This is a genomic window from Lentimicrobium sp. S6 (assembly GCF_013166635.1).
Taxonomy (GTDB): domain Bacteria; phylum Bacteroidota; class Bacteroidia; order Bacteroidales; family UBA12170; genus UBA12170.
In genome coordinates this window covers 1-57,671 of record NZ_JABKBZ010000030.1, presented here as the reverse complement: position 1 = coordinate 57,671, position 57,671 = coordinate 1, and the positions used below count along the sequence as shown (strand labels likewise).

45 protein-coding genes and 1 tRNA gene (1 of these 46 running past the window's edge) are annotated in these 57,671 nt (G+C 34.7%); 15 read left to right on the top strand and 31 right to left on the bottom strand.

Annotation, left to right across the window (positions count from 1 at the left end; genetic code table 11):
• On the top strand, positions 1 to 3,028 hold the 3' portion of the coding sequence (locus tag HNS40_RS11490) for a T9SS type A sorting domain-containing protein (protein WP_172280919.1). The gene continues 770 nt to the left of window position 1, outside the view; 3,028 of the gene's 3,798 nt are visible here — the last part of the coding sequence; its start codon lies off the left edge, out of view; the stop codon is at positions 3,026 to 3,028.
• 19 nt (positions 3,029 to 3,047) lie between these two features.
• On the opposite strand, the gene HNS40_RS11485 is transcribed toward HNS40_RS11490, so the two are convergent.
• From HNS40_RS11485 to HNS40_RS11440, 10 genes are all read right to left on the bottom strand, one after another.
• Positions 3,048 to 4,559: an O-antigen ligase gene (locus HNS40_RS11485; protein ID WP_172280916.1), complete on the bottom strand. Its 1,512-nt coding sequence runs from the start codon at positions 4,557 to 4,559 to the stop codon at positions 3,048 to 3,050.
• A 25-nt stretch (positions 4,560 to 4,584) separates the two neighbouring features.
• Positions 4,585 to 4,740, bottom strand: coding sequence for a hypothetical protein (locus tag HNS40_RS11480; protein WP_172280914.1), 156 nt, complete (start codon positions 4,738 to 4,740; stop codon positions 4,585 to 4,587).
• Between the two features lies 1 nt (position 4,741).
• Positions 4,742 to 6,409: a T9SS type A sorting domain-containing protein gene (locus HNS40_RS11475; RefSeq protein WP_172280912.1), complete on the bottom strand. Its 1,668-nt coding sequence runs from the start codon at positions 6,407 to 6,409 to the stop codon at positions 4,742 to 4,744.
• A 1-nt stretch (position 6,410) separates the two neighbouring features.
• Entirely contained in the window at positions 6,411 to 7,757 is a 1,347-nt protein-coding gene (locus HNS40_RS11470; protein WP_172280909.1) for an oligosaccharide flippase family protein, read from the bottom strand.
• 50 nt (positions 7,758 to 7,807) lie between these two features.
• On the bottom strand, positions 7,808 to 10,384 hold the full coding sequence (locus HNS40_RS11465) for a LysM peptidoglycan-binding domain-containing protein (RefSeq protein ID WP_172280906.1): 2,577 nt from the start codon (positions 10,382 to 10,384) through the stop codon (positions 7,808 to 7,810).
• Complete coding sequence (locus HNS40_RS11460) at positions 10,384 to 11,184, bottom strand: TolC family protein (protein WP_172280904.1); 801 nt, start codon at positions 11,182 to 11,184, stop codon at positions 10,384 to 10,386. Before HNS40_RS11460 ends, HNS40_RS11465 begins: the two co-directional genes overlap by 1 nt.
• Before the next feature lie 96 nt (positions 11,185 to 11,280).
• A complete protein-coding gene (locus HNS40_RS23135; protein WP_172280902.1) occupies positions 11,281 to 12,474 on the bottom strand; it encodes a sugar transferase in 1,194 nt (397 codons plus the stop codon).
• 14 nt (positions 12,475 to 12,488) lie between these two features.
• A complete protein-coding gene (locus HNS40_RS11450; RefSeq protein WP_172280900.1) occupies positions 12,489 to 12,887 on the bottom strand; it encodes a response regulator transcription factor in 399 nt (132 codons plus the stop codon).
• A gap of 159 nt (positions 12,888 to 13,046) precedes the next feature.
• Positions 13,047 to 15,068, bottom strand: coding sequence for an excinuclease ABC subunit UvrB (gene uvrB, locus HNS40_RS11445; RefSeq protein ID WP_172280897.1), 2,022 nt, complete (start codon positions 15,066 to 15,068; stop codon positions 13,047 to 13,049).
• Positions 15,068 to 15,940 (bottom strand): endonuclease/exonuclease/phosphatase family protein, encoded by an 873-nt coding sequence (locus HNS40_RS11440; protein ID WP_172280895.1) that lies wholly within the window; start codon positions 15,938 to 15,940, stop codon positions 15,068 to 15,070. The genes uvrB and HNS40_RS11440 overlap by 1 nt, the downstream gene beginning before the upstream one ends.
• A gap of 55 nt (positions 15,941 to 15,995) precedes the next feature.
• On the opposite strand from HNS40_RS11440, the gene HNS40_RS23495 reads away from it, so the two are divergent.
• Complete coding sequence (locus HNS40_RS23495) at positions 15,996 to 16,124, top strand: hypothetical protein (protein WP_256367535.1); 129 nt, start codon at positions 15,996 to 15,998, stop codon at positions 16,122 to 16,124.
• Positions 16,125 to 16,311: 187 nt separating this feature from the next.
• Here the strand turns inward: HNS40_RS23495 and HNS40_RS11435 are convergent, their stop codons facing one another.
• From HNS40_RS11435 to HNS40_RS11400, 8 genes are all read right to left on the bottom strand, one after another.
• Positions 16,312 to 16,767: an aspartyl protease family protein gene (locus tag HNS40_RS11435; protein WP_172280893.1), complete on the bottom strand. Its 456-nt coding sequence runs from the start codon at positions 16,765 to 16,767 to the stop codon at positions 16,312 to 16,314.
• A gap of 95 nt (positions 16,768 to 16,862) precedes the next feature.
• Positions 16,863 to 19,808: a DNA polymerase III subunit alpha gene (locus HNS40_RS11430; protein WP_172280891.1), complete on the bottom strand. Its 2,946-nt coding sequence runs from the start codon at positions 19,806 to 19,808 to the stop codon at positions 16,863 to 16,865.
• A 257-nt stretch (positions 19,809 to 20,065) separates the two neighbouring features.
• Entirely contained in the window at positions 20,066 to 21,796 is a 1,731-nt protein-coding gene (locus tag HNS40_RS11425; RefSeq protein ID WP_172280889.1) for an ATP-binding protein, read from the bottom strand.
• Between the two features lie 339 nt (positions 21,797 to 22,135).
• On the bottom strand, positions 22,136 to 25,366 hold the full coding sequence (gene carB / locus HNS40_RS11420; RefSeq protein WP_172280887.1) for a carbamoyl-phosphate synthase (glutamine-hydrolyzing) large subunit: 3,231 nt from the start codon (positions 25,364 to 25,366) through the stop codon (positions 22,136 to 22,138).
• Positions 25,356 to 26,444 (bottom strand): glutamine-hydrolyzing carbamoyl-phosphate synthase small subunit, encoded by a 1,089-nt coding sequence (gene carA / locus HNS40_RS11415; RefSeq protein WP_172280885.1) that lies wholly within the window; start codon positions 26,442 to 26,444, stop codon positions 25,356 to 25,358. Before carA ends, carB begins: the two co-directional genes overlap by 11 nt.
• 39 nt (positions 26,445 to 26,483) lie before the next feature.
• Positions 26,484 to 26,954, bottom strand: a complete 471-nt coding sequence (locus tag HNS40_RS11410; RefSeq protein WP_172280883.1) for an arginine repressor — start codon at positions 26,952 to 26,954, stop codon at positions 26,484 to 26,486.
• 387 nt (positions 26,955 to 27,341) lie between these two features.
• Positions 27,342 to 28,382 carry a DUF3089 domain-containing protein gene (locus HNS40_RS11405; RefSeq protein WP_172345821.1) on the bottom strand — a complete coding sequence of 347 codons (1,041 nt, stop codon included), beginning with the start codon at positions 28,380 to 28,382 and terminating at the stop codon, positions 27,342 to 27,344.
• Positions 28,383 to 28,627: 245 nt separating this feature from the next.
• A tRNA-Leu gene (locus HNS40_RS11400) sits at positions 28,628 to 28,711 on the bottom strand.
• 100 nt (positions 28,712 to 28,811) lie between these two features.
• Here HNS40_RS11400 and HNS40_RS11395 point away from each other — a divergent pair.
• On the top strand, positions 28,812 to 30,359 hold the full coding sequence (locus HNS40_RS11395; protein WP_172280879.1) for a DUF4301 family protein: 1,548 nt from the start codon (positions 28,812 to 28,814) through the stop codon (positions 30,357 to 30,359).
• A gap of 75 nt (positions 30,360 to 30,434) precedes the next feature.
• Here HNS40_RS11395 and HNS40_RS11390 read toward each other — a convergent pair whose 3' ends face one another.
• The 4 genes from HNS40_RS11390 to HNS40_RS11375 all read right to left on the bottom strand — a co-directional run bounded on the left by HNS40_RS11390 (position 30,435) and on the right by HNS40_RS11375 (position 36,634).
• Complete coding sequence (locus HNS40_RS11390) at positions 30,435 to 33,530, bottom strand: lamin tail domain-containing protein (protein WP_172280877.1); 3,096 nt, start codon at positions 33,528 to 33,530, stop codon at positions 30,435 to 30,437.
• A gap of 6 nt (positions 33,531 to 33,536) precedes the next feature.
• Entirely contained in the window at positions 33,537 to 34,169 is a 633-nt protein-coding gene (locus HNS40_RS11385; protein WP_172280875.1) for an outer membrane beta-barrel protein, read from the bottom strand.
• A gap of 83 nt (positions 34,170 to 34,252) precedes the next feature.
• Positions 34,253 to 34,654, bottom strand: coding sequence for a response regulator (locus tag HNS40_RS11380; protein WP_172280874.1), 402 nt, complete (start codon positions 34,652 to 34,654; stop codon positions 34,253 to 34,255).
• 18 nt (positions 34,655 to 34,672) lie between these two features.
• Positions 34,673 to 36,634 (bottom strand): PAS domain S-box protein, encoded by a 1,962-nt coding sequence (locus HNS40_RS11375; protein ID WP_172280873.1) that lies wholly within the window; start codon positions 36,632 to 36,634, stop codon positions 34,673 to 34,675.
• Between the two features lie 179 nt (positions 36,635 to 36,813).
• Here HNS40_RS11375 and HNS40_RS11370 point away from each other — a divergent pair, with 179 nt between their 5' ends.
• Positions 36,814 to 37,524, top strand: coding sequence for a response regulator transcription factor (locus tag HNS40_RS11370; protein WP_172280871.1), 711 nt, complete (start codon positions 36,814 to 36,816; stop codon positions 37,522 to 37,524).
• A gap of 10 nt (positions 37,525 to 37,534) precedes the next feature.
• Entirely contained in the window at positions 37,535 to 38,578 is a 1,044-nt protein-coding gene (locus tag HNS40_RS11365) for a cell wall metabolism sensor histidine kinase WalK (RefSeq protein WP_172280869.1), read from the top strand.
• 5 nt (positions 38,579 to 38,583) lie between these two features.
• Here HNS40_RS11365 and HNS40_RS11360 read toward each other — a convergent pair whose 3' ends face one another.
• The 6 genes from HNS40_RS11360 to HNS40_RS11335 all read right to left on the bottom strand — a co-directional run bounded on the left by HNS40_RS11360 (position 38,584) and on the right by HNS40_RS11335 (position 43,037).
• Positions 38,584 to 39,036 (bottom strand): hypothetical protein, encoded by a 453-nt coding sequence (locus HNS40_RS11360; protein WP_172280867.1) that lies wholly within the window; start codon positions 39,034 to 39,036, stop codon positions 38,584 to 38,586.
• 135 nt (positions 39,037 to 39,171) lie between these two features.
• Positions 39,172 to 39,981: an SDR family oxidoreductase gene (locus tag HNS40_RS11355; protein ID WP_172280865.1), complete on the bottom strand. Its 810-nt coding sequence runs from the start codon at positions 39,979 to 39,981 to the stop codon at positions 39,172 to 39,174.
• A gap of 15 nt (positions 39,982 to 39,996) precedes the next feature.
• Positions 39,997 to 40,782 (bottom strand): sulfite exporter TauE/SafE family protein, encoded by a 786-nt coding sequence (locus HNS40_RS11350; protein ID WP_172280863.1) that lies wholly within the window; start codon positions 40,780 to 40,782, stop codon positions 39,997 to 39,999.
• A 5-nt stretch (positions 40,783 to 40,787) separates the two neighbouring features.
• Positions 40,788 to 41,234, bottom strand: coding sequence for a FixH family protein (locus HNS40_RS11345; protein ID WP_172280861.1), 447 nt, complete (start codon positions 41,232 to 41,234; stop codon positions 40,788 to 40,790).
• Positions 41,235 to 41,320: 86 nt separating this feature from the next.
• A complete protein-coding gene (ccoG, locus tag HNS40_RS11340; RefSeq protein WP_172280858.1) occupies positions 41,321 to 42,709 on the bottom strand; it encodes a cytochrome c oxidase accessory protein CcoG in 1,389 nt (462 codons plus the stop codon).
• Between the two features lie 13 nt (positions 42,710 to 42,722).
• Positions 42,723 to 43,037: a cation transporter gene (locus HNS40_RS11335; protein WP_172280856.1), complete on the bottom strand. Its 315-nt coding sequence runs from the start codon at positions 43,035 to 43,037 to the stop codon at positions 42,723 to 42,725.
• A gap of 440 nt (positions 43,038 to 43,477) precedes the next feature.
• On the opposite strand from HNS40_RS11335, the gene HNS40_RS11330 reads away from it, so the two are divergent.
• The 8 genes from HNS40_RS11330 (at position 43,478) to HNS40_RS11295 (ending at position 51,508) form a co-directional block, all read left to right on the top strand.
• A complete protein-coding gene (locus HNS40_RS11330) occupies positions 43,478 to 44,029 on the top strand; it encodes a nucleotide exchange factor GrpE (RefSeq protein WP_216663600.1) in 552 nt (183 codons plus the stop codon).
• 22 nt (positions 44,030 to 44,051) lie between these two features.
• Positions 44,052 to 45,203, top strand: a complete 1,152-nt coding sequence (gene dnaJ / locus HNS40_RS11325; protein ID WP_172280852.1) for a molecular chaperone DnaJ — start codon at positions 44,052 to 44,054, stop codon at positions 45,201 to 45,203.
• 199 nt (positions 45,204 to 45,402) lie between these two features.
• Complete coding sequence (locus HNS40_RS11320) at positions 45,403 to 45,705, top strand: hypothetical protein (protein ID WP_172280850.1); 303 nt, start codon at positions 45,403 to 45,405, stop codon at positions 45,703 to 45,705.
• A 4-nt stretch (positions 45,706 to 45,709) separates the two neighbouring features.
• Positions 45,710 to 47,200: a HAMP domain-containing protein gene (locus tag HNS40_RS11315; RefSeq protein WP_371742940.1), complete on the top strand. Its 1,491-nt coding sequence runs from the start codon at positions 45,710 to 45,712 to the stop codon at positions 47,198 to 47,200.
• Between the two features lie 120 nt (positions 47,201 to 47,320).
• Positions 47,321 to 48,325 carry a bifunctional heptose 7-phosphate kinase/heptose 1-phosphate adenyltransferase gene (locus tag HNS40_RS11310; protein WP_172280846.1) on the top strand — a complete coding sequence of 335 codons (1,005 nt, stop codon included), beginning with the start codon at positions 47,321 to 47,323 and terminating at the stop codon, positions 48,323 to 48,325.
• Positions 48,325 to 49,035, top strand: coding sequence for a bifunctional demethylmenaquinone methyltransferase/2-methoxy-6-polyprenyl-1,4-benzoquinol methylase UbiE (ubiE, locus tag HNS40_RS11305; protein ID WP_172280844.1), 711 nt, complete (start codon positions 48,325 to 48,327; stop codon positions 49,033 to 49,035). The genes HNS40_RS11310 and ubiE overlap by 1 nt, the downstream gene beginning before the upstream one ends.
• Before the next feature lie 139 nt (positions 49,036 to 49,174).
• The gene (locus HNS40_RS11300) at positions 49,175 to 49,951 is read left to right on the top strand and encodes a porin family protein (RefSeq protein ID WP_172280842.1); all 777 of its coding nucleotides are present in this window, start codon (positions 49,175 to 49,177) and stop codon (positions 49,949 to 49,951) included.
• 6 nt (positions 49,952 to 49,957) lie between these two features.
• The gene (locus HNS40_RS11295) at positions 49,958 to 51,508 is read left to right on the top strand and encodes an NAD(P)/FAD-dependent oxidoreductase (protein WP_172280840.1); all 1,551 of its coding nucleotides are present in this window, start codon (positions 49,958 to 49,960) and stop codon (positions 51,506 to 51,508) included.
• A 1-nt stretch (position 51,509) separates the two neighbouring features.
• Here HNS40_RS11295 and HNS40_RS11290 read toward each other — a convergent pair whose 3' ends face one another.
• From HNS40_RS11290 to HNS40_RS11280, 3 genes are all read right to left on the bottom strand, one after another.
• A complete protein-coding gene (locus HNS40_RS11290; RefSeq protein ID WP_172280838.1) occupies positions 51,510 to 52,688 on the bottom strand; it encodes an NAD(P)/FAD-dependent oxidoreductase in 1,179 nt (392 codons plus the stop codon).
• Between the two features lie 119 nt (positions 52,689 to 52,807).
• Positions 52,808 to 54,040 carry a 3-deoxy-D-manno-octulosonic acid transferase gene (locus HNS40_RS11285; RefSeq protein WP_172280836.1) on the bottom strand — a complete coding sequence of 411 codons (1,233 nt, stop codon included), beginning with the start codon at positions 54,038 to 54,040 and terminating at the stop codon, positions 52,808 to 52,810.
• Between the two features lie 66 nt (positions 54,041 to 54,106).
• Entirely contained in the window at positions 54,107 to 54,877 is a 771-nt protein-coding gene (locus HNS40_RS11280) for a hypothetical protein (RefSeq protein WP_172280834.1), read from the bottom strand.
• A gap of 235 nt (positions 54,878 to 55,112) precedes the next feature.
• Between HNS40_RS11280 and HNS40_RS11275 the strand changes: the two genes are divergently transcribed.
• Positions 55,113 to 56,240 carry a DegT/DnrJ/EryC1/StrS aminotransferase family protein gene (locus tag HNS40_RS11275; RefSeq protein WP_216663599.1) on the top strand — a complete coding sequence of 376 codons (1,128 nt, stop codon included), beginning with the start codon at positions 55,113 to 55,115 and terminating at the stop codon, positions 56,238 to 56,240.
• Positions 56,241 to 56,337: 97 nt separating this feature from the next.
• Complete coding sequence (locus tag HNS40_RS11270; RefSeq protein WP_172280832.1) at positions 56,338 to 57,216, top strand: DMT family transporter; 879 nt, start codon at positions 56,338 to 56,340, stop codon at positions 57,214 to 57,216.
• The last annotated feature ends 455 nt before the right edge of the window (positions 57,217 to 57,671 follow it).

Sequence of the window (57,671 nt, the reverse complement as noted above, 5' to 3'; positions counted from 1 at the left end):
TTATTTTGATGACGGCAGTTTTTCCTTTTCTGATATTGAAACCATTTATTTACAATATTTAGCCCCTCCAGATTTAAGTTGTTATTTGCTTCAACCTATTGATTATTCTGAATTTGAAGCACAAGAGAGTTTCCAACTATTAGTTCAAACAGATGGAGCCACTTTAAACGAACCTACCTATTTAAGAGTTAGTAATACAAATACTGGCTATAGAAAACTTAAAATGGGTTATGATAATACCAATGTATATGGTCCTGCACAAAACGTTATTGCTTCTGGAAATACCCATTTGGAGATCACATTAAGAGCACAAAATGGATTTAATAATTGGTCAAAAATTAGAATTAGACCATCAGCACAGGGTGTGCTAAACTTATCAGATTATGCAACATCGGTAGGAGGAATAAATGACGAATGGGTAACCATTAGTATTCCTTTGGAGGATTTCACATCTTCTATTGATTTTAGTAGATTACAGATTTTCGAGTTTCCATATAGTGCCGATGCAGGCTTTTTTGATATTGATATTCAAAAAATGGAATTTACAGGAGGACCAGAATCATTTTTATGGTTTGGAGAATCAAAAACTGACAATAAACACGATGGCCTTGGTGGCGGTGGACAACTGCTTGCTAACCTTGTTGAATCAAACATTACAGAGGAAACACTTGAAAAAGTAGAATTCTATCATAATGAAATTTTGATTGCTGAAGATTTATTTAGCCCTTTCAAAATGGAATATTCCATTGAGGACACTGGCTATCATTCAATACATGCCAAAGCCTATTTATTCAATGGCCAGGGAGCAGAAACGGCAGTACATCAAATTCACATTGAAGCACCTGCAAACCCTATTTCTCCTGTCCAAATCGAAATTGTCTCACCTAATAGTTTGGATTCAGGCCTCATCAATGAAGTGATACATATCATTCCTCAGTACACAGGAATCGACTTAGAATCAATCACTTATTTAAAAATCTGGAATACTGAAACTGGCTATAGAAAATTGAAACTGGGTTATGACGATCAATATATCTATTCTGGCCATGCCAATGTAATTGCTGGTGGAAACGACACTTTAGAAATCACCTTAAAAGCCTTCTCGTCCAACATATTATGGAACAGAATAAGAATAAGACCCGCAGCTATAGGTTTACTTACACTAGACCGGTATTTAAACGAATATCCAGAAGATTGGACGACTATTAAAATCCCTCTTGCTGATTTTGATGCTGCTATTAATTTTGAGGATCTTTCTTTTATAGAACTTCCCTATAGTGCCGATGCTGGCGCTTTCAATATTGGCATCAAGAGTATTAAATTTGTGGGTGGAGCTGATGAGTTCATTTGGTTTAACGAGCAAAAAAATGATAATGCCCATGATGGTACAGGTGACGGTGGAAAAGTATTTGCAGAGCTATTTGAGCCAGATCCGAATGCTGTTTCAATTAGTCAAACTTCTATATACGTGGATGGACAATTGGAACAAACTGTTAGTGGTCCTGCTAATGATTTCCTTCTCACTTTTAATAATGAAGGTCTATATAACATCTCTATAGAAACTATGGACACCGATAGTTTAATAGCTCTTTCTGATACCATAAGTTTTAAAGTCTATGATAATGACTGGAGTGGATATTCTAGAATTATTGTTGAATTCGCAGGAATACCAACATCATTAGACATTAACAAAGCTGCTTTAAAATATAATAAAAACTTTGCTTATAGTCTAACTCTAGACGATGGGAAATATGATGGATATGATTATGGCTTCAAGCTTTTTAATGGAGGCTATATAGAGGAAGTTGATACCCAAAGTGAAGGCCTTTATTATACTGATGGCTGCGGAAATGACATCAATTTCACAGCGGGAATTGCCCTAAACTCAGTAAACTCATCTTTTACAGATTTACATATCAACACACCAGATTATATGACATGGGCAGAAATTACTGAAGTTAATAATGCAGGATGGAATATCTATAATCACAGTTACTCCCATGCGGCTTGGGGCGAAACAGATCATCAGTTTCAAGTTGAAGAAAATAATAACTACGTATTCAGCAAAACAGGGATTGAAATGCGTCATTTTGTGATTCCTAGCGGTGATTTAGCTTATTCAGATGTGGCATTCAATAATGGCATGTTAGCTGTTTATAGTAATAAAGTAGAATTTAGTGGCTATCCTTCAGGGATTGATATTGATGAAACTTTCAATACTCATCAATTGCAAATCTATCGTCGATTTTTAAACGATGACAATTATGACATCTCAAATATCTCGGAAAGAATAGACCAAATTGCAAATAGTACCAATGAGAATAATCATATCTGGTATTCAGAATTTACACATAGAATAAGAAACCAAGTAACTGGAGGAAGTTTAATTTGGCCAACTTTTGAGTTTTATATGAATGATATAGCCAATAAATATGGAAAAAATGGCTTGGACAATATTTGGTTCGCTGACATGGAGGATGTTTTAGACTATTTAATGGTGCGAGAAGGAACTGAACTAAATTTCATTCTAGATGGCAATATTGCCTATATCTATTTAGATTTCTCAGAAATACCAGCTAATCTCCCACAGTATAACCTTTCTATTAATATAGACTCAGATGTGGAGATATTAAATATTACACCTGAGTTTAACAGCGAATTCAATACTAATCTAGCAACTGGTTTAATCAACCTTAATTTAGAACTTAATGTGATGAAAGAAATGGAATTCACAAATATTGAAGACTTAGAAATGGACCTGACCCATTCTGATTTCAGTATTTACCCAAACCCCATTTCAAATCATCAATTCAATATATTGTCACAAACAAAAACAGAGGATGCTGTTCAATTAAAACTCACTAATATGTATGGGCAAATAGTTTTATTGGAGAATTTAGGAAAGATGCATGAGCTGGACGAGTTAAATATAGACTTACGCACCTCAAATATAGGTTCAGGAGTTTATATTTTAGAACTCATTAGCGGAAATAGAATATTGATGATGGATAAGATTGAGGTTCAGTAATAATAAAGAGCGGAATGGACTATGTAGTTTTTTCAATTGATGATGGAAACACTTTTAAAAGGTCCATTCCATTTTTTCTACCTTCCAATATCACTTTATCAAAGTGAGGAATCATAAATAGAAAGGCCATACCGTAATAGATATTTATAGAAGTAGGAAACTGCCCCATTACTGCATTACCATAATTAGCCAAAAGAACACCCATTATACAACCATGAATTGCCATCATCCGTGCTTTTAACTCATGGTCTTTCGTGCGGAACATTATATAAAAGCCTCCTTTAAAAACAATATAGAAGAGAATAAAGAAGTGCAATAATAAACCAACAGCTCCATTCTCTGCCCATATTAGTACATACCAACTGTCGGTAGCTACATTTGCTAAAAATCCATTAGGAACGTATTTTAATGCTCTAGTTCCTGCATGCCCAACTCCTCCGCCAATTGGCCTAGTCGACAGATAATTCTTTAATATCTTCTGATTTTCTAAACGAACAATAAATGAAGGATCCTCATCAGGGTGAAAAGCTGTTCTCATTCTTGCTACCTGATAATTAGATTGAGCAATAGAGGTATGCGCAAAGAAAACATAGAGCATAATGCCTGCAAAGAGACCTAATGCAATTAGTTTGGTGTTCTTAGTTAATATTAAATAAGTAAAAAAACCAAGTGCAGGAATCGCAATGGCTCCTCTTGTACCAGACACCAACATCCCATAAAGCCCGAACAAAGCTACTGTACCAAAAAAAATCCTCTTTTTAAAGTTTTTAGTTTCATAAGCAATAATTCCACCCATCACTAGAGCTTGAGCCTGAGAGGCTCCAAACTGCCCTGCATCACTTAAAAATGAAAAAACACGAAGTTTACCAAACAGTAAGTGAGTCTCATAAGCACCAGCATCCATCCACTTCTGCTCAAAAGGATCTAATCCTATAATGAGCTGCATAGCTCCTTTCAATGTAACTAAAATGGTAAAAGCTCCCCATATATAGAAATAGATTTCTAAATCTCTTGGCTCTCTTAATAAAAGGAGAACCATTGGAATACCTATAAAAAAGTAGAAAGCAATTCCTCGCATTGTATAGAACCAAGCTTGAAAACTAACAGCCTCAGGATTTACAATTTCGAAAAATATCCACCCCATCCACACTGCTCCTAAAAGCGAAATATCTTTCAATAAAGGAGTCCAATCAACTCTTTCATAGAAGTTTTTAAAAATAATAGCCACTAATGCCAGAACAAATAAGCCATCCGCGCTAAGCCCAAAAGGAATTCCCGGCCCAGTGTAGCGATATATTCCAACAATAAAGTAACCTGCAATTTGAATGGTAAATAATGCAATTTTAGGAGTATGAAAAACTCTCTCAAGGTAGACAGCGATGAAAGGCAAGACAATGAGCATTCCCATCATTGTAATTCCCTTTTTAGCAAGAACATTCCCAATTAGAACAGAAATAAGTATCACTAGCAGAATTGCTATTGGATGCTCGAGCTTTGAAGCTCCTGTATTTTTAAGAAATGGATTACCCATGTATTATTAATTCTTTGAACGAAAATTACAATTCCTCATCTTCATTCTCATTTTCATTTTTTGATAATCGCTCATCCTCCTCAGCTTGTTCTTTTACGGCTTGCTCATCCTCCCTTTTAATCTGGAAATAAACAGCAGCAACAGATAAAATCAAAGCAAGGAAAATAGGCCAAGTAATCATACTAATTCTTTATAAATTTCTCAACAACAACTTTCTTCCCATCTATTAAACGAATGAAATACATATCTTCTGAGAGCTTACTGATATCAATGTCTATAATTCGTTTATCATCACTCACCATTGAATCCAAATACATTCTCTCTCCCTTAATATTCAATATTTCAATATGACATTCTGATGAAAAACCTATAGGTATTTCTATTTGAATAAAATGGTCAGAAGGATTTGGGATGATATTAAAAAGCAAATGACTTTCCTCATTCAAAGCACTTGTGCTTGAGGACTGATATTCGTAAGCTCCAATATCAGCAGCATTATTATATGGCCTTACATTACCATCTAAATCCCAAAACACATCATATGAGGCAACATCATCTCCAATATTAACAGCTGGAGAGTTATTGGTTAATCGATAATTGTACTCTGTTGTATCTACAAAATATTGATCTTTAGATGATCTTTCAAAAATATTATTACTGGTATCAATAATTGTGCAATCAAGATAATTATGAATATAAGAATCGGCACCTGTATTATTTACAGAACCATTTTCAGTATAGTAATCAAAAGCTCCTGGATTTAATATAATATTATTTGAAAACACATTATGATCGCTATTAGCATTATAGAATCTAATTCCATCACTCTTGGGATTTATAATTGTATTATTAAAAAAGTAAAAGTTAGAATCTGGTGGAAGGATATATTGGTATTTAGAGAAAATCCCAAATTGCTGTTTCAAAATCTGATCTTCTGGAAAATAATCCCTTCCAGCATTTACAATTAGATTATTAAAGAAATATTGTCCCCCAGTACCTTGATTAAATATTCCAGTCCCTTTTCCATCAATAATGATATTATCATGTACATCACAAGAACTACCCGTATTTACGATTATTCCACTCATCTGATAAGTTTGCTCCTCTTGTGAATCCAGATAAACATCATTATTATAGATATCGCAATTGTATAATGCACATCCTACTTGTATTCCATCCCAACCAGTATTATGCACAATATTATTATAAACTTTTACCCCTTCAATAATATGCGGTAAAACAACAGTATCACAGGCAGAAAGACTATGTCCTAAAAAGAATGAATTACCAATATACATACCTTCAGTACCTATATGATGTAGATAATTATCATGAATATTTACATTATACATGGTAAAGCTATCTCGAACAGCAGAAAAAGTACAATCAGGATCGGTTTTTGCCATGATTCCAACATACTTTGTCTTCTGAACCTCCACATTTTCAACTTCAAAATCAGAAGATTGAAAGCCTATATCTATACCATTTCCTAAAGCTACTGTATCAATTTGAATTCCATATTCCTCATTAGAGTCACCTGTTCCTGTCAGCTTAATATATCTGCAAAATGCAAACTTTAGTCCATAAGATAGTTCTGTTTCAATGTTTACCACACCACCATAATTAATGATAACAATTGGTTCATCCGCTGTACCTTCAATATTTTTCATATACAATTGAGGCCTTACTCCCGCCATCAAACACATAGTATCACCAGGATTAGCAGTATGATTTGTTATTGAAACATCATCTACCTCAATTATATAATCGCAATTAATGGTCTTCTGAGCAGTTAATACGCTAGAAAAAATGATTAGAATTAGAAATATATATTGCTTTAATAATCTCATATTATAATAACTCCTTTATTTTATTGGAATAGACTTTCCACCCTTCGATAAAGATCAACCTAAACTTTAAATCAATTTCTTTATGGAGATAGTAATATCCAATTATCAAGCCTATTAATGTAAATATAATCGTAACGACCGCAACCGCTAACAAAGATTCAAATACAAATACCGCAATTAAATCCCCTATGATATTGGCCACTACCATAAAAATGATTTTATAAAAATTCTTTTTTGGTTTATTGATACTATCCAAACCAACACCAGTTAGTCTATCAATGGGTAACAACATCCCATAAATAGCAAAAACTTTAAATATCAAGCTAGCACTAGCCCCAGTTACGGGGTCTATTCCCAAATACTTCTCACCACCTAGCAACAACACGAAGAAATCAGAAAAGAAAAAAGTAATTATTGTTACCGGTATAAATAAAATCGTAATAGATCCACTATAACTATAAAAATAATACCTCACCATCTTTAAATCTCCTTCAATACTTGCTTTCGACATTTTAGGAAAAGCCGTAGCCACAAAGCTCCTTAGAGGAATCTGTAGTAATTCTGTAAGCTTTAATGGGATAGAATACAGCGCAACTGCAGTAACACCTAGTGGACTTAAAGCGATAATGAAGGTATCGGCGCTCTTTAGCAAATTAGTCCCTATTAGGGTTATAGTTGTATATTTTCCAAAATTGAGAATGGTTTTATTTTTTTCTTTAGTTGCATGAAATATATTAAGAATCCCATCCCAATTCAATAAGACCGTGACTAATGAAACTACAAATGAAATAATTAAATGGAACCAGATAACTTCTAGCAAACCTTTATGTAACCAAAGGAAATTCACTAATAAGCCAAAGAAAAACAATCCTGAATTTAAAAACCTGACCACGAATATTTTATCAAATTGCTGACGAGCTTGAAGTATGGTTAGTGCATTATTAAAGGGTAGATTCAAAAAGGCCAATATAGGATACCATTGAAAAAAGAGAACAAAACCTGAACTTTCTATTCTCTCTGGAAATATTAAAAGTAAAGCATATAAAACGATGGCAATAAACACACTTACTACTAAACCAATCAACCAGTTAGAACCAATTAACTGTTTTTGATCTTCTTCTTTTGCTCCTGCTAAAAAACGTATTAAAGCTGTTCTGGTAATCCCAAAACGAAACATCTCAACAAAAGCAGCTCCTGTAAGATACAATACCCATTCTCCAAAAATATCTTTATCAAAAGTTCTTGCCAAAATCACAAAATTTAAAAACCCAAAACCAGCTGTTAGCATATTCCCTGCTAATGATTGAACATTTTTCTCCTTGAGTATTTTAATTATTTTGTTCTTCATGGTTTATATTTACTTATGATAATCAATAATCCATCTACAGTATATTGGATCTACTTTTTTATTTGATTTCTTTCGAAAAACTGCAATCTAATTGCTTTTTTTAGCATTCGTCTAATTCTTGAACGCTTACGAGGAATCTCCCCTATTAAATCTTGTAGGAATTCTGGATTTGCACCATTTAAAAATACATAGGGTTTAATTTTCAAGAATTCTCGTATCGATTCCAAAGCATTTACATCGGCTCCTTGCCAAGTTCTATTTGCTCTTACAAGCATCAACCCAATATCAGCATCTCTAACCAGTTCAGGCGAGTAGGCATGATTAATAATTGATGGAAGTTCTAAAATAATATAATCTAATTTTGAATGATCAAGATTACTGTTTTCAAATTCTACATGCTCTATTAATTCAGAAAATGATTTTACGCCAAAGAACCCTTTTCCAACTTTATAAGTCTTGTTTAACTCATTCTCACTTGTCTTATGAATAAATTCAGCTTGATAAGTAGGTAAATGATAGTTTAAATTAAGTACTGTATAATCAAACTCTCGTAAAACCTCAGAAAACCTATCCGCAATTAATGATTTTCCATCTGTCATCAATGTACTAAACAGAACTATCTTTATTGGTCCTACTTTATCATTTAGGCTATGTTCATCCTTTATTTTAATCAGATTCTGAGCTCCTAATTCTAAAAGTCGGTTTTGGATATACTCATAATTAATCCCCTTCTTTTTCTTAACTATTTTGGGATATGCACTGAATAATGGCAAACCAGTGAGCTTGGAAGCTCTTTTTGGGGTTTTCACAGTATCATCGAAATACTCCAAAACTAAAATAGAAAACAATACCATGATAAAACCAACCAAACCAGCCGCGACAATAAATAGTTTTCTTTTAGATCCTTCAGGGTTTAAAGGAAAATATGGAGGATCTACTATTTTAATATTACTCTTAAATGCTAAGTTCTGTTGCTTTAGTTTAGCTTGATTTAGACTATGTAATAATGAAAGGTATTGCTGCTCATAAACATCTATCTCTCTTTCTATTCTTGAAAGCTGGGCACCCAGTGGTGCAAAGGTTTCATAGGTTTTCTGGAACTCTTTTTTCCTTTCATATAATGCTGCCAATTTAGCTTTACTTTCCTCATACTCTATGGTTTTCAATAACCAATTAGTTAGAATATCATCACTTTTAACTCCTTCTGGAGAAAACTGTAATCCAAAAACAGAATTAATATCCTCTTTAATCTTATGCTTTAGATCAGATGATTCTGCTTGCAAATCTTTAATGGCAGAAACAGCTTTTGGATCTTTGGAATCATTTAACTCATTTATGGCAATTTGATAAGTTATTTCTGATAATCGATTTCTGTACTCTAATAATTTAGCATTATACATTGAAACACCCCGCTGAGATTCAAGTTGTTTTTCTAATTGCCGAAGTACTGAATCAGCAGCAGTAAATTTCATCTTTACATCATAATACCTAGAATCTAATTGCTCTTTTTGTTCAGAGATATGACGTGTTTGCTCGTAATAATTGATAATATTATTATCCTGATTGAACAATAATAGCCTATTTTCAGCTGCTTGAAGATTAGCAGAAGATTCAGCAACCCTTTTCTCAAAATAAGAGATGATATGGTCACTTTGATTCTCAAATAATAAACTATAATTATTTTCAAAAGCATTGATTAACAACATAATGGTCTGCTGACATAAACCAGGATCACTTGTTTTAAAACCCACTTCTACCAATCCACTACCTTGTATTCGCTTAACGGTAACCCCTTTCATAGCCTTATAACTATAAAATGGATGTGTATAATTCAATAGCTTGTAAATATAATTGGTGTCATTTTGCTCCCCATAATCTTTTAAACGTTGAACACTTGCTTCAAATTCAACTTCATCAATATTTGCTCTAATAAAAAAGGAAGTATCAGGAATAAATAATTTAGTTGTATCCATTACCCCTGTTCTATCTTCAAAAATTAGCATGGGGGTTTTCTCAACAATAATTCTTTGTCCCACATCAAGTTTAACTTTAGTGAGTCTATTCCAATCCATTAATTCACTAACCAGAACAGAATGACTTTCAGAAACAGAGAGTAAGTCATCCCCTTGTTCAACACTATAATATAAGTTCTTATACGCAACACTCTTATTTTCATACAAGCTTGTATCGATCATCACTAGAGGTGCATTGTTTATTTTTATACTTGCCGTATCATGATTTTTCCTAACCAAATCTTTAATATACTGAGGGGTTTTATCATGAAGTTTCTTGTAATTTACTCGTGAGATAAATTGAGGATCCCAAGAATCTAGGATTAACCCTTGTGCAAATAAGCGAATCAGTACGTCCTTTTGTGTTTCTCTGGCTTTAAATAAATTAAGTATATTATCAAATTCCATCTTTGAACCAAAATAATCCAATCGAGATGAATTCGGATTATCAATTGATAAACCACTACCAACTCCAGTATATACAGTTGCATTGGAAGAATAGTTTTTGACCTCATTTCTTGTTGCATAAAACACCAATGAAGCCAAAATTGTTGGCACCATCAAAAGAATTAATATATTCTTCTTTAGTAATTTAAGAAATTGAATAATAGTCATTATTCCCAGTTATTTAGTTCTGCAAACTTTATGCCTGTTATCTCTTGCAACATGACATATGCATTTATAAATCCAATTTTTGTTCTTACGTAGCGATATCTAGCTCTTGCCAGATTATCTTGAACTCGTGACATATCAGCCAAACTTATCTTTCCATCTTGAAATTCCCTTTGAGCCATTTCTGATGTTAAGGTTGAAAAGTCAATATTATCAATATCTAATTTCAGCATATTCTGCTGAATAATAAGCTCATTGTATAAATTAATCACTTCTGCACGAATTGTTTTTTGATCGTCAAGCTTTTTCTCCATATTACTTTCAATCTTCATCTTAGCCAATTTCGCTCTGTTTCCATAATCTAAAACATTATAAACTGGAAGTCTCATGGATACCCCAACAGAATATCTAGTTTGATTTGTAGTTCCTAAAGTTCCTACTTCATTCCCCAACTGATCTTCAATAAAAACCAAACTTGTCCAACTCCCCTCTTTAACCTCACCATTCAAATAAACAAAATTAGACCATTCTCTTTTTGTGGATTTCAGTTCATATTCCGATATTGAAATTTCTTTATCCCAGTACTTTAACTTATGAGAATTATAGATTGCCGAATCAATCAACACCTCTAAAGTTGGTATTTTTTTTGTGATATCATCTGTCAATGGATTAATACCATCTTCACCTAAGTTTACAGCTTCACCAGCTCCTTGACCTAATAAAACTAAGGGGAGTAAACAAACATAAAGCATTCCGATTTTCAGAATGCCTTTGATGTATGATGATATATTAGAATATTCCATGGATAACTATGTTTTAAATTCCTTCCTAACAAATCTACACATTGTATTTATACCTATCAATTCATTAGCTTCTACTTATTAAAAAGCCAATGTTAATTAAACACTACCGCGCTGTATGAAGATTTTAAAGGTTCTAAAAATAAGGTTGATATCGCCCCAGAATGAATTGTTCTCAGCATAGGTATTATCTAACTCAAAACGCTCCTCTTCTGACATAACTCCATCGTTACCTCTTAACTCTACTTGCCACAACCCAGTTAAACCTGCTGCGGCCTTAAATCTCCTTGCCCATTTCGACTTGGTGATAGCATTTGCTTCACCAACTGGTAATGGTCTGTTTCCAACAACCGACATATCGCCTTTGAGGATGTTAATCAGTTGAGGTAACTCATCTATACTTGTGTTCCTGATGAACTTACCTACTTTTGTAATTCTTGGATCGTTTTCAATTTTCAAGAATGCTGCCTTGGCATTCTTTTGCTTCAAATAGAAATATTCACAAAGATTCGACCCGTCATCCATCTTCAATACTGGAGAACAAAATACCCCTGCAGGCAAGGATTTACACCTCGGACACTCATCTCCAACATCCTCCTCTTTATATTGATTAAGATGTGCAACATCTTTTAATCTCTGGTCTGCATCAGGATACATAGATCGGAATTTATAAAAATCAAACTCATGGAAATTTGCACCGACTCGTTTACTTGCATAAAACACTTTCCCTTTTGATTCCAATCTGATAGCTATCATGGCTCCAATTAACAAAGGAGATAGCGCTAAAATGGCTCCTCCACTCATAATCACATCAAAGCTTCTCTTTATGAAAGGAGTCTTATAAGGGTGGGTCTCAAAATCTTTCAAAGCAATCTCTTGCTTAATCTTATCGTGAGATGCTTTAAACTTTTTTAGAAAGCGGATACGCATTTTCAGGCTTTCAATATCTAACGGCATGGCATAATAATCATCTACACCTGATTCATAAGCCTCTTCTCGACTCTGAAATTCAAATTTACTCGCAATAACAATAAAAGGAATTTTATTAAGTAGATTATGAAATAGCATGTGATTATGCAAACCATAAGCATTCATTCCTTTAATATTGAGTGAACAGAAAATAGCATCAAGGCTATCAAACTCATCAATATTATTATTAATCCAATTAATTGCAGCAAGGCCATTCTCTTTAATAATTAAAGTGACCTCTGGTTGTAATTGTAAATATTCTATGGTTTCGGAATTTCTACCTATATAGAGCAACCTACCTTTGTTTTTATCAGTTTCAGTCATGTTTTTGGTTGTTATTAATGACCTTTTCTTGAGGTATGTACATCTATAGTCTTCATCCTTCTTTTAACTCGTGCCAGTAATTCTTTCGGATTAAATGGCTTAATGATATAATCATCAGCGCCCGAATCAAAACAATTAATTCTATCGGCACTGTTTTCTTTTCCACTAAGCATGAGCAAAGGTATATCATCAAAAAAGCCACTGGCTCTTACTTGTTTGATAAATTCGAAACCATTCATAACTGGCATCTCAATATCACAAATGATTAAATCTGGAATCTCACCTGTCTGCATGGAAACTAGCGCTTCTTCTCCGTTCTTAAAAGTAGAAATATCAAAGTCTTTTTTGAAAGTATTCTCGATAATAAAGCGGATGCTTTGCTCATCGTCTATTGCAATTATTCTGTTTTTCATCCCCAATTGTTTTTATAATAATTGTTAGCAAAAGCTCTATTCTCCTAGATTATTGCTGATGTCTATTACAAATATATCTTTTTTTTTCCAGTTTTCCAAGGATTATTTGATGGCCAATTTACGCCAAATATCCTTGGTAAACACATTAATTTTTTATACTTAACCTCCAGTTTTTTTTAACTTTTCTTCTAATACCATCATTTCATCTCTCAAACGAGCAGCTTCCACGAAATCCAAATCCTTCACCACTTTCTTCATTTCTTTTTGGATTTTGGCTATTGCTTTTTTCAATTGATCTTTTGACATATATTCTATTACAGGATCGGCTGCTATTCCACTTTTTAGATTTGATTCGAAATACGGATTGGGTCCTGAGTTCTTACCCATCACATTACCTAAAGCATTTTCCAATGGCTTAATAATTTGAGTTGGAATAATTCCGTGCTTGGTATTATAGGCTACCTGAACCTCTCTCCTGCGCTCAGTCTCCTCTATGGTTTTCCGCATGCTCTCGGTTATTTTATCAGCATACATGATTACCTTTGAATTCACATTTCTAGCTGCTCTACCTGCTGTTTGAGTTAAGGAACGTTCCGATCTTAAAAACCCTTCTTTATCAGCATCTAGGATGGCTACGAGAGACACTTCCGGCAAGTCCAACCCTTCTCTCAAAAGGTTCACTCCTACCAATACATCAATATCTCCTCTTCTTAGCATTTGCATAATCTCCACTCGTTCTAAAGTATCCACATCGGAGTGAATATAGGAGGTTGGGATATTTAGGTTTAACAAGTATTTGGTGAGCTCCTCAGCCATTCGCTTGGTTAAAGTTGTGACCAAAACTCGCTCATTCTTTTTTACAATGCTATCAATCTCGTCTAGCAAATCATCAATCTGATTCATACTTGGGCGAATCTCTATAGGAGGGTCTAATAAACCCGTAGGACGAATCAATTGCTCCACAATAACACCCTCTGATTGTTGCAGTTCATAATCTGCTGGCGTAGCACTCACATAAATCATCTGATTCACCAAACTCTCAAACTCGTCGAACTTCAATGGTCTATTGTCCATAGCGCTTGGTAAACGAAAACCATATTCCACAAGGGTTTGCTTTCTCGATCTGTCTCCTCCATACATGGCTCTCAGCTGGGGAATAGTCACATGAGATTCATCAATCACCATTAAATAATCATCTGGAAAATAATCGAGTAAACAAAATGGTCTTGAACCAGGTTTCCTGCCATCAAAATAACGAGAATAGTTCTCTATTCCTGAACAATAGCCTAATTCCTTTAGCATCTCCACATCATAACTTACTCTATCCTCTAGTCTTTTGGCCTCAAGTCCACTACCGTTTTCTTGAAAGAAGCTCATCTGCTTACCCAAATCTAGCTGTATGTTTTTTATAGAATCGTTGAGTTTATCTTTTGTGGTGACAAAAATGGTCGCTGGATAAATAGTCAATTCATCAAGCTTTTGTTCTGAATAACCACTTATAGGATCAATAATTTCCAAACCTTCAATCTCATCGCCCCAAAAGCTAATACGGTAGGCTCTATCGGCATATGCCGGAAAAACATCAACCGTATCCCCTTTTACTCGAAAATTACTTCTCTCGAAAGCCACCTCACTTCTAGAGTAAAGACTATCCACTAACCTCCTCAAAAAAGCATCTCTATTTATGATATCTCCAACTCTTAATTCAATCACATTACTTGTAAAATCTTCGGGATTCCCCAAACCATAAATACAAGATACAGAACTTACTACGATAACATCTCGTCTGCCACTCAATAAAGAACTGGTGGTACTCAATCTTAGCTTTTCAATTTCATCGTTAATACTCAAATCTTTTTCTATATACGTATTGGTAGTGGGCAAAAAAGCCTCTGGCTGATAATAATCGTAATAACTCACAAAATATTCCACTGCATTTTCAGGAAAGAATTGCTTAAACTCTGAATATAACTGAGCCGCCAAAGTTTTATTATGTGATAAAATTAAGGTTGGTCTATTCAAATTTTGAATGACATTGGCAACAGTATAAGTTTTTCCAGATCCTGTAACTCCCAATAAAACCTGATAGGGCTCTTCGTCTATCACTCCCTTGGTCAATTGTTTAATGGCTTCAGGTTGATCTCCTGTGGGTTTAAATGCAGCGGTTAGTTTAAATTCCATTATTGAATAGTAAAATGAGTGAGTATTGGATAGTGATCGGATAAATCAGGTTTCAAAACCTGATAATCATGTATTTTCATTTGTGGATCGAAAAGCATAAAGTCAATTCGCATGGGTGGAAGATTACCATTATACGTATTGGAGTAACCGCTCCCTTTTAGCTTAAAAGCATCTAACAAATCTTGTCGAATATGATGATAGATATAGGATGCTGGTGTATCATTAAAATCACCAGCAACAATTACAGGATAAGGGCTATCTTCTATTTCTGTTCTTATGGTTCGAGCTTGATAGGATCTTTTTACACTGTATTTCTTCAACTTCTGAACTAATAATACCACTTGGTTTCTTTTTTTCTGATTTAAATTCACTTCCTTATCGCTAAAGATATCATAATCATTTTTGTTGAAATGATTAGATTCCAAATGAAGGTTAAACAGTCGAATCATCTCATTCTCAATTTCAAGATCCACATAAAATCCATAAATCTTTCCATCCATATAAAAAGTCTTCGAGTTCTTGATGGTATACTTAGAGTACATCACCAAAAGGTCTAAAAACTGATGATTGTTTTTCTTCAGATATGGAGCACTAAAAACATGAGGTCTTTGAAGCTTTTTCTTATAATCTTCAACAGAATTTACGCCTTTGGTTGGGTAAGATTGAAATTCTTGAAAGCAAATCAAATCTGCATTCTGACTTTCTACATATCCAGCTATTTCATTTCTAATCGACTTATCACCAACGCTTAAGTTATTATTACTCAAGTTTCGAGCATTAAAGGAGAGGATCGCAAAAGAGGAGGCTTTTGAATCGGCAATTGTACTTTCATTGAAAAACTGAAAATGATCTAAAACAAGGGCATAGCTCATAAGCATGACTAAAAGCGAATAGAACATATAGCGCTTCCAAAGCAAAAGCCAGAGGATGAAAAACAAGAAGTTAAAAATAAGTAATACGGGAAAACTGAGTCCCAGAATAGAAATGGGCCAAAACAGATCAGGTGCCACCACTGTACTTAAGTTGGTCAGCAGCAACAAGACTATGAAAACATAATTAACCCACAAAATGGGCCGAAACCTAAATTGTGACTTTTGAACCTTTTTTGCCATTGCACAAATATAAAAAACCTTAGTGTAAATTGCTAAACCTATATGCTCCTATTTACCACTCGGCTATAAAACTTAACTTCTTTCTTAGGCTTGGTCAACATTTGATGACTACCCTAATAATCGAGCCTTCATTAATGCTGAAGAGGTGGATACTTTCTCTTATGGAATTTCAAAGTCAATTCTTTGGTCTTATAATCTATCTTGGCTTGAAATTCATGCAAAATATCACTTCCTAATACTCCATCAATCAATGGCATTTCCAAAATCTCATAAGTTTGATTGATATGAACCATATCGATGGCTACAGTTGAATACTCTTGAATCCTCAGCTCACCAATCACAAAGGAATCTATTTGAAGGATATTGCTCTGCATATCGTTAGTTCCCAATCCCGTACTTAATTGCTCGTTAAGCTCCATTTCTGGGTTCTGAACAAAACTATCTATCCTATTCACATCAAATACGGTTCGGGATGCGCCAGTATCTAATATCATCCTCAATTTCACTCCATTCACTTCTACAGTCATAGCTAAATGAAAGCCATCACCATTTAAGTCTATTAATTCTAAGGGAATCTTTGTTGTCATTGGTTTATCGTATTTTATTTAATCATTTTCATGATGCACAAATATACATACTTGTTTCTTTCTCTCCTGCCCAATTTATTCTTAAAAAAGCTGAATTAATCTACCGCCCGAGGATCTGATGTTAAAGGCATCTTGGCCATCTTTTCCACTTCTATGCTGGCAAAACCAAATTCCTGAACCACCTTTCCTAGAATCAGATACATACCATCGCCTCTAAATGGATAGAATTTCAAGGAATTAGGAAAATGTACGGTATCGAAAAATCGTCCCTCAAAATCGAGGAAAGTTCCAAAATTCATATATTCTTGTTTAATGGTCTTCACATATTTTATGGTGACTAGCTGTCCAAGCATTCGTATTTTTTGACCAAGATAGCTGGACAAGTCCGGGGATTTCACAACTCCTCGGTAATTGGTCTGCAGCAAATCGAAGAAAGACATGGTCAAAGGAAAACCGATGAGCTCAATTTCATCGTAGGCATCCTCTACATTTTCGTGGGTGAATTGTGGCAAGCGATAATGATTTACAGCAGGTTTAAACAGACTTTCTATTTGGTTTCTGGGCTGCTTTTTGCCCAATAGCATATGTACCTCCCACAGCAGTTCTGCTTTAATTTTTTTGGTAAATCGGAAAGCTCCAACCCTTATCAGCAGCACAATCATCTCAATTCCCACATGAACCCGTCCCACAAAATCCGCTAAATCTTGGTAAGGACCAAATTCTTCTCTATTGCGCTCCAACTCAAAAGCCAACTTGCGCTCCAAACCCTGTACATGAATAAAACCCACATAAATGGTCTTCCCTTGCAAACGTGTTTTATAGCGACTATTATTTGCACATGGCAACTCCAACTCAGCACCTAAAACACGAGCTTCATTAAAATAGAGCCAAGAAGAATAAAAGCCACCAAAATTATTAATTACCGCAGTGATAAACTCCAATGGATAATGACTTTTGAGAAATAAACTCTGATAACTCTCTACGGCATACGATGCCGAATGTGCCTTTGAAAATGAATAACCTGCAAAAGACTCAATCTGTCGCCAAACCTCTTTGGTCAAACTCTCCGAATATCCTCGTTTGGCACAATTGCTAAAGAACTTATCTATAATCTTCTGGAATTCTTTCTTACTACGATATTTTCCACTCATGGCCCTCCTCAAAACATCGGCATCGGCCATATCTAAACCTGCAAAATGATGACAAACCTTCAATACATCCTCCTGATACACCATCACTCCATAGGTTTCCTCTAATTGCTCCTTCATCACCGGATGTAGATATTCAAAACCATCGGGCTTGTGAAAGCGTTGAATATATTCCTTCATCATTCCCGAACGCGCCACACCCGGTCTAATGATAGAACTGGCAGCTACCAAAGTTAAATAGTCGCTGCATTTGAGTTTTTTCAATAACTGCCGCATGGCCGGGCTTTCCACATAAAAACAGCCAATGGTCTCCCCCTTTCTTAGGGTCTCCATAATGGCAGGATCCTGTTTGAATTCCTGAATGGCATGTACATCCACCACCCTCTTCTGATTTTCCAGAATAATATCGACAGCTTCTTTAATATGCCCAATCCCGCGCTGACTTAAAATGTCCAACTTTTCAAAGCCCATGCTTTCGGCCACATACATATCCCACTGGATGGTTGGAAAGTTTTTAGGTGGCAAGTCCAAAGCTCCAAAATTATTGATAGGCTCTTCACTAATCAATATTCCTCCCGCATGAATGCTTCTCATATTGGGATATCCCATCATTAATTTAGCGATAGAAGCAATCTTCGAAGTGATTTCATTTTTATTCAATTCCTGTTCAGGATATTTCACCAACCTGTCTATTTCTTCCTTAGGCAAACCATAAACTTTTCCCAGTTCTCTATAAATGGATTTCCCTTTAAAGGTAGTGATGGTTCCTAGCAAAGCTGTATGCTCTCGCCCATATCTTTTAAAAATATAATCAATCACCTCGTCGCGCTCTTTCCAGGAATAATCGATATCAAAATCGGGAGGAGAAGTTCTCTTGGGATTTAAAAAACGTTCGAAATACAAATCCAGTTCAATGGGATCCACATCTGTGATTTTCAAACAATAAGCTACCAAACTATTGGCTCCACTCCCACGTCCCACATGATAGAATCCTCTGGCCATGGAATAGCGAATCACATCCCAGGTAATGAGGAAATAAGCCGAAAAACCCAGCTCATGAATAATTTTTAATTCATGCTTCAATCGTTTTTGAACTTTCATGCCTGCATTTGGATAGCGATACTTAAAACCATCGAGGCTGAGCTTCTCTAGAAAGATACGATCGTCCTCTTTGTCTCCGGTAAAAGTGGCTTTATTTTTAATGGTGGAGAAGTCGAAATCAAGATGACATAAAGCCAACAAACGCTCCGTGTTTACTATAATCTGCTGATGTTGCTCATATTTCTTCTGAAGGTATTCGCGACTCACAAACAAATCCTCAGCGTGACCTAAAAAGCTGTCTTGAAGGCGAGAGAAGAGGACATTATGCTGAATAGCCCGTAAATGCTGATGAAGCTCGTAATATTTAGCATTCTGAAAGCTGACCGATTGAAGGATGACGAGATGAGCAGCATAACGAGACAGCTCGTGAGTAAATAAAGACAACAACTGCCTAGGCCGAATCCCCACTCGTTCATACTCCATCAGTTCTCGTTTGGGGCAAGCCTCTAGAGGATAAATCACAAATACTTCTTTAAAAGAAGGCGCCTCAACGGGATATTCGGATTTAGCAAGATGATGTTCACTTAAAAAGTGATTGATCTCAAAAAAACCGCTATTATTTTTTGCTATCAAAATATATAAACTCGAATCCCCATTTCTCACATCCACACCACCCACTGGCTGAATACCCTCCTCCTTTGTTAACTTTACAAAATCGAGAATTCCTGTTGTATTATTAATATCCGTCAGAACCAATTTCGGTAGCCCCATAGCTTTAGCCTTACGCACCAAAGCCTCCACAGGAATGGTACCATATCGCATACTATAATAGCTATGAACATTTAAATACATTTTGGCTATATTTTAATCATTTTTCAGATTACAATATAATCAATCAGAGATGTGTTTGCTATTTTTTATTCCAAAATCAATAAAATTATCTTCTATATTTCGTATAAGTTTGTCTAACAAGTCAATGTAGAAACTGTTACACGAAGTTCCACCAAGGAATCACAAAAAACACAAAGTGGTGAAGAATGGAACACCTTTTTCTTCGTGTCTTTTGGGACTTTTTCGAGTCTTTTGTGGAATAAAAAGATAAGACCGATTTAATCCATAAGGTAATATCCACCTATTTTGGGAGCGCCAACAAACTCAATTAGACCATTAGTTCTCAGTAGCTTAATATAGCGTTCAGTAGTCGCAATAGATTTCCCAATTCGGAGGGCAAGAATATTGGCTCGAATCCCATTTTCTGATCTAATAATCTGAAGCACTAAAGAAAGTATCGTTTTTACTTTGTCAGTTTTAGAATCAATCTCAGGAGGCCAAACGATTACTCCCTCATTCTTTATCTCTGCAAACGAAGTTTCGTCTTCTTCAAAAATGCTCTTTTTTGATTTATAAGGGCTAACATAACCCTCTTTTACCAAAGCAGGAGGAATAACATACTCCTCATATATAGCAGAGCTCTCATCATCACTAAGCCTATAATTATCAACAAAATAAGCAATATACGCTGGAATTTTAGAACCTAAATAATAAGGTAAGTTCATTAACAAATACTTTTTCCCAGTTGCCGTTTTATTAACCTCAATGGTAAATTTACCTCCATAAACCCGTACAGCATATATATGTGAAGCCATGTCAATAAACTGATGTAGGGACTTCAGTGTTCCTTTTGGACCAGATTTAATCTCAATCGGGATCAATTTCATTCTATAAGCATGTATAAGATCAACTTCTGCAGAAGATTGATTTTTCTCCCGAACCCAGAAGTTAGGTTGTCGATTTTTGCTCACATTTAATGATAACAATTCTTGAGTGATTATATGGGGAATCAAAGCTCCTCTATAGGAATTACTCAAATCGTCAAAACCCATAAGTTCTGTCTGAATTCCCAAAGCATCATTTACCAAACCAGAATCCACAAACTGAAGCCTAGGCGTTTTTTTTAGATTCGGTAGAGCTGGAAACTCCACCTCTGTTACCGGCCTAATGAGCCTAATCACCTTAGCCTTTTCAAGCTTAGAAAATGCCGCCCTTACTTCTCTAGACCGATATTCAGAGCCACCAAAGTTTTGAAATTTCACTCGTTGATCAATAAACACAGGCGCATTTTGGATAATATATGAAATAACTTCTCTATCAGTTTGGTTAGTGGAATACTTCTCTACATCTTCAATATAAGATTGCCAGATGCTTTCATATACTTTTGATAAATCGGAAAGATTATTCTTTTCAATATCCAACTTCACAGTTTCTGGTAAGCCTCCAATTACGGCATATCGCTTAAATAATTCCAATAAATAAGGATGAAACACAGGTCGAATAGGAACCTCGTTAAAAGCCTCCCACGCTGCTTTCTCACCTTTAGCTAGTAGATATTCTGAGAAATTCAAAGGATAAATATACAAGTATTCAACTCTTCCAACAGGCATGCTCCTTACCTTGCGAACAGCAAATTCCAATAAAGAACCAGCTGCAATAACACATAAATCAGGAAAAAACTCATAGAAATAACGAAGTAATTGTATTGCAAAAGGAGATTCCTGTATTTCATCAATGAACAGCAAGGTATCTTTTACTCCATCAGAAGGAATCTGATGCTTTGCCAATAACACTTCTAAAATCTCTTTTGCACCCTTATAATCCTGAAAATAAGACAAATCAATAGTGGTTTCTAAATTTAGTAAGATACTATATTTAAACTTTTTAGAGAATTGCCGAACGAGTGTTGTTTTCCCAACTTGTCGCGCACCTCGCAACACTAAAGGCTTTCTATATTTACTCCCTCTCCATTCATCTAAATACTTCGATATTTCCCTAATATACTCCATCACTTTATATCACACTCATATTCAACAATAAAACACAAATATACGATATACTTTGTTATAATACAAAGGCTGTTTATAACAAATATTGTAATAGAATAAGGGCTATTTATGCATAATCTTGTTATAAAAAAAAGGGTAATAACAATTAATGATGGAGTATTTTAATGAAAGAAAACTATCAAAAACTCAAAAGCACGATAGCTTGAATACTTTTAATTTGCCCAAAACCCTAAAAAAGAGCGAAAAAAAAATGTTTCCTAGCTTATCACCACCGAAAACCAACTCCCCATTGGATTAGGGTAAAGATGGTTTTCAATGGAACCAAACATTCTAAAAGGACTACCTCACTATTTCATATTCCCCCATGCTCTTCATGGCCAAATCTTCAATTTCTATGGAACAAAAAGAAACAATAAAAGCAGAAGCCAAACGGGCATTGGTTACTATTGGAATATTTCTATCCACCGCATTCCTCCTAATGGTATAGTCATTATTAAGTTCTTCAGAGCTTAAATCCTTGGGGATATTTACAACCAAATCAACTAGCTTTTCTTGTAATAGATTAAGAGCATTTGGACTACGACTATCATCTGGCCAAAACACCTTTTCCGAAGCAACTCCATTGGATTTTAAGTAATCATGGGTTCCGGGAGTAGCATATAACTTCAAGCCTCTTTTCTCCATCATTTTGCTAGACTGTAGAAGCTCCACTTTACTTCGAGCATCACCAGAGGATATCAAAACTCCTTTCTTAGGAACATGATATCCCACAGATAACATAGCTTTTAGAACTGCCTCATAATAATTATCCCCAATACAACCCACTTCACCAGTTGAGGACATATCTACTCCCAAAATAGGGTCGGCATGAGTTAAACGAGAAAACGAAAACTGAGAAGCTTTTATCCCGATGTGGTCGATATCAAAAATTGACTTTTCAGGCTTCTCTACTTCTTGACCAATCATTACTCTTGTGGCTAAATCAATGAAATTCTCATTTAACACTTTACTTACAAATGGAAAGCTCCTCGAGGCACGTAAATTACATTCTATTACTTTAATAAAATTATCTCGTGCCAAGAATTGAATATTGAATGGGCCAGAGATATTGAGCTCTTTGGCAATCTGGCGAGATACTTTTTTAATTCTTCTGATGGTTTCAAAATATACTTTTTGAGGAGGAAAAACCAAAGTAGCATCACCTGAATGCACTCCAGCAAACTCAACATGCTCAGAGATGGCATATAATTTCACATCTCCATTTTGGGCCACAGCATCAAATTCTATTTCTTTACTATTGGTCATAAATTCAGAGACCACCACTGGGTGTTTCTTCGACACATTTGCAGCTACTTTTAAATAATGATGGAGTTCTTCATGATTAGAAACCACATTCATTGCTGCACCCGACAAAACATAAGAAGGACGAATAAGAACAGGAAAACCAACTTCATTAGCGAATTCAGAGATTTCATCCATACCTGCTAATTCTTTCCATCGCGGCTGGTCTATCTCTAGCTTATCGAGCATACCAGAGAATTTAAAACGGTCTTCTGCCCTATCGATACTTTCAGGTGACGTTCCAAGGATAGGAACCTCCTGTTGTGCCAGACGAGGAGCCAAAGTATTGGGAATCTGCCCACCAACGGACACAATAACTCCATGGGGATTCTCTAAATCTACAATATCCAAAACTCTTTCTAAACTGAGCTCCTCAAAGAATAAGCGATCAGAAATATCATAATCCGTACTTACCGTTTCTGGATTAAAGTTGATAATGACGCCTCTATATCCATTCTTTTTTAAACTCTCCACGGTATTTACACCCGCCCAATCAAATTCTACACTGCTTCCAATCCTATAGGCTCCAGAACCTAAAACAACAACCGATTTATCATCGTTTTCAAATTCTATATCATGAAAATCGCCATGATAAGTGAGATATAAATAATTGGTTTGGGCTGGAAATTCAGCCGCTAGTGTATCTATTTGCTTTACAAAAGGCGTAACACCTAAACTCTTTCTATAAGCTCTTACTTTTAACAAATCATCGTCAATGGTTTCATTACTTGACTTCATAACTATTCTTGCCAATTGAAAATCAGAGAAACCCAATTGCTTGGCCTGTTTCATTTCTTCATAAGTCATTTCATTCAGAGAACACAAAGTAGCCAATTGTTTTTCTTTCTGAATGATATTATTTAGATGAGCTAAAAACCATTTATCGATGCCCGTTAATTGATGAATTTCCTGCACACTCATTCCCTGCAATAATGCCTCAGCCACATAAAAAATTCTCAAATCGGTGGGCTTGTTCAACTTGTCCTTCAAATCACCATCAAGACGGGTATGATTTCCTGTGAAACCATGCATGCCCATTCCTATCATCCTCAAGCCTTTTTGGATAGCCTCCTCAAAACTTCTACCAATGGCCATCACCTCGCCCACACTTTTCATAGAGGAGCCTAAATCCCGACTGACCCCTGTAAACTTAGCCAAGTCCCAGCGAGGGAGTTTACAAATCACATAGTCTAATGCTGGTTCAAAAAAAGCAGTAGTCGTTTTAGTAATTGAGTTTTTAATCTGATGCAAACCATAACCCAATCCTAATTTAGCAGCTACAAAAGCCAATGGATATCCTGTAGCTTTACTTGCCAAAGCAGAAGAACGAGACAAACGAGCATTCACTTCAATCACTCGGTATTCTTCAGAATGAGGGTCCAAAGCAAACTGAACATTACACTCCCCAACTACCCCTACTTTTCGAATAATTTTAATAGAAACCTCACGAAGTAAATGATATTCAGAATTACTGAGCGTCTGTGATGGAGCTACCACAATACTTTCTCCTGTATGAATCCCTAAAGGATCGAAGTTTTCCATATTACAAACCGTAATACAATTATCGAATCTATCTCTAACCACTTCGTATTCTACTTCTTTCCAACCTTTTAAAGATTCCTCAATTAAAATCTGATCGGAAAAGGAGAAAGCCGTTTGTGCCAATTCTTTTAATTCTTTCTCATTTTTACAAAATCCACTTCCTTGTCCACCCAAAGTAAAAGCAGCCCTCACAATGATTGGAAACCCTACTGTTTTAGCTGCCTCAAAAGCCTCCTCCATAGTTGTTGCAGAAATGCTTTTTGGAGTATCCACATCAATGGAACGAAGCAAATCGGCAAAGAGTTGTCTATCTTCAGTTATTTGGATGGCAGAAACTGGAGTGCCCAAAACCTGAACCCTATATTTTTCGAGTATGCCTTGTTCTTGCAGTTCTATTCCACAATTTAATGCAGTCTGACCACCAAAAGAAAGCAAGATAGCATCAGGTCTTTCTTTTTTTATGATTCGCTCTACAAAATGAGTAGTTACTGGCAGAAGATAAACCTTATTGGCTAAATTTTCAGTAGTTTGAACGGTAGCAATATTGGGGTTTATTAAAATGGTATAAACAGATTCCTCTTTTAATGCCTTCAATGCCTGAGAACCACTATAGTCAAACTCTCCAGCTTCCCCTATTTTTAATGCTCCTGAACCGAGCAATAATACTTTCTTTGGTTTATTTTGCATATTTCTTCATTTTAACCATTTCTATAAAATCATCGAATAAAAAGTCGGTATCGGTAGGACCACCACTAGCTTCAGGATGAAACTGAGTACTAAAAATGGGCTTGAATACATGACGCAACCCTTCATTAGTATCATCATTAAGATTCTTAAATGTAGGTTCCCATTCTTTGCCTAAACTGGTTTCATCAACAGCATAACCATGATTTTGCGAAGTGATATAAGCCTTTTGAGTAGGTTGATATAAAACGGGTTGATTATGACTACGGTGCCCAAACTTTAGCTTATAAGTTGTTGCGCCTCCAGCCAACGCCAAAAGCTGATGTCCTAAACAAATCCCGAATATGGGTTTTTCCAATTCCATAGCAGCTCTAAGGTGCTCGATGGTAATGGCACATTGAGTGGGGTCTCCAGGGCCGTTTGAAATAAATAAACCATCAAAGTCTTCATTAAGAAAAGGATAATCCCAAGGAACCCGAATCACTGTAGCACCATTTTCTATCAATCGCCTGATTATATTATTTTTCACCCCACAGTCTAACAGTAGTATCTTCAAATCCCCATCGCCATAAACTTTCTTTTCTTTAATACTAACCTGATCCACCCAATGAATCTTTTCGGTTTCCACAAAATCTACATCCTCTTCATCAATCAGTATTTTTGCTTTCATACTTCCATTATCTCTAATGATTTGAGTAATTTTTCGAGTATCTACTCCATAAATCCCAGGAATTTCATTTTCTACCATCCAATCGTGTAAACTTTTGTTGGCATTCCAGTGGCTAAAATCCTCGGAATACTGGGAAATCACCAAGGCTTGGATATGAATCTCGTTGGACTCATAAAACGCTAGCATCTCGTTTTTCCTATCCGATATTGGCACTCCATAATTTCCTATTAAAGGAAAAGTAGCCACTAGTATTTGCCCTCTATACGAGGGATCGCTTAAACTTTCAGGATAACCTGTCATGGCAGTATTAAACACCAACTCTCCAGCAGTAGATTTGGAATATCCAAACTGGTAACCTTTAAATTCTTGACCATCCTCAAGAACTAATTTTATATTTTGTTTTCTCATCATAGCAAAAAAAATCCCCGACAAAAATGACGGGGAGCGCAATTAAATTAAAATTTCTAATAATTCAGGGAAATCTGGACCCAGATCATCCAAGACTTTCTGTTTTTCCACCCCTTCTTTTATCATCATTAGTATTGTATCATTTCCGGCAATAGTCCCTAGAAATATGGCGTAAGCTTTCTCATCAATTTTAACAGCAACACTATTGGCAAAACCTGGCTGTGTCTTTAAAACAGCCATTTGTCCTGAAATTTCAAAAGAAATAATTCCATGTAATGAAGGTCTTGATTCATCATCACTAAGTTTCACTTCTTCTGGAATAAAATAAATACTGCCATAATGTGCATCATGAATCTTCCCTACCTTTAATTCTCTTAAATCGCGAGAAAGAGTGGCTTGAGTGGTATCATGTCCTCTATTAACCAACAAGGATAACAATTCCTCTTGGCGATGTATCTTATTGGTATTGATAATCTTCCTAATGGTTAGAAGTCTTTCTGATTTGGTCGACATAAATTGAATATTTATACATTTTAATTTTGCAAAAATATTCAGTTATTTATAAAATCAAAGATAAATTTATTAACAATATGATGATTTTCTGTTAATAGTGTAATAGAAGGTGTGAATTTGTTGGTTTTTTTTGTTCTGAAAATACGAAAATGAGCTAAACAAATAATATAGATTTCCTGCACTTATATTACACAAGCTGTTGTACATCAATTTAGGAATTAGCCGTGCTTGAACAATTAATTTGACCCAAAGCAAAGGAAGGAGAAAATTTTCATGAATTATAACTCATTCATTTAATTGCCTTATTACAATACATAGCTATATATGCCTTCCAAAAAGCTGCGATGAATTTGATTTTGAACAAATGTAAAAAGATCCCTGAGATTATTACAACAAAACCTTGTTACTTAAGAATATACTTGCCCGATTTTCCGCATTTTGTCTGAGGTTATAGTAATAGAATGGGATGTCAAATGAATGATAAACCCCTTCGGGAAATCCATTCATGGAAACTAAATAAGTAACCAAATCATTATCATCAGCAGTAGAGCACTCCAAAACACCTTTTGCAATATTTACACGCGCATCAGCGAATTGAGGAACATATCCAAGAACCAGATTCGCATCAGGCATATACGAACCGAGCCCTTCTTCAACAGTAGCAAGAGTTTCGTCTCTTGTCCACGTGATAGGGTTTATCACAATACCTATCTTCCCATCCAATAAGGGATTGACACTGCTCATATTAGGTGACTGTGTGTTATACGAAATGATCACTCCCGTATCATCGGGTCCTTCAGCATATTTCAAATGTGGGTTTTGGGCAATATAGTCCGCAGTAATGGGCCAGCCAATCACATAGGCGGCAATCATATTCTCGTATGCTATTGGATTTTCTTTCATATAACTTGATAAAAGATTACTAAGCACGATGGCTCCTTGCGAATGCCCGACCAAAATATAAGGTCGCCCATTGTTAAAGTGTTTGATGTAATAGTCGAAAGCTGCAATGGCATCCATGGTGGGGATACCTCCTACTATTTTAGCCTGTTCTTCAGAGGGCAAAAGTACAGTTGTTGCAGCATCATCCTGCCTATAAAATGGAGCGTAAACATTACCTGCTGTTTCAAATGCAGTAGCCTGTCTGCCAAACGCAGATGGAGCGCCTATAAGCATGCTGGGATTGTCGATTTCACAAATAATAGGGTCGCTTTCATTATTCTTCTTCCATGAGGTAGGGTAATAGTAAAAAATGTCGACCGGTTTAAGTGTTGATGGTATAGATAACCAGTGAGCAGATTTTGAATAATCTGTAGCTACCACAGTTTCGACTGGAGTGGTATCCTCTTTTTTGCATGAAAATAAAAATATCAAGACGATAAAAGGTAAGGAAATTTTCAAAATGCTAATACTTTTTACTGGTTTCATATTTAATTTATTAAGGTTAATAATTGTCTATTCGAAGATAAAAAAAACTTTTTGTAAAATCCAGCATAAATTTAGATTTGATTCTCTTTATTTGAGACATAAATCTTGCATCATGATGAATACTTAGGCATTTTAAATGGAGCATACCAATGCCTATCATGCTCAGAGTACTTGAATTGAATTAAGCTGGGTCTTTATCACACAAAAAAAGCCTCAACTAATGTTGAAGCTTTTTTAAAATGATGTGCCCAGAATAAGATTCGAACTTACACGCCCTTGCGAGCACCAGCCCCTCAAGCTGGCGTGTCTACCAATTTCACCACCTGGGCAATCTAATGAGGGCTGCAAAAATATTAAATTTTTATGATCTAGCGTCATAATCATCAAAATATTCTTAAATTTGAATAAACAATTTTCAATATACAACCTATGTTCACCGAAAAAGACCTAAACCAGTTTAAAAACAAGGGAATCAGCCAAGAAAAAGTTATCGAACAAATCAATAAGTTCAAGTCTGGCTTCCCTTTTATGCAACTTTCCGCTGCAGCAACTAAAGAATATGGCCTTAAAGCTCTAAACGAAGAAGAAGAAAAGAAATATTTAGATGAATTTGAGTCCAACTTTGATGGAAACCAAGTGATCAAGTTCGTTCCTGCTTCGGGTGCCGCAAGCCGAATGTTTAAGCATTTATTCGAATTTGCGGAGAAATACCAGATTAATGAAGAAGGAAAAGCTTTATTTGAAAAAGATAAAGGATTCAATTCTGTGTTTTATTTCTTTGAACATATACAAGAATTTGCTTTTTATGAGGACTTAAAAACTGTTCTAACTCAAAATAGATTAAATCTTGAAGAAGAAATTGAAAAAGAAAACTACGGAGTTATTTTAGAATACCTCCTCCAAGATAAAGGATTAGGATATGCAGCATTACCCAAAGGCCTTTTGAAGTTTCATCATTATGACGATGCCAATCGTTTTGCCATTGAAGAACACTTGGTAGAAGCTGCTGTTTATGGAAAGAACAAAGATGGAATTGCCGCTTTGCATTTTACAGTTTCGCCTGAACATCAAACAAAATTCGAAAAAACCATAGCCCAGGTTAAAGATAAATACGAACAAGATTATGATGTTCAATTTGATATTAAATTCTCGCAACAAAAACCATCTACGGATACCATTTCTGTTACACCAGAAAACGAGCCATTCAGAGAAGAGGACGATAGTATCTTATTTCGTCCAGGTGGACATGGAGCATTAATAGAGAACCTAAATGAAATTGATGCCGACATCGTTTATGTGAAGAATATAGACAATATTGTTCCAGATAGATTAAAGTCGACTACTTTTAAGTATAAAAAACTCATAGGTAGTTATTTGAGGAGTCTGCAGGAGAAAGTTTTCGACTATTTGTGTGATTTAGAAGATGGAAACCTTAGCCAAGAAGAGTTGAATGAGATGTACGAGTTTATGGCCACAGAGCTCTTTATTGAAGTCCCCAACTATATGAAAGCCATGGATATCATGGAGCAAATGGATTGGTTGTTCGAGCAATTCAATCGCCCAATTAGAGTTTGTGGCATGGTGAAAAATGAAGGTGAACCTGGCGGTGGTCCTTTTGTGACACTAGATGAAGAAGGAAAGAAAAGTCTTCAAATAGTAGAATCCTCGCAAATTGATTTTACTCAAAAAGACCAAGCAGACATTGTGAAAAGGGCGACCCACTTTAACCCTGTTGACTTGGTTTGTGGTATTAAAGATTTTAGAGGTGATAAATTTGACTTAACTGAGTTTATTGATGAAAAAACGGGATTTATCTCATTAAAATCGAAAAATGGTAAAGACCTAAAAGCTCAAGAACTACCTGGTTTATGGAATGGTGCTATGGCCAATTGGATTACCATTTTTATGGAAGTTCCCATTTTGACCTTTAACCCAGTTAAAACGGTAAACGATTTATTGAGGGATCAACATCAATAGAATCTTGAAAATAAAAAATGCCTTGTAGATTGTTAATCTTCAAGGCATTAATATGAGGCAGTATTGTCTAAATACTTAATTAACAAGCAATTTTGTACGACCAAAATTTTCCGAAGAAATAATATACACTCCAGATTCAAGTCCATCAGTATCAAGGTAAGTAACATTATCTTTCAGCAATAATAGTTGTCCGAGATTATTGTGCAACTGTATATTTACTTGATGTTGGAAATATACTCTATTCCCACTTTTTACAGGATTAGGATATAATTTCAGCAGCACTTGGTTCAATTCATCAATAGCTGCGGCATTATTGGTGGCGTTTGGTGTTGGACCAAAAGGTTTTTGGAAATATATCCATGTTTCATCTCCATCCATTTCTCTACCATAAGCGATATCTTCCCCTTGTGCACCAAATGTTATATTATCAATTAATGAAGAATCTGGTGCCATTAATAAAATATCATCCCCTGATGAACTTAGTTTGAAATTGGTGTGTAAAGGACCTCGTTCAGTTCTATCATCACACCAAATCAGCTTGTAGCCATATGCTTCAATTATGGTAGATACTGTTCCAAAGGGGAATTGATATTTAAAGGCATCATCAGCATCATCAGAAATATAAAAATTGGCTAAATCCACTTGTTTATCATTTGGGTTATAGATTTCAATCCAATCGGCATTGGCATTATATTCATCAGTAATAGTGGATTTATTTACTGCCATAAACTCATTAATAAATATAGCATCCTCAAAAACAAAATCAGGGTCTTCTTCAAAAAGAGCTGTAAACACTGCACCTTCATCTAAATCCACCATCAAAGAAGCATCCGTATCTCCTGTTTCCTGCCACTCCACAAAGCGATATCCCAATTTAGGCATTGCGACCAATTGGAAAGGAATATCTTCGAAATAAGTACCATGCCATGGGTAAACACTCTCTGATACCCCATCTAAAGCCTCAGAAACAAATAGAGAATTTATTTTAATATTTCCCATATTTTTATCATTTACATTTAATGCAATATGAATGGTATCCTCAAGGTTAAACTCTTCCGTATAATGGTCAATTATTTTACGCTTTCTATCTTTTGGGAAATTATATAAATCATCTAAAACATTTGTCCATTGAGTAAGCGTAGGAATTTCATTTTGTCTAACATTTAATGTGGTAGCTATAGAAGGGTATCTCCATCGGCTCACATGTTCTAGCATTTCAGGAGTCATTGATTGATCAATCTCCTCTAACTTTTCTCTAAAATTAGATTGATTAAAATTAGAATTCATGTGATCACAAGTTCTATTTACAAGATCAATCACAAACTGATCATTCTCTTTAAGTCCGCGAGCTAAAATGGTTGCTTTACCATGTTCTTGATCAAAAGCATCATCCAATACGTTTACATTTGAAGATATATCGTCACAGGACCCACCAAACACCAAATCAAAATCAAACATAAACCATCTCCAACGCCCATCTAAACCATTTATTGATTTAGTGCTTTTATCGAAACCCTTATATCTCCAAAATTTTATATTTGTGATCACCCAATCCACATTACCCATATACACCTCTGATGAGAAGTAACTTAAATAATTATCAATATCAATTTGGGTTTGAACATACTCGTAATTCTCGTCCTCCTCCATATTGTTACTTTCAACAAAGTCGAGCAGGTTATCATAATGTGCTTCATCACCTTCTTCACCAGAATCCAACTTACCACTATCCCTCAAAATGACATAGTCGTCATCTTTCTTTCCATACTTTAAGGATAAGTACTTTTGGTCGAAACGTTCTTTAATAGAGTGTATGCCCCAATACTCCCCATTAACGAAAAGAATAACATGCTGAACATGCTGAACATCCATATTATAATTCTGCAGTAAAAGGTCTGCAAAATCATCGCGAGGCGTACAATCAGGTCTGTGGCCTGGTCCTCTTATCATAAAACGTTTGAACTTATTAATGTTGCTATTATCAAAGAACTTATATTTCATTTCATCTTTGCCATATTCGCTTCGGGCATACATTCTAAGGTTCTTCACTGTGGAGTGCCTTCCACCTCCCCCATGGATTCTAGCTCCTAAATATTGTTCAAATCCTAAAGTACCATCATTCTCAAAATATTGTACCAAGGTAGGACGCTCCCATTCGCGTCCACTTTCGTAATAATTCCCCAATTCCCCTGTTGTTCCATATACATATATTCCCATTTCATCATCGAAAAAATTGGGGGCATCAGTGGTTAAGGAAATAACAGGCAAACTATACTTTTCCTCAGCTTCAGAATATATAAAAAACGTAGAACTTAATGTTTCACTTGGAAGGTATCCATCTTTAAAAGCTTTAACTTTTAATACATTTGTTTTATTGATATTGGAATAAGGATTTAAATATCCCCTATTATTCGCTCTGCTTTCAGTAAAGCCAGGTTTAGGATAGTCGAAACTTGGATTCGTTTTTATCAATGAAATCCCATTTGGCTTGCTTGTGGCATCTGAAAATTGAATTTCTGAATTATATACAGGACTACTTGGCGTTGGAACAGAACCATCGAGAGTGTATCGAAGAAATACCTGAGAGCCGCCGTGTACGATTGAAACATTAATATCATCAGTATAAAATCCTGATTCATGACTCACAATTGGGTCACTTACAAAACCATTATAGGCAGTTGATGTATTTGATGTTTGAGGAGTTGGAAGTCCAAAAAACTTCATATTTCCCGATGCGTCTAGCTTATGACCATATGAGACATCAGCTCTTAGTTCAACAGAATCTATCCTATCCACTAAAACACCTGATGGCTTATACAAACTAATATATTCACCTTCTTGGGATATTTTAAAATTACAATGCAATTCATTACCAATTGTAGCATTTTCCGAGGCAAAAACCAATAAGTAGCCATGAGAAGATATGTTAACATTGGGGAATTTCCATTTTTGTGGATTATCATTCTTATCCGACAATGAATAAGAATTCAAATTAATGGTGGTAGAACTATTATTATAGATTTCTATCCAATCACTCTGCTCTCCATAGCTATCAGTGATCCCATTTATATTAGAGGCTAAGACCTCATTTATAACCAAATCCTGAGCCTTTACACCTAAAAATGACAGACTTAATAGAAGCGAAATTAAAATTCGTAAATTTGAAATCATAAGGAGTTAGTTTAATTTCTGATTGAAAAAATTATAAGTCAAACCAATTGTAAGTGCATCAGAATATTGTCCTTGATTTGCAAAACGAGTAGCACCAGAAGCATGAGGACGTATTGGTGTAATACTATTATTGGTTCTGAAGGAAGCTGATAACTGATTATTAATTTTATATTCAATTCCCAATATAAAAGTTGCACTATGCTGATAAAACTCAGTATCAGGCACGCTAGTACTAAAATTAGCCTCCTCATATGGTGTTCCTATCAAATAGCTATAAGCAATTCCTCCAGTTAAAATCAATGTTTTATTCAAAGTAAAATTATATAAAACAGGGATTTCCAAATAACTCACTCGCATTAGGTATTGAAAATTACCATTTTCATCAGTAGGATTTTCTCGAGCTCCCTTTTGAATATAATACATTTCTAGTTGAGCTCCAGACTTTAGGGTAAACTGTCTATTTACAAATAATCCGCCATAAATTCCAAGTTTGTGATAACCAGAGCTTGGATCTCCTGCTACTTGACTTCCCACAAGGCCGCCCAATAATCCGCCTCCAAATTCCTGAGCTTTGACTTGCTGTGAAAAGAAAACAAAAGTTGATAAAACAAGTAATGAAAAAAGTATTTTTTTTATCATAGGATCATATTATTCAGGTCATTACAATTAAGTGCCAAACGAATAAGGCTAAATTGAAACTTTAAAAAACTAATACAGCCATCTTATTGATTCAAATAGCCATTCATCTTTCTTAGCAGAGTGGAGATAACAATAGGTTTGGGTATATAGTCATCGCAACCAGCTAATAGCGCTTTTTCCCTATCACCCTCTAAAGCATAAGCTGTTTGGGCAATAATTGGAAGCTCTGGTCTAATTTTCTTGATGGCTTCGGCTGCTTCATAACCATTCATAATAGGCAAGTTAATATCTAATAACAACAAATCTATGTTATCATTATTTTGGACTTCAGTTAAAGCATCCTGTCCATTTTCAACCCAAATGATTTCAATTTTTGAACGCTTTAATAATAGTCGCAAAAAGTTATAGTTACTGGTTATATCTTCAGCAATTAAAACAGTTTTACCTTCCCACTGGTATTCATTCACATTATAAGATTCATTCATTTTGCAATAATTAAGTGTTTAAGCTTGATTGATGTTGAAAGTAAAGATTGAGCCTTTTCCAAGCTCAGAGTCAACATAAATCTCCCCCTTCATTAATTCTAATAATTGGTTAACTATTGACAAACCAAGACCCAAACCATCGTGCGCACGGTTATTTCCTTCCTCAGCTTGCTTAAAACTTTCAAATATATCAGTTAATTTGGTTCCTTGTATACCTTTTCCTTCATCTTTAACATAAAAGTCATATAAATTCTCTTTTTCGTTGTATTTATAGCCAAACTCTATGGTTCCTTTGGTGGAGAACTTAAATGCATTGTCAATAAGCTTGGTCAAAATCTGCTCCAGCTTACTGTTATCTGTGAAGAAGACTTCTTCTCCATCTTTTCTATTCCCTTTCCAAACCAAATTAATATTATGATTATCATATCTCTGATTGGAGTAAAATTTTTGATGGACTATTTTCATCAGATTATTGAGAGAAAATTCTACTGGATATATCTTAAGATCCTTGCTTTCCAGCATACTAATATCTAGAATATCTTCTACAATAGAAAGTAGATGATTGCCTCCTTTATATATTTCATCGTTAAAATCCTTAACGTCATCCATATCTACTTCTGTCACTCTAATTAACTCCGCAAACCCTATAATGGCATTTAAGGGAGTTCTTAGTTCATGAGATATGGTTGAAAGAAACGCTGTTTTCATCCTATCAGACTCCTCGGCCAATCTCTTAGCTTTTAGTATATTCTCTTCATATTCTTTTCGCTCACGAATATCGGTTGCTGAAACGGCGTAAAACTTTGGAGCTCCATATTTATCACGAATAATAACACTATTAAACATGACAGGAATCTCTTTCTCACTTTTACTCACCACTATAAGTTCGAGACCCTCACCACCATGGATATTTGAAGATTTCTCCACAAAATCTGCGATTTCAGATTTAGAAACCCTAGGTGTTACTGTAAAAAAGCTTCTTCCTAACATTTCTTCTTGCTCATATTCTATTAATTCAGCAAAGTATTTGTTTACATATACAAACTCACCTATGTCATTGGTAATGGCCAAACCATAATTTGCCAAATCCGAAATTAATTTAAATCTTTTTATTTCTTCTAAGTCATGTTTGCGTTGACTGATATCTCTCATTATACTTAAAACCAAATGCTCATCGTCAATATCAACGGCTGCCAAAGACATTTCTACAGGGATTTCGCTACCATCCGCTTTAGTAGCTACAAACTCAATATTTTCCCCAAGTAGATGATTATCAATGGCATGCTGTATGGTTTCTAAACCTCGAGCAAAGTCATCATTCTCATTATCAGAGGAAAACAGAACGCGAATATTATTATCTAATATATCCTCTTCATCGTAAAGAAACATTTTTTCAGCTGCCTTATTCCAGAATTTAACTTGACCATATTCATCAAATAACACAATGGCATCATTGGCAGCAGTCGTTATAGCTTTAAGTTTAATCTCATTCTCTATGGCTTGCTGCCGAGCCGATTTGGTTAGCTCAACTTCATTAATCAACTCTTTGGTGCGATCTACAACCAAATGCTCTAAATACAATTGATAGTTTAGAAGTTCCTGATCTACTAAAACTTTCTTACGTGCCATTTCCAATGTAATCTCTAATTGTAAAGGTGAAAATGGTTTGATAATATATCCAACAGGCTCCGTTTCTTTTGCCCGTTTCACAACTTGCTTATCAGTTTGGCTTGTGATATAAAGAATAGGTATTTTGTCGTTCTTATTAATATGTTCTATTGCCTCTATACCAGATATTTTCCCATCAAGTTCAATATCCATCAGAATTAAATCTGGTTTTTTTATACCAACATAATCTATGGCAGCTTCGCCTGAAGTTACGACATCAAGTATTTTATAACCTTTGCTCTCTAAAAACTCTTGAAGAACTTTAGCATTAATCACCTCATCCTCAACAATCAACACTTCAAACTCACCCATAACGGCAATTTATTAATAGGTTAATATACGTAAACTAAAAATTCAAATTTACAACTAAAGATACATTCATTTTTTTGTAAATTTACAAAATTATCAACGAATCAATTAACAATTAGTTAATATGTGAAAATTGATCAATAATAACATTAGCTTAAATTTGCCTAAAAAAACAAACATAGATGAACCTAACAATGCAAACCATATTATTAGTTGACGATGAGGATGATATCCTTGAATTTTTAAGCTATAATTTAAAGAAAAGCGGATACAATGTGCATACAGCAAGCAATGGTGAGGAAGGTATAAAAAAGGCATTAAAAGTAAAACCAGACCTCATTATCTTAGATGTCATGATGCCTAAAATGGATGGCATTGAAGCATGTGATCAATTAAGGCAACTCCCAGAACTTGGAAACCCAATCATCATATTCCTCACTGCACGCTCTGAAGATTATTCTCAAATAGCTGGCTATGATGTTGGAGCTGACGATTATATTTCTAAACCCATTAAACCTAAGGTATTAGTAAGTAAAGTAAAATCATTACTTCGTCGTTCTAGTCAAAATAATGAAACCAATTCAGATCCCTCTGGTCATATCATGCAAATCCATGATTCTTTCTCAATTGATAAAGAAAGATATTTAGTTATTAAAGATGGTATTGATATCTTATTACCGAAAAAAGAATTTGAACTTTTGATGCTATTTGCCTCTAAGATTGATAAAGTTTTTACTCGTGAAGAAATATTCTCAAAAGTTTGGGGTAATGATGTTATCGTCGGAGACAGAACTATTGACGTTCATATTAGAAAAATTAGAGAGAAAATAGGCCCTGAATATATTCAAACTATGAAAGGTGTTGGATATAAGTTTATTGACACTTCAAAATAAATCCGAATTAATGAAATTAAAAGAGTCTTCCAGTATTGCGTTACAAATCAGTCTAATTCTTGGCTTTATTGTTAGTGCGATTTTAATTTATATCTACCTTATTACCAGCACCAACCTATTTCTATTACTGGGTATTTTATTCATTTTTGTCTTGGTAACTTTTTGGATTATACAAAACTATATTGAGCGATATATTTATGACCATATTAAGGTGATTTACAAACTCATTCACGATCATAAAGTAAAAAGCAATCACAAAGGCAAACCCAATCAAACAAAAATCGCCAATATAAAATCGGTTCATCAAGAGGTATTGGAATGGAGCGATGATTATGAAAAAGAAATCTCTCAACTCAAACAATTAGAGCAATATAGAAAAGAATATATCGGCAATATTTCTCACGAATTAAAAACTCCTTTATTCACTATTTTAGGATATATTTCTACACTAATTGATGGTGGATTAGAGGATGATAATATAAATACTAAATACCTAGAAAGGTCTGAAAAAAACATTAACCGATTAATTGGAATTGTAAAAGAGTTGGAGACCATTAGTCAATTAGAGTCTGGTGAGTTAAAGCTCAATATCAGTCGTTTCAACATTAAAGCATTATGTGACGAACTTTTAGAATCTTTCGAAATGAAAGTAGATAAGAAAAACATCCTAATGTATTATGGAAAAAATTACGACCGGCCTATTTATGTGAATGCTGATAAAGAAAAAGTAGCGAGGTTAATAAGTAATCTTTTAGGAAACGCTATTAAATATGGCTATGCAAACACTGGGAAAGTTAAAATCAGTTTCTTTGATATGGACGAGAACTTGTTGGTAGAAATTACAGATAACGGACCAGGAATAAACAAGGAAGATTTACCTCGCATATATGAGCGATTCTATAGAACAGACAAAGCTAGAAGTCGTGAATTAGGAGGTACCGGCCTAGGTTTAGCCATAGTAAAACATATAGTAGAAGCACACAAACAAAGTATCTATACCAGAAGCACTATTGGCATCGGAACGACTTTTGGGTTTACCTTGGAGAAAGCCTAGCCTACTTATTCAGCTAAACTCCCATCATCATTTATAATAACTCCCCAACTAACAGCTACCAAATCACCATTTTCAAAATAGCAATCTAATAAAGCGTCATCAAAAGTAATTCTTGTTTCACCCCACTCCTCTTCTTCTTTTTCAATTTCCTCATAACCATGCTCCTTCATCAATTTAATAATATCCTCTTCTTTTTGCTCAAAAATTCTTACCCCAAAAAGAGTGGCATTTTTATTGTCCAAATCAAAATTAGAAACTACTGGCTCTACTAATCCCTCTAAAAAAACTGTAATTCCATTTTCATAAGTTAAAATGGTGGTCTTTAAATCATCATCAGAAGTAATCTCCTCTGCATCTACAGGTTTTCCAACCAGCTTGGCTACATTCTCTGGAATTTCACCAAATTTTAATTCCCCTAACCCTTGTTTTGGCTTAATCTCCAATGTTAAATTGCTCATTATGTTTTTATTATTGTAAAAGGAATAATGTCCTTTTATTATTTTTTCGATTTCTTAATGAAACAAATATAAAATAATTATGATACCGTACAAAATAAAAACTTTGGAGAATTAAAAATAAGATAAAACCAAGCACTATTTGATAGGAGAATCAGCCTCTTTAGCCATATGTTTATAGGTAAGCTTCTCAAGAATACGAGGAAAGGTTTTATTAAGAAAAACAGTGAATTTCCCCTCTAAAAAAGTAAGGACGATTGCCGCCTTTTTTTTATCAATAGCTTTAACAATCTTACATGCCACTTGTTCAGATGTCATCATTTTACCTTCATTTCTAGGGCTATCACCTTGAACACTTCCATCTTTAGTCAATGCTACATTTCGAATATTGCTCTGAGTAAAACCTGGCGCGGCCACTAATACATGTAGTCCTGTTTTTAGGTTTTCTACTCTCAAAGTATCTAAAAACCCTCTTACTGCAAATTTAGATGCACTATAACCTGTTCTCCCAGGCAAGCCGACATATCCAGCAATACTAATCACTCCAACTAAAGACCCCTTTCGCTCTATCAAATAAGGTAAAGCATATTTGCTGCAATAAACAGTTCCCCAAAAATTCACATCCATCAATTGTTTTAAAACATCCAGTTCCAGATCCTTGAACAGCGCCCTCATACTTATCCCTGCATTATTAATCAGAATATCAATTCTACCAAATTTCTCTACTGTTAAATTAATGAGGTTCTCACAATCTTTTTCTAATGAAACATCTGTATTTACAGCTAAACAATCTGTACCCTGTTTTAATAAACCTCCACGAATTTCTTCAAGTTTAGAAATGTTCCGTGCAGCCATAACAATTTTAGCCCCTCGCTTGGCATACTCATATACCAATGCCTTTCCTATCCCTGAAGAAGCTCCTGTAATAATGACAACCTTATCTTTCATAACTGTGAAGTATAATTAGAAAATCAATTTTCCACCAGAGAGTAGCTGAAAAGCGGAAGATTTCATTTGTTTTCCATTTCCACAACACCCCCTATTTCCAGAAGTATCAATTTCTTGTTGAATATGTAAATTTTTAGCTGGCGGACTAATATATGGAATACCTAAACTCAACCCTCTCAAAATAAACAAAACTCCTATAATAATTATGACCAAAGGAATAATCTTGTTAATCTTAGACTTGAAAGGTCCTGAAATGATATTTCCTGCTAAAGTAACAATAGCCAATAAAGGCAAAGTTCCTAAGCCAAAAACAAACATAAACAAAGCCCCAGATGCGACTCCTCCAGTGGCAATAGCACCAGCCAATGCCACATAAACTAAACCACAAGGTAACAATCCATTGAGTAGACCAATCACAAATAAAGAACCCAAAGAACTATTACGTAATAACGGTCCAAGATAAGCCTTAAGCTTATTTACATATCCATAAATATATTTGTCTAATATTCTAGTATTTCGAAATAACACAGGAAATAAGACACTAATTATCATAATAACTCCCATTACAATTGAAATCCAGCTCTGAAATCCACCAAGCCGGATGCCTTCGCCAAGCACACCAAATACAGCTCCCATTGCCGCATAGGTGATAGCTCTGCCAATATTATACAAGAACGTTCCCGCCAACCTACTCCACCACGTTTGATTATTGATGGGCAATGCGACAGCAATTGGACCACACATTCCCACACAGTGAAAAGATCCTAAAAGTCCAAGAATTAATGCAGTGGTAATAAACATAATGCCTAATTAAAAATGATTTCTTCCTCCAGATAATATGGAACAGATTCATGTTCGAAAGTGACTTTAACAATATACCTTCCTTTAAGAAAATAATCGAGTTGGAATGTTTGGGTTCCATTTTCATCTAAATTAATTTCAAAACTTCTGTCGTAATCAAAATCGGAAGGACGAAAGAATAGAATCTGACCTTCTAGCTTTTTTCCAATAAAATACTCTGGGAACTTCACCAAACAATCATTTGAATATATCACACTGAAACCTTGAGCGTATAATCTTGTATTTTCAACTCTTTGCATTTGCTCAGTATGATTCAATCCACGTTCATAATAATCTTCTGAAACCTTATTAATCTTATAATCAAATGATTTAAACACCAATAAAAATACAAAAGCCATCATAGCTAAAATCGCAAGGAAAATTCCAGTACCCCAATTCCATTTAATTTTCATGTAAAATAGTTTTCTGCAAAAATACTTTAATAATCATACCAACTCCTTTATCTCCACATAGATTTTATTGGTATTGCTATTTGTTACTATTTATCTCCAATAAAAGATATCGTTTGCTCCTCTACCATTTCTCCCTCAACAAAAACACCAATTTCTATATCATTATTCTTCTCAGGCAAAATTTTCGGATCAATATATACAAAGAAAATATCCTCATAAATACTAGATGGTTTTATTTTTACATCCCCTCTAATCACATTTATTTCTCCATCGTAAGACAATACTTTCAACTCCACAGCAACCGTATCAATAGTTTTATTAATAATCTTGAAATTATATAGATTACTAATTCTACCTCCTTCTTGTTCTTGATATAACATTCCTGGAGTTCTAAAAATTGAAGTTTCAAGATCTGCTCTACCAAATATGAGTACAGAGAAGAATATCATTAAGCCGACCAATAAAGAAGAATAACCAATCATACGAGGAGTAACCTTGAATTTAGCTCCTTCCACAATTTCTTTCTCCGAAGCGAAACGAATCAAACCTCGAGGTTTTTTCACTTTATCCATAACACCATCGCATGCATCGATACACGCTGTACAATTGATACATTCTAACTGAGAACCATTTCTAATATCAATTCCCGTAGGACATACCTGAACACATTGACCACAATCTATACAATCTCCTTTATCAATTTCATCATTTCTATTTCCACGAGGTTCTCCTCTTTTATAGTCATAACTCACAATGATAGAATTCACATCTAAAAGCACTCCTTGTATTCTTCCATAGGGACACAATATAGAGCAAACCTGTTCTCTGAACCAACTATAAATAAAAAACAATACACCAGAGAATATCAGCATTGCCCCAAAACCAACAATATGCTCAGAAATGGGTTCAGAGGCTATTCTAAATAACTCGTCTACTCCTACTACCCATGACAATAAAGCATTAGCAATAAGAATTGACAAGAAAACAAAAATTCCATTCTTCACTATCCTCTTCCAGACTTTCTCAAAGCTCCAAGGACCATCTTTAAGTTTTCGTTGCTCATTAGCATCCCCATCAATCAAATATTCAACAGGTCTAAATAAAATCTCCATAAAGACAGTTTGTGGGCAAGTCCACCCACACCACAATCTACCATAAACAGCAGTAAACAAAACTATTCCAACCAATAAAGAAATCATCCCTATTGCAAAAAGGTAAGAATCTTGTGGCCAAAAATGCACTCCAAATAGAATAAACTTTCTCTGTATGACATCAAAAAGAAATAATGGATGACCATTCACCTTAATAAATGGCACCAAAAATAAATTAAGAAGCAAGGCCCATCCTACAATACGCCTTCTATTAAAATACCTTCCCTTAGGTTTCTTTGGATGAACAAAAATTCTTTTACCCTGATTATCGATGGTGGATATTGAATCCCTAAAACTGGTTTCTGCCTTATTCTTTTCGCTCATTACTCTAAACTTATTATTCTATAATTGTATATCCAACTCTTCCAATCTCGGCTTTCATCTCATTCACAGATGTTAGCAACGTGTCTACTTTTACTATTACATTTTTCTCAATATGTGAAGCGGTAGACTCAACTACCCCATCAAACTTTAGTAACTGCGTATTAACTGTATTCTCACAACCACTGCAAGTCATACCATCTACAGAAATACTAATTTCTACTAAATCGCCTAAAACTTCTTTTTTGTTAGTTTCACTTTGCCCTGAAAAATGGCACGAAAGAAAAGTAAAAATAGATAAGAACAATAATAATGGAAGGATTTTTTTCATGTTTGTTTATTTTAAGACCTACAAATGTAAAACAATATTTAAAATTTCTCATGCAATATTCAATAATTACTTGCCAGTATCAAACATTTTTGATGGATTTTTCCTTTTCTTTAGGTCTATGCCAAATTATATCTTTGAATATGATCAAAGTTCCAATTTACACAAAAGAAAAATAATCACACATAACTACCCTTACCACCAAATATTCAATACTGACAAAATGACCATAAATAATTATTTGGCGCAAATATTGACATAGATGATCAGATTTTGAACAAGAAAAATATTTTGTAACAAACGTATAGTTTCCAGGCAATTACATTCGAATAGCTTAAACACCTAGCTAATAGAATTAGATATTGTACTGCAATACTGACAATTTTAATGCGATTATGGCAAATAAAAGAAATACCAAAAAACAAGAAAGTAAAGAAAAGCAAGTGAAAAGCGAAGACTTAAACGAGCAAAAAATAGAAGATACAAATACTGAATCCACTGAAGAATCAGTTGATCAAAATACTGAAGAACCAGTATCTTGTGAAGAGGAAATTAAAAATCTTGAAGCACAAATTGCAGAATTAAAAGATAAACATCTTCGTCTATTTTCCGAGTTCGATAATTTCAGAAAAAGAACGACCAAGGAGAGAATCGAACTTTTTAAAACTGCAAATGCTGATTTGATATTAGACTTAATTCCAGTTCTTGATGATTTTGAAAGAGCCCAACAATCTATGGCAGAATCATCTGATGCAGAAGCTATTAAATCGGGTGTTGAGCTAGTCTACAACAAGCTTTATAAAACATTAGAAAAAAGAGGTTTACAATGCATGGATTCAAAAGAAAAAGAGTTTGATACTGATTTTCATGAAGCCATAACTGAAATACCAGCCCCTACTGAGGAATTAAAATCCAAAGTTGTGGATGTAGTTGAAAAAGGATACACATTAAATGATAAAGTAATTAGATACGCAAAAGTAGTTGTAGGAAAATAATTCCAATAAAAGGGTCATCAATATGAGTAAAAGAGATTATTACGAAGTACTGGGTGTAGATAAAAACGCCTCTGAGACTGAAATTAAAAAAGCCTACAGAAAGGTTGCTATTAAATACCATCCAGACAAAAATCCTGATAATCCAAAAGCTGAAGAACAGTTTAAGGAAGCAGCAGAGGCTTATGATGTTTTAAGCAATGGCGATAAAAAAGCTAGATACGACCAATATGGTCATGCTGGCGTGGGTGGTGCAGCTGGAGGAGGTTTCGGTGGTGGAGGAATGAGTATGGATGACATCTTCTCTCATTTTGGCGATATCTTTGGCGGTGGCGGTTTTGGTGGCTTCGGTGGCTTTGGTGGCTCTGGAGGAGGACGCAGAAGAGTCAATAGAGGTTCCAACCTTAGAATTAAGGTAAAACTAACCTTAGAGGAGATTTTAAAAGGTGCAGAAAAGAAAGTACGAGTTAATAAGTATATTTCTTGTGACACTTGTCATGGCAGTGGGGCCGAAGGAAATGGCCGCTCCACTTGTAATACTTGCCATGGAACAGGACAAGTCACCAAAGTAGTGAACTCTTTCCTTGGACAAATGCAAACAGCAACAACTTGCCCACAATGTGGTGGCGAGGGAGAAATTATCACTCACAAGTGCAAAACTTGTCATGGCAATGGAATTATAAAAGGCGAAGAAGTAATCACCTTAAATATTCCGGCAGGTGTTTCTGATGGAATGCAGTTAAGTATGTCAGGTAAAGGAAATGCAGCAGCACGTGGTGGCGTTCCTGGTGACTTAATTATTCTTATCGAAGAAATTGGTCATGAAGACTTGGAAAGAGACGGGATGAATCTTTTACACGATCATTTTATCAGCTTTCCTGATGCTGCTTTAGGAACTTCCATAGAAATCCCAACTTTAGAAGGCAAAGCGAGAGTAAAGATCGCGCCAGGAACTCAACCTGGAAAAGTTTTAAGACTTAAAGGAAAAGGCTTACCAGATGTAAATAGTTATGGCAAAGGTGATTTATTGGTAACTATAAATGTTTGGGTTCCAAAAGAACTACTCGAAGTTGAAAGAGCAGAGCTTCATAAATTGAACCAAAGCAAAAATTTCATCCCAAATCCTGACAATAAAGAAAAGGGATTCTTTAATAGAATGAGAGATTATTTTAGATAATCAACTTTACGAATCTCATAAAAAAAAGCACAATTCTATAAATTAAGAATTGTGCTTTTTTTACATTCAAAAATATTTGTAACTTGTGAGCTGTAAACCAAAATCCGCATCATGCCTTACAAAATCAAATTTAAAAACTCTATTCTATTCCGAGTTGGAGTAAGTATATTCCTACCCTGTGTTTATCATTTTTAGCCTCATGTTCTACCTTCTATACAATAACACAGAAGAACTTACAAAAGAAAAATACATCAATCAATTACACGAAATTAATCTGAAGTATGCTGACTATATCACAAACAAGCTGAGTGAGTTGGCCAGCAAAACAAAATTAGTAGCCAAACAAATAGAAACAGGCAAAATATCAATTGAGAATTTCTTAGATATTACCTATGAAATTACCAATTCCGATAAATTAATATATGGATCCGCCATAGCATTAGCCCCCCAACACCTTCACCAACAACGAATTAGGCTTTTATTACTCCTTCAAAGGAGGTAGTAAAATCAAACAAATAGCATTTGAATCAGAAGAAGATATTGGATATTTTGACTATAGAAATAGTGATATTGAATGGTGGAAAAAACCATCCTCCGAACACCACAGCGGATGGACAAGCCCCTACTTTGATCATGATGCTGGACAAACAGATATGGTTACCTATTACCAACCTTTTTTTAAGAATGGAATATTTCAAGGAATTATAACTGTTGATGTTTCTATTGACTTATTAAAAAATATCCTCCTTTTAAATGAGGAACATTTTGAAGAAAACATTCCAACAGATATTTATTTATTTTCAAATGATAGCACCTTAGTTTATGCAGATAATTCAATTTTAATAGGAAGGAATGTACTCAAAGAATTTAAATCGTATATTCCTGAAAAAGAAATCAATGAAAGAAAGATTATCATTGATGCCATTTCAGGAAAAATTGGCAAACAGAAGTTTTATTCCCAAACCTTGGGTGAAGAACGATTTGCCTTCTATACTCCAATATCTTCTACAAATTGGCATGCCATTGCTGTAATTCCATATAGCTTTATTAAAGAATCCATATTTGAAAAGATGTGGAAAACCATTTTCATATTAATTATAGCTTCAATTGTTATTATGATATTGATATATTTCATCGCAAGAAGTATCACCAAGCCAATTGAAGAACTCAGCTTGGCTAGCCATCTAATAGCCGAAGGGAAATATAATTCTAATTTTCGGATAAAAACTAAAAGTGAATTGGGTCTTTTAGCTAATAGTTTTAACAAAATGAGTTCAAAACTCAAACAAAGAGAGGAAGATCTAATTTTAGCCAATGAAGAATTAAAAGTCTTAGACGATGCAAAAACGAAGTTCTTATTATTGATAAGCCACGAGATAAGAACCCCATTAAATGGAATTATTGGTTTCACCGATATCATAAACGATAGTATTGATGACCCTGAAATCATGGAATTTGGAAGTCTTTTGAAACAATCCGTTAACCGACTAGATGAGTTCTCGAGAAAAGCCCTCGACATCACTCAACTTCAAACAAAATACAATACATTAGATAAATCAAACATCAATGTAGCAAAAACCATTAACAGCATCCTCGATGCAAAAGAGCAAGATATCTCTTTAAAAGGAATTAATGTTATGTCTTCAATGGAAGAAGGTATTATTCACTTTGGAATTCCAGAATACTTCACCGGTATGATAGAAGAGCTCATAGAGAATGCCATTGATCATTCTAAATTTAACAGTGAAGTAAAAATCAAACTCAAGAAAAACGAAAATGGCTTTGCTTCATTCTGCATTAAAAATATTGGAGATATTATTCCAAAAGAAAAATTAAGTTTGGTTTTACAACCCTTTGGTCTTGCTCAAAAACATATAGATCAAAACATTGGATTAGGCTTATATTATGTAAAAACTTATTTAGAAATTCACGATGCTGAGTTTGATATTCAAAGTGATGAAACTGGTACAATTTTTAGTTTTGTACTCATAAGTTAGATAAAATTTTAATGATCGACACCTGGAAATAATTCAATTAATGGATTACATGTTCTAACCCCTAAAATAATAAGATTCACTGCTAAATAATTACTACTTTTGCACTTATTATTTAGAGAAATGACAGATAAAAATATTCAAGAAATTTTTGATAATTTCAAGAAACAAAAAGTACTGATAATAGGCGATGTAATGATTGACAGTTACATTTTTGGTAGTGTGGATAGAATCTCACCTGAAGCACCAGTACCAGTAGTTGCAGTTAAAAAAAGACTAGATAGATTAGGTGGCGCAGCTAATGTGGCACTCAATATAAAAGCCGTTGGGGCAGAGCCTATTTTATGTTCGGTTATTGGGCAGGATCCAAAAGCAGAAACCTTTCTTCAATTACTTAAAAAAAGAGAATTATCGGAGGAGGGTATTATAAAAAGTTCTTCTCGTATCACTACGACTAAATTTCGTGTGATTGGAAACTCAACTCAGATGCTTAGAGTTGACGAGGAAACAGACGAAGAAGTGTCTCAGCAAGAATTATCCGATATTCTGAAAAGAATAGAAGCCATTCTTAAAAACCATAAAATCGATGTCATCATCTTCCAAGATTATGACAAAGGTGTCATCTGTAAAGAACTCATTGAACAAGTCTTAGTCCTTGCTGAAGACATACCAACAGTGGTAGATCCCAAGAAAAGAAATTTCCACCATTTCAAAAACACAAGTTTATTTAAGCCTAATTTGAAAGAATTAAGAGAAGGCATTAATGAATCTTTCGAAGCGCATGAATCTGATAAATTAAAAAACGCTGTAGAAAAAATGCAAGAAGAGTTAAATTGCGATTATTTCTTCACCACACTTTCGGAATATGGAGTCATGATTTCGAAAAAAGAAGATAATGGCAACTATATTCACCATAGTATTCCTGCCCATATTAGAAACATCTCTGATGTATCAGGAGCTGGAGATACAGTGATAAGCTTAACCGCTTTGTGTTTGGCACAAAACCTAAAGGCAGAGGACATTGCAGCCATATCAAACCTGGCTGGTGGTTTGGTTTGCGAACAAGTTGGAGTGGTGCCAATAAACAAGGAAAAACTATATAAAGAACTCAAGAACAGCTTAAAATAATGAAACAAGAAGGAAAGAAAGAGCAAGTTAGAAATATGTTCAATAGCATAGCAGGAAAGTATGATTTCTTGAATCATTTTTTATCTATGGGGATAGACATTTACTGGAGAAATCAATTGGTGAAAAAATTAAAAAAAAATCATCCTAGCCAAGTATTAGATATTGCCACAGGTACTGGTGACTTAGCCATAACTATATCAAAAGCACTTCCTCAAGCTTCCATTATTGGTGCTGACATTTCCGAAAACATGCTGGAAGTTGGAAAACAAAAGGTTTTAAAGAAAAAGCTAAGCGATAGAATAAAAATGGAATTAGGAGATTCGGAAAAGCTCAAGTATAATGATGGTTTTTTCGATGCTGTAACCGTGGCTTTTGGTGTAAGAAACTATGAAGACTTAAACAAGGGATTAAAAGAGATGAACAGAGTTACCAAAACTAATGGTAGCGTTTATATTCTTGAATTTAGCAAACCAACTGCTTTTCCAATAAAACAAATTTATAATTTTTACTTTTCTTCCATCCTTCCTCTTTTGGGAAAAAGCGTATCCAAAGACGATGCTGCTTATTCTTATTTACCCGAATCAGTGCAGAAATTTCCTGACGGTACTCATTTCCTAAAACATTTATCAAATGCGGGATATCAAGATGTTAAGCAAGTAAAACTCACCTTTGGAATTTGCAGTTTGTACATGGGAAAAAAAAACGACTAAAGAAGGGATTCAAATTTATCGAAAAAAATATTTACTGGCACGTATAATACTCAAATAAAATGCAGACTTTTGGCGAAAATTCAGTTATAAAATCTCGAATTTCTTACAATAATACATCTCTATAAGCGTTTAAATAAAATTGAAAAACAAACTACACATATCACTTATATTAGTCCTAGGCTTTATCATACTATCATCTAGTGTTTGGTCACAATCTAGAACAATTCCCAATCAACCTCGTTTTGATAAAAAGAAATATCATTTTGGGTTTTATCTAGGTGCCAATCAAATGTTGTATAATATAAAAATGAAACCTGGATTTACTAATTTCACCTATTACCAAGAACAAGTTCCTGAAATAAATGCCGATTCGGCATATATGAGAAATGTGGAACCAAGTACTCAATTAGGTTTTACTATTGGAATTGTTTCAGATTTACGTTTAGGAAAATATTTTAACCTTCGTTTCACTCCTGAATTACTTTTTAGTGAACGTAACTTGAGCTATACCATGCTCAAATATTACAGAAGCGTTCCTCAATTAGTCGAAATTGAAAAGAAAGTTCCTTCTACTCATTTAAACTTTCCATTCTATTTAAAATACAAAGGAGTGCGGCTACACAATGCTCGCCCTTATGTTTTTATTGGAGTTAAATTTGTAATGGATTTAGCAGCTCAAGCAGGAAAAGAAGAAGATGTTACTGAGCAAGAAGTAGTTGTAAAGCTATACAGATCAGATATAGCTTTTGAGGCTGGTGTCGGTTTTGATTTCTACTTTAACTGGTTTAAAATGGGAACTGAACTTAGAATGAGTTATGGAATGAATAACATTCTTAAGAATGAAGATAATATCTATACAGACCCCATAGAATCTATTCACTCCAAGATATTCCAATTGATTTTCACCTTTGAATAATCTCCTATGCGAAAAGAATTAGAACTTGTTTTACTGCCCCAACAGGCAGCAAACAACGAAGAAATCAAACTAGTGGTTGCTAAAAAGCTTCACTTAAAACCCTCTAGCATTCAATATATCAATCATTTAAGACGATCTATTGATGCACGATCCAGAATAGTTAAAGTAAGACTTAAGGTGGAAGTTTTTGTGAATGAGAAACCTGCAGAAACCCAGAAGAAATACCTATGGAAAGATGTGAGTTCTAGTAAAGAAGTAATAGTTGTAGGAGCTGGTCCTGCAGGATTATTTGCGGCATTGGGTTTAATTGAACGAGGATTAAAACCCATCATTCTGGAGCGCGGAAAGAAAATTGGAGATCGAAAAAAAGACATTGCTCAACTCTATAAAACACATCAGGTCAATACAGAATCAAATTATTGTTTTGGAGAAGGTGGAGCTGGAACTTATTCTGATGGTAAATTATATACAAGAAGTTCAAAGAGGGGAAATGTTAAAAAAATATTAGAGATTTTTGTTGACCACGGAGCTGATCCTGATATTCTAGTGGATGCTCACCCCCATTTAGGAACCAATAAACTATTAGGCCTAGTCACTAGTCTAAGAAATACTATTCTTGAAGCTGGTGGAGAAGTCCACTTCGAAACAAAAGTTAATGATTTCATGCTTCATGATCAGAAAATCATTGGCGTGGTGGATGCTAATGGAAAAGAATACAGAGGTATAGCCACTATTCTCGCTAGTGGGCATAGCGCTAGAGATATCTATTATTTACTAAACGATAAAGGAATTTTAATTGAACGCAAAGATTTTGCTGCAGGTGTTAGAATTGAACATCCTCAAAAGATTATCAATAGTATTCAGTATCATACTTCAGAAATAGATCCTCTATTACCCACTGCATCATATAGCTTAGTTACCCAAGTAGAAAAAAAAGGTATTTTTAGCTTCTGTATGTGCCCTGGAGGAATTATTGTTCCTTCTGCTACTGCTAGCGATGAGGTAGTGGTAAATGGAATGAGTAATGCCATGAGAAACTCACCTTATGCTAACTCTGGAATTGTGGTGACCATCAATCAAGATGAATTAACAAAATACCATAAACATGGAGTGTTTGCTGGATTGGAATTCCAAAGAGATTTAGAAAGAATGGCACATGTGGCTGGTGGAAGAAGCCAAAAAGCACCTGCACAAAGAATGGTAGATTATGTGGCTAAAAAAATGAGTTCTGATTTACCCTCAACGAGTTATATTCCCGGAATATCCAATGCACCCATGCACGAATTACTACCTTCAGAAATTAACGAACCACTAAGAAAAGCATTTGGTGATTTTGGTAAAAAGATGAAAGGATATTATACTGAAGAGGCTATTATTTTAGGCGTGGAATCAAGAACCTCCTCTCCTATTCGAATTCCACGAGACAAGGAGAGCATGGAGCATGTTCAAATCTCTAACCTTTACCCCTGTGGAGAAGGTGCAGGTTATGCTGGGGGAATAGTGAGTAGCGCTATGGATGGCGAAAATGCTGCCGAGAAAATAGCACAAAAATTATAGCCTACATTCCTGGAAGACGTGGGAAATTCTTCAACTTAGATTGCCGGTAATAAAAGCCCCAAAACTGTTTCATCCAATGACCTATGATTGGAAGAGGAAGCATAAGCTCACTATTCTCTTTACGCATTACAAAAGCGGCACCATCTCCCGAATCCATCACGCAAATAATATTAAGGTGCTTGGTATAACTTTCTCTTTCCTTTTTTCCTCTAAAGGTATAATCAATATTTTTTGCTGCGACCTTACCCATCACTTCGGCAAGGTGACCTTGTTTAGCTGCCCATTTTGGTCCAATTAAAGTAGCCACATCTCCAACTGCAAATACATTTGCCTTTCCCTCTACTTGACATTGCTGATTGGTTCTGATAAATCCCACTTCACTTAATGGCAGGTCAGAACTTTCCAAAACTTGGTGCCCGCTACCACCAGGAATAAAAATGATTAAATCGCTCTTTAAAACAGAATCATCTTCAAAGTGAATTTCAGATTGACCAAAACGAGCAATCTTTTTGCCTTTGTGAACTTGTATCTTATAATAATCAAAAAAGGAATCCATCTTTTGATATGCCTTTTCTCCCATCTTTCGACCAGGCTCTGCCATTGGAGCAAAAAAATGAAGATCAAACTGTTCGCGTAATTTTAGTTTTTTTAGATAATGACTAAAGTTAAATAGCATTTCAAAAGCTGGACCTCCTCTTACCGCCGTTGCTGTTGGATCTTTTGGATTCCCCCCAAACCCTATTGCGATACTCCCTCTACCTTGTTGAACCAATTTTTCTAGTTCCTCTTTAATAATTCCAGCCTCCTTTGGTTGTCCACAAATACTATGTGTATGCTCTAAGCCTTTCATCTTCATCTTACTCATACCTATGGCCACTACTAAATACTCATAGCAAATTTCAGAAGATGATAGTTTTACTCTATTTTCAGAGGATATTATATGTTCTACATCATCTATCACTAATGAAAAGCCATGTTTTTTTGACAAAGTCTTCAAGCTTAACTTCACATGATTAAAGCTTTTTTTCTTTACTGGAATCCAAATAGAAATGGGATAAACGAATAAATAATCACGATTACTTACCAAAGTGACTTGATGACCAAGTTTTCTTAGTTGTATTGCAGATTCCACTCCAGCAAAACCTCCACCTAGCACCAAAACATGAGTATTCTCTTTCATAAGACGAATTTATTTGATAGGCGCAAATATATTGAATATTTACAGTTCTTTGTGTTTATAGCGTAAAGTTAAGATATATTTGGGAAGACAAGAGCAATTATTAGTAGATACTGATCAAATTAAAGCTGATTTTCAATAAATTCCAAAATCATTTGAGTGGCTCCAATATTTGACTCTACATACTGCTTGGATTGCAATGCGATAGTATTCCATTTCTCCACATCATCTAGCAATACTGAAACTGCTTGATTAAGCTCAGCAGCATCATGAACTACATTTACAACACCCAGCCTTAACAAATCTTTCGCTTCTTGGAATTTCTGATAATTTGGACCAATAAAAATGGGCATCCCGAATGTTGCGGCCTCCAATGTATTATGAATACCTACACCAAACCCACCACCAATCATGGCGAAATTTGCATATTGATATAAGGAAGATAGCATTCCCATGTTATCGATGATTAGAACAGGGATTTCTTTGAGTGAAGCATCTTTAGCTTTTGAATATCTAATAGAATTAGGGAATAATTCTTCTATCTGTTGAATGTGGTTTTCATCAATTAAGTGGGGGGCAATAATTATTTTCAAGCCAGGTTGTTGAACATGTAACCCTTTAATAATCTGCTCATCTGGCGACCAAGTACTTCCACCAAGAAATAATTTCCGATCATTTTTAAACTCTTCTACAATAGCATTAGCTTCAACTTTAGCTGTGATTTCAGCAACTCTATCAAAACGTGTATCACCACTTTTACTCACGCTATCTATTCCACTTTTTTTCAATAACTGAACTGAATCTTCATTTTGAACGAAGAAATGTTCCACATTCTTTAAATGATTTAAAAACCATCCTCCATAAAACTTAAAGAAAGGCTGTTTTGGCCGAAATATTCCACTAATAAAAATCTGAGGAATCTCTGCATTATTCAACTCGTTCATATAATTATACCAATACTCATACTTAATAAAAACTGCTATTTGAGGGGTGACGAGTTTAACGAATTGACGAGCATTTGAGACCGTATCTTCTGGTAAATAATAGATATAATCTGCAAGCGGATAATCTTTCCTGATTTCGTAGCCCGACGGAGAGAAAAAAGTAAGAAATATTTTAAGCTCAGGATATTTTTGTTTTAAAGATTCAATTAAAGGACGACCTTGCTCAAACTCCCCTAATGAGGCACTATGAATCCAAACAATATTGGAATCATTATTCTTTAAATCATTTTCTATTCTTGATAAAACATCTTTCCTTCCAATAAGCCACAACTTTGCTTTAGCATTCCACAATGAAGCAAGACGAATTAACAAACCGTAAAAGAAAACTCCGAAAGAATAAATAACTCTCATATATGAATATTAAAAAAGCAAAACGGCTTCAAAATTAAAGAATAATGATTAGAGAGCAGAAAAGCACTAAAAATAATACATGGCTTTTGGTGCCCGACCATATAGAGGAATCATCCAACTTAATTTTATGCCAAATAATAGATCTACACGTTTTTTAGAATCACCTCCCATGGTATCAAAATTATATCTTTTCATGGTGGTGAAGGCTTCCTGAACTTCAACTGCAGCTTTAAAATTCCACAGACGAGCATCAGCCAAATATAATAAACCCAAAGATTGACTCAATATAATTCCCTCAGAAAAGCGATCATATCCTTTTTTATAATCACCACCAAGCTGAGGAGCATTATTACCTTCCACATCCCAGCGTATTTTATGCTGCATATACCCCAATCCAAAATTAAAAACGATTCCTGAATTTGGATTGATATTAAAAGCAGGAATAATCTTACCCACTTTTGCTAAAGTAGAAAAACCTCTTTCCATAGGCCTAACATTAGTAAATGTACCATCTAACCCTATGACGAAACTCTGGTCTCCAGTAATCTGCTCAATTATTTCACCAGCCTTCTTCACATCATTTCCAAAAACAAAACTGGCTTCCAATCCCCATAACCAATTTTTATTGGTTTTATAAGTAAATTCCGGACCAATAACAGAATTGTGACCATAATCTTCAGCCATATCCCCACCTGGTATTTGATAGGCATAATTCACCTGTAATATAAAAGTAGAGATGGTAGAATCGGAAACGCTTCCTTGGGCATGAGCATATTGAGAAACTATACCACTCAATACAAAAATTAAAACTAACTTAAAAAATACTCTTTGTAACATGATTATTTGCTGTTTAAGGCAGCAAAGATAGACATTTGAGCGAATTGAAATAGGTGAAAATCTTAAAGAGTATTAATTGTGAAAAATAAAACACCAATATGATGGAATTCCATATCTTTGCGTTCAATATCAAAAAATGAATATCATGATTATTGTATCTTAAAAATCACTGACAATCAGATATATGATAATAATATGCAATTAATAATATGATTTAATATAAAAATATAAACATATGAAAATTCCAATGGTCGACCTACAAGGTCAATATCAAAGGTTAAAAACCGAAATTGATACCGAAATTCATAAAGTATTAGACACATCTTCATATATTAATGGTCCAGTGGTTCATGAATTTGCTCGTGATTTAGAGAAATATCTTGGTGTTAAACATGTCATTCCTTGTGCTAATGGAACAGATGCATTGCAAGTAGCTATGATGGGACTTGGACTAAAGCCAGGTGATGAAGTTATTACCACCTCATTTACTTTTATTGCAACAGCAGAAGTTATTGCTTTATTAGGATTGACTCCTGTATTGGTTGATGTTTTAGAGGATACTATGAATATCGATCCTGTAGCTATTAAAAATGCCATCACTGATAATACCAAAGCTATTGTTCCTGTTCATTTGTTCGGCCAATGTGCCAATATGGATGAGATTTTAACTATCGCTAAAGAGAACAATCTATTTGTTATTGAGGATAATGCTCAAGCTATTGGTGCCAACTATACTTTTGCCGATGGAACAACTAAAAAAGCTGGATCTATAGGTGATGTGGGTTGTACAAGCTTCTTCCCATCAAAAAACTTAGGTGCTTATGGTGATGGTGGAGCCATCTTCACCAATAATGATGAGCTGGCTGAACAATTGAAAGTGATAGTAAATCATGGAATGACCGTAAGGTATTACCACGACTATGTTGGAGTAAACTCTAGATTAGACAGTATGCAAGCGGCAGTTTTAAAAGTAAAACTAGCCCACCTTGACGATTTTGCAAAAGCTAGAAACTATGCGGCTAATTATTATAATGAAGCTTTCGCCAGTTGCGAAAACATTATTACTCCAGTTACTGCCGATTTTACCGATCATGTATTCCACCAGTATACTATGAAATTAGTTGATGTGGATCGCGATGGTTTACAAAAACACTTAATGGATAAAGGAATAGCAAATGCAGTATATTATCCTGTAGCTCTACACATGCAAAAAGCATATCAAGATGACAGATATAAAGAAGGTGACTTCCCAGTGACTGAAAAACTTCAGCAGCAAGTCCTATCACTTCCTATGCATACTGAATTCACAGAAGAACAACTAAAATATGTTTGTGATGCTGTTTTAGAATTCATCCAAAAATAATAGAGATATAAATTCATTAAAGTGCATATTGATGAATAATTGATATGCACTTTTTTCATGTTTTCAAATTGACTACACAAACTCAATTACCAATTCAATGAAAAACTTTTTAGCTTATTTAGCCGTTATTGGTTCCATGTTCTTTTGGGCCTTAAGTTTTATTTGGTCCAAGAGCGCCTTGGAAATCTATAACCCATTAACCATTTTAAGTTTTAGACTTATTTTGGCTTCTGGATTATTGATGGGTTTTTCTAAACTGATTGGGAAATTGAACAAAATTGAAAAGAGCGATTGGAAATACATTATCCTTTTAAGTTTTTTTGAACCCTTCTTGTATTTTATTGGAGAAACCTATGGCCTTCAACGCGTTTCTCCTACAATTGCAGCCGTGATTATTGCTACCATCCCCTTATTCTTGCCTTATGTGGCTTGGTATTTCTTTAAAGAACAAATTACTAAATATAAGATCTACGGAACTCTTTTAAGCTTTATTGGTGTTATCCTAGTTATTGTAAATACCAATATGGAACTCAATGCTGATTTTTGGGGAGTGATGTTGCTGATGTTGGCCGTATTTTCCGCTATTGGGTATACAGCAGTACTTAATAAACTATCCCACAAATACAACTCTTTCACCATTGTTGGTTATCAAAGTTTCTTTGGGCTTCTAGGTTTTGCCCCTTTGTTCTTCTTTATTGAGTTGCCAACATTTTCAGAAACCGGATGGGTTTGGGAAGGCCTTCAACCCATTTTTCTCTTGGGAATATTTGGTTCTATTATTGCTTTTGTATTATTTACGCATAGTATTAAAATACTTGGTGTAACCAGAAGTGGAGTGTTTACCAATGGGATACCCGTACTCACTAGTATTTTTTCCTTTATTCTATTGGGAGAGCGACTTTTTACCATAAATTATATAGGAATTTTAATTGTGGTGGCAGGCCTTTTCCTGTCGCAAATAAAGAGCAAACAGTAGTTACGATATCGCTATATTATCTTTATCATAAACCACTAAAATATTTTATTTTTAAATATTTCTCTTTTAAAAAGTACTTGGGTACTATGACACTATTATGAATACTATGAGCTGAAATTTGGTAATTAGGCCAATAACATCTATATTTATAGGGTTATTGACATGGGCTATTATGGAAAATCAGATAGGAAAATTAAAAGCTAGAATTAAAGAGTTAGAATTACAACTAAAAGCTGAAAAATCAAAGTCTTTGAAAGCTGAAAAGCACTCTGCTTTTCACAATAACCGGGCTCAGTTTATTACTAACTGAAGTTTCTCACCGTTATAAACTGAGCATTTTAGAGAAAAAATGCAGCATGAAACCTTGGGAATCCCTTGGTTTTATTGTATCTTTAGGTTACCACACAAAAAGTACAAAACATGCTACATTACGAAGATATCTCAAAAACAGAAGA

Coding starts and splice junctions, on each gene's coding strand:
- ubiE (WP_172280844.1), top strand. CDS start 48,325: ATGAAACAAGAAGGAAAGAAAGAGCAAGTTAGAAATATGTTCAATAGC.
- HNS40_RS23495 (WP_256367535.1), top strand. CDS start 15,996: ATGAAAAACAAGAAGTTAAAAATAAGTAATACGGGAAAACTGAGTCCC.
- HNS40_RS11380 (WP_172280874.1), bottom strand. CDS start 34,654: ATGAATGAATCTTATAATGTGAATGAATACCAGTGGGAAGGTAAAACT.
- HNS40_RS11450 (WP_172280900.1), bottom strand. CDS start 12,887: ATGAAAAACAGAATAATTGCAATAGACGATGAGCAAAGCATCCGCTTT.
- HNS40_RS11295 (WP_172280840.1), top strand. CDS start 49,958: ATGCGAAAAGAATTAGAACTTGTTTTACTGCCCCAACAGGCAGCAAAC.
- HNS40_RS11460 (WP_172280904.1), bottom strand. CDS start 11,184: ATGGAATATTCTAATATATCATCATACATCAAAGGCATTCTGAAAATC.
- HNS40_RS11465 (WP_172280906.1), bottom strand. CDS start 10,384: ATGACTATTATTCAATTTCTTAAATTACTAAAGAAGAATATATTAATT.
- HNS40_RS11345 (WP_172280861.1), bottom strand. CDS start 41,234: ATGAAAATTAAATGGAATTGGGGTACTGGAATTTTCCTTGCGATTTTA.
- HNS40_RS11360 (WP_172280867.1), bottom strand. CDS start 39,036: ATGAGCAATTTAACATTGGAGATTAAGCCAAAACAAGGGTTAGGGGAA.
- HNS40_RS11280 (WP_172280834.1), bottom strand. CDS start 54,877: ATGTTACAAAGAGTATTTTTTAAGTTAGTTTTAATTTTTGTATTGAGT.
- HNS40_RS11440 (WP_172280895.1), bottom strand. CDS start 15,940: ATGAGCTATGCCCTTGTTTTAGATCATTTTCAGTTTTTCAATGAAAGT.
- HNS40_RS11410 (WP_172280883.1), bottom strand. CDS start 26,954: ATGTCGACCAAATCAGAAAGACTTCTAACCATTAGGAAGATTATCAAT.
- HNS40_RS11370 (WP_172280871.1), top strand. CDS start 36,814: ATGAACCTAACAATGCAAACCATATTATTAGTTGACGATGAGGATGAT.
- HNS40_RS11290 (WP_172280838.1), bottom strand. CDS start 52,688: ATGAAAGAGAATACTCATGTTTTGGTGCTAGGTGGAGGTTTTGCTGGA.
- HNS40_RS23135 (WP_172280902.1), bottom strand. CDS start 12,474: ATGACTGAAACTGATAAAAACAAAGGTAGGTTGCTCTATATAGGTAGA.
- HNS40_RS11350 (WP_172280863.1), bottom strand. CDS start 40,782: ATGTTTATTACCACTGCATTAATTCTTGGACTTTTAGGATCTTTTCAC.
- HNS40_RS11335 (WP_172280856.1), bottom strand. CDS start 43,037: ATGAAAAAAATCCTTCCATTATTATTGTTCTTATCTATTTTTACTTTT.
- HNS40_RS11480 (WP_172280914.1), bottom strand. CDS start 4,740: ATGATTACTTGGCCTATTTTCCTTGCTTTGATTTTATCTGTTGCTGCT.
- carB (WP_172280887.1), bottom strand. CDS start 25,366: ATGCAAAATAAACCAAAGAAAGTATTATTGCTCGGTTCAGGAGCATTA.
- HNS40_RS11310 (WP_172280846.1), top strand. CDS start 47,321: ATGACAGATAAAAATATTCAAGAAATTTTTGATAATTTCAAGAAACAA.
- HNS40_RS11355 (WP_172280865.1), bottom strand. CDS start 39,981: ATGAAAGATAAGGTTGTCATTATTACAGGAGCTTCTTCAGGGATAGGA.
- HNS40_RS11430 (WP_172280891.1), bottom strand. CDS start 19,808: ATGTATTTAAATGTTCATAGCTATTATAGTATGCGATATGGTACCATT.
- HNS40_RS11275 (WP_216663599.1), top strand. CDS start 55,113: ATGAAAATTCCAATGGTCGACCTACAAGGTCAATATCAAAGGTTAAAA.
- HNS40_RS11390 (WP_172280877.1), bottom strand. CDS start 33,530: ATGATTTCAAATTTACGAATTTTAATTTCGCTTCTATTAAGTCTGTCA.
- uvrB (WP_172280897.1), bottom strand. CDS start 15,068: ATGGAATTTAAACTAACCGCTGCATTTAAACCCACAGGAGATCAACCT.
- HNS40_RS11385 (WP_172280875.1), bottom strand. CDS start 34,169: ATGATAAAAAAAATACTTTTTTCATTACTTGTTTTATCAACTTTTGTT.
- HNS40_RS11375 (WP_172280873.1), bottom strand. CDS start 36,634: ATGGGTGAGTTTGAAGTGTTGATTGTTGAGGATGAGGTGATTAATGCT.
- HNS40_RS11270 (WP_172280832.1), top strand. CDS start 56,338: ATGAAAAACTTTTTAGCTTATTTAGCCGTTATTGGTTCCATGTTCTTT.
- HNS40_RS11365 (WP_172280869.1), top strand. CDS start 37,535: ATGAAATTAAAAGAGTCTTCCAGTATTGCGTTACAAATCAGTCTAATT.
- dnaJ (WP_172280852.1), top strand. CDS start 44,052: ATGAGTAAAAGAGATTATTACGAAGTACTGGGTGTAGATAAAAACGCC.
- HNS40_RS11320 (WP_172280850.1), top strand. CDS start 45,403: ATGTTCTACCTTCTATACAATAACACAGAAGAACTTACAAAAGAAAAA.
- HNS40_RS11395 (WP_172280879.1), top strand. CDS start 28,812: ATGTTCACCGAAAAAGACCTAAACCAGTTTAAAAACAAGGGAATCAGC.
- HNS40_RS11285 (WP_172280836.1), bottom strand. CDS start 54,040: ATGAGAGTTATTTATTCTTTCGGAGTTTTCTTTTACGGTTTGTTAATT.
- HNS40_RS11425 (WP_172280889.1), bottom strand. CDS start 21,796: ATGGAGTATATTAGGGAAATATCGAAGTATTTAGATGAATGGAGAGGG.
- HNS40_RS11475 (WP_172280912.1), bottom strand. CDS start 6,409: ATGAGATTATTAAAGCAATATATATTTCTAATTCTAATCATTTTTTCT.
- ccoG (WP_172280858.1), bottom strand. CDS start 42,709: ATGAGCGAAAAGAATAAGGCAGAAACCAGTTTTAGGGATTCAATATCC.
- HNS40_RS11470 (WP_172280909.1), bottom strand. CDS start 7,757: ATGAAGAACAAAATAATTAAAATACTCAAGGAGAAAAATGTTCAATCA.
- HNS40_RS11405 (WP_172345821.1), bottom strand. CDS start 28,382: ATGAAACCAGTAAAAAGTATTAGCATTTTGAAAATTTCCTTACCTTTT.
- HNS40_RS11435 (WP_172280893.1), bottom strand. CDS start 16,767: ATGACAACAAAGATTCCCTTAGAATTAATAGACTTAAATGGTGATGGC.
- HNS40_RS11485 (WP_172280916.1), bottom strand. CDS start 4,559: ATGGGTAATCCATTTCTTAAAAATACAGGAGCTTCAAAGCTCGAGCAT.
- carA (WP_172280885.1), bottom strand. CDS start 26,444: ATGATGAGAAAACAAAATATAAAATTAGTTCTTGAGGATGGTCAAGAA.